At 36.9% G+C, this 57,671-nt stretch carries 56 protein-coding genes and 3 pseudogenes; 20 read left to right on the forward strand and 39 right to left on the reverse strand.

The annotated features are described in order from the left end of the window. Positions 1-62 precede the first annotated feature (62 nt). Both AO382_RS02890 and AO382_RS02895 read left to right on the forward strand, forming a co-directional pair. The gene (locus tag AO382_RS02890; protein ID WP_064617994.1) at positions 63-488 is read left to right on the forward strand and encodes a helix-turn-helix domain-containing protein; all 426 of its coding nucleotides are present in this window, start codon (positions 63-65) and stop codon (positions 486-488) included. Continuing rightward, entirely contained in the window at positions 479-1,084 is a 606-nt protein-coding gene (locus AO382_RS02895; protein ID WP_064618026.1) for an IS630 family transposase, read from the forward strand. The genes AO382_RS02890 and AO382_RS02895 overlap by 10 nt, the downstream gene beginning before the upstream one ends. A gap of 359 nt (positions 1,085-1,443) precedes the next feature. Here AO382_RS02895 and AO382_RS02905 read toward each other — a convergent pair whose 3' ends face one another. The 10 genes from AO382_RS02905 to AO382_RS02960 form a co-directional block, all read right to left on the reverse strand. Further along, on the reverse strand, positions 1,444-2,412 hold the full coding sequence (locus AO382_RS02905) for a VENN motif pre-toxin domain-containing protein (RefSeq protein WP_064618031.1): 969 nt from the start codon (positions 2,410-2,412) through the stop codon (positions 1,444-1,446). 58 nt (positions 2,413-2,470) lie between these two features. Further along, positions 2,471-2,887: a hypothetical protein gene (locus tag AO382_RS02910; protein ID WP_064618033.1), complete on the reverse strand. Its 417-nt coding sequence runs from the start codon at positions 2,885-2,887 to the stop codon at positions 2,471-2,473. Further along, on the reverse strand, positions 2,877-3,362 hold the full coding sequence (locus AO382_RS02915) for a hypothetical protein (protein WP_064618034.1): 486 nt from the start codon (positions 3,360-3,362) through the stop codon (positions 2,877-2,879). Before AO382_RS02915 ends, AO382_RS02910 begins: the two co-directional genes overlap by 11 nt. Then, entirely contained in the window at positions 3,359-4,810 is a 1,452-nt protein-coding gene (locus AO382_RS10990) for a hypothetical protein (RefSeq protein WP_227513613.1), read from the reverse strand. Before AO382_RS10990 ends, AO382_RS02915 begins: the two co-directional genes overlap by 4 nt. Positions 4,811-4,858: 48 nt before the next feature. Next, the gene (locus tag AO382_RS02930; protein ID WP_064618036.1) at positions 4,859-5,128 is read right to left on the reverse strand and encodes a hypothetical protein; all 270 of its coding nucleotides are present in this window, start codon (positions 5,126-5,128) and stop codon (positions 4,859-4,861) included. After that, entirely contained in the window at positions 5,125-5,322 is a 198-nt protein-coding gene (locus tag AO382_RS02935) for a hypothetical protein (RefSeq protein WP_064618038.1), read from the reverse strand. Before AO382_RS02935 ends, AO382_RS02930 begins: the two co-directional genes overlap by 4 nt. A 74-nt stretch (positions 5,323-5,396) precedes the next feature. Further along, positions 5,397-6,347, reverse strand: coding sequence for a hypothetical protein (locus AO382_RS10995; protein WP_064618040.1), 951 nt, complete (start codon positions 6,345-6,347; stop codon positions 5,397-5,399). A 508-nt stretch (positions 6,348-6,855) separates the two neighbouring features. Continuing rightward, positions 6,856-7,869 carry a DUF6862 domain-containing protein gene (locus tag AO382_RS10640; protein ID WP_064618044.1) on the reverse strand — a complete coding sequence of 338 codons (1,014 nt, stop codon included), beginning with the start codon at positions 7,867-7,869 and terminating at the stop codon, positions 6,856-6,858. Between the two features lie 100 nt (positions 7,870-7,969). Beyond that, positions 7,970-8,482, reverse strand: coding sequence for a hypothetical protein (locus AO382_RS02955; protein WP_064618046.1), 513 nt, complete (start codon positions 8,480-8,482; stop codon positions 7,970-7,972). An 85-nt stretch (positions 8,483-8,567) separates the two neighbouring features. Beyond that, a complete protein-coding gene (locus AO382_RS02960) occupies positions 8,568-8,753 on the reverse strand; it encodes a hypothetical protein (protein ID WP_064618048.1) in 186 nt (61 codons plus the stop codon). A gap of 272 nt (positions 8,754-9,025) precedes the next feature. On the opposite strand from AO382_RS02960, the gene AO382_RS02965 reads away from it, so the two are divergent. Continuing rightward, positions 9,026-10,081, forward strand: coding sequence for an AAA-like domain-containing protein (locus AO382_RS02965; protein WP_064618050.1), 1,056 nt, complete (start codon positions 9,026-9,028; stop codon positions 10,079-10,081). Between the two features lie 291 nt (positions 10,082-10,372). Here the strand turns inward: AO382_RS02965 and AO382_RS02970 are convergent, their stop codons facing one another. From AO382_RS02970 to AO382_RS02980, 3 genes are all read right to left on the reverse strand, one after another. Then, a complete protein-coding gene (locus tag AO382_RS02970; RefSeq protein WP_064618052.1) occupies positions 10,373-10,909 on the reverse strand; it encodes a hypothetical protein in 537 nt (178 codons plus the stop codon). A 12-nt stretch (positions 10,910-10,921) separates the two neighbouring features. Beyond that, positions 10,922-11,623 (reverse strand): hypothetical protein, encoded by a 702-nt coding sequence (locus AO382_RS02975; protein ID WP_064618054.1) that lies wholly within the window; start codon positions 11,621-11,623, stop codon positions 10,922-10,924. A gap of 406 nt (positions 11,624-12,029) precedes the next feature. Continuing rightward, positions 12,030-12,467, reverse strand: a complete 438-nt coding sequence (locus AO382_RS02980) for a hypothetical protein (protein WP_064618057.1) — start codon at positions 12,465-12,467, stop codon at positions 12,030-12,032. A 264-nt stretch (positions 12,468-12,731) separates the two neighbouring features. On the opposite strand from AO382_RS02980, the gene AO382_RS02985 reads away from it, so the two are divergent. The 3 genes from AO382_RS02985 to AO382_RS02995 all read left to right on the forward strand — a co-directional run bounded on the left by AO382_RS02985 (position 12,732) and on the right by AO382_RS02995 (position 16,043). Continuing rightward, the gene (locus AO382_RS02985; protein WP_064618059.1) at positions 12,732-14,951 is read left to right on the forward strand and encodes a hypothetical protein; all 2,220 of its coding nucleotides are present in this window, start codon (positions 12,732-12,734) and stop codon (positions 14,949-14,951) included. Positions 14,952-15,003: 52 nt separating this feature from the next. Beyond that, positions 15,004-15,561: a hypothetical protein gene (locus AO382_RS02990; RefSeq protein ID WP_064618061.1), complete on the forward strand. Its 558-nt coding sequence runs from the start codon at positions 15,004-15,006 to the stop codon at positions 15,559-15,561. Positions 15,562-15,680: 119 nt separating this feature from the next. Further along, positions 15,681-16,043 (forward strand): hypothetical protein, encoded by a 363-nt coding sequence (locus AO382_RS02995; RefSeq protein WP_147286438.1) that lies wholly within the window; start codon positions 15,681-15,683, stop codon positions 16,041-16,043. Positions 16,044-16,077: 34 nt separating this feature from the next. On the opposite strand, the gene AO382_RS03000 is transcribed toward AO382_RS02995, so the two are convergent. Further along, positions 16,078-16,587: a hypothetical protein gene (locus tag AO382_RS03000; RefSeq protein ID WP_064621238.1), complete on the reverse strand. Its 510-nt coding sequence runs from the start codon at positions 16,585-16,587 to the stop codon at positions 16,078-16,080. A 25-nt stretch (positions 16,588-16,612) separates the two neighbouring features. On the opposite strand from AO382_RS03000, the gene AO382_RS10645 reads away from it, so the two are divergent. From AO382_RS10645 to AO382_RS03005, 3 genes and pseudogenes are all read left to right on the forward strand, one after another. Next, complete coding sequence (locus AO382_RS10645; RefSeq protein ID WP_154806253.1) at positions 16,613-16,753, forward strand: hypothetical protein; 141 nt, start codon at positions 16,613-16,615, stop codon at positions 16,751-16,753. A gap of 320 nt (positions 16,754-17,073) precedes the next feature. Further along, entirely contained in the window at positions 17,074-17,142 is a 69-nt protein-coding gene (locus tag AO382_RS11425; protein ID WP_413771670.1) for a hypothetical protein, read from the forward strand. Then, a pseudogene (locus AO382_RS03005) lies at positions 17,133-17,522 on the forward strand (transposase); the annotation flags it as partial. The gene AO382_RS11425 and the pseudogene AO382_RS03005, both read left to right, overlap by 10 nt. A gap of 94 nt (positions 17,523-17,616) precedes the next feature. On the opposite strand, the gene AO382_RS03010 reads toward AO382_RS03005, so the two are convergent. Further along, positions 17,617-19,203 carry a Fic family protein gene (locus tag AO382_RS03010; RefSeq protein WP_064618068.1) on the reverse strand — a complete coding sequence of 529 codons (1,587 nt, stop codon included), beginning with the start codon at positions 19,201-19,203 and terminating at the stop codon, positions 17,617-17,619. A 513-nt stretch (positions 19,204-19,716) separates the two neighbouring features. Here AO382_RS03010 and AO382_RS11430 point away from each other — a divergent pair. From AO382_RS11430 to AO382_RS03030, 5 genes and pseudogenes are all read left to right on the forward strand, one after another. Beyond that, a pseudogene (locus AO382_RS11430) lies at positions 19,717-19,824 on the forward strand (IS5/IS1182 family transposase); the annotation flags it as partial. Positions 19,825-21,210: 1,386 nt separating this feature from the next. Further along, positions 21,211-22,011, forward strand: coding sequence for a hypothetical protein (locus AO382_RS03015; RefSeq protein ID WP_064618070.1), 801 nt, complete (start codon positions 21,211-21,213; stop codon positions 22,009-22,011). Continuing rightward, positions 22,005-22,322, forward strand: coding sequence for a hypothetical protein (locus AO382_RS03020; protein ID WP_064618072.1), 318 nt, complete (start codon positions 22,005-22,007; stop codon positions 22,320-22,322). The genes AO382_RS03015 and AO382_RS03020 overlap by 7 nt, the downstream gene beginning before the upstream one ends. Positions 22,323-22,325: 3 nt before the next feature. Then, the gene (locus AO382_RS03025) at positions 22,326-23,708 is read left to right on the forward strand and encodes a DUF637 domain-containing protein (RefSeq protein WP_064618074.1); all 1,383 of its coding nucleotides are present in this window, start codon (positions 22,326-22,328) and stop codon (positions 23,706-23,708) included. Positions 23,709-24,453: 745 nt separating this feature from the next. Then, entirely contained in the window at positions 24,454-24,705 is a 252-nt protein-coding gene (locus AO382_RS03030; RefSeq protein ID WP_147286437.1) for a hypothetical protein, read from the forward strand. A gap of 178 nt (positions 24,706-24,883) precedes the next feature. Here the strand turns inward: AO382_RS03030 and AO382_RS03035 are convergent, their stop codons facing one another. The 3 genes from AO382_RS03035 to AO382_RS03045 all read right to left on the reverse strand — a co-directional run bounded on the left by AO382_RS03035 (position 24,884) and on the right by AO382_RS03045 (position 26,388). Continuing rightward, entirely contained in the window at positions 24,884-25,288 is a 405-nt protein-coding gene (locus tag AO382_RS03035) for a UvrD-helicase domain-containing protein (RefSeq protein ID WP_064618078.1), read from the reverse strand. 225 nt (positions 25,289-25,513) lie between these two features. After that, positions 25,514-25,948 carry an ATP-dependent endonuclease gene (locus AO382_RS03040; RefSeq protein ID WP_064618080.1) on the reverse strand — a complete coding sequence of 145 codons (435 nt, stop codon included), beginning with the start codon at positions 25,946-25,948 and terminating at the stop codon, positions 25,514-25,516. A gap of 224 nt (positions 25,949-26,172) precedes the next feature. Next, positions 26,173-26,388, reverse strand: a complete 216-nt coding sequence (locus AO382_RS03045) for a hypothetical protein (RefSeq protein ID WP_064618082.1) — start codon at positions 26,386-26,388, stop codon at positions 26,173-26,175. A gap of 368 nt (positions 26,389-26,756) precedes the next feature. On the opposite strand from AO382_RS03045, the gene AO382_RS03050 reads away from it, so the two are divergent. From AO382_RS03050 to AO382_RS03060, 3 genes are read left to right on the forward strand one after another with little or no spacing between them, the layout of a single operon-like run. Beyond that, the gene (locus tag AO382_RS03050) at positions 26,757-29,765 is read left to right on the forward strand and encodes a site-specific DNA-methyltransferase (RefSeq protein WP_064618084.1); all 3,009 of its coding nucleotides are present in this window, start codon (positions 26,757-26,759) and stop codon (positions 29,763-29,765) included. 1 nt (position 29,766) lies between these two features. Beyond that, positions 29,767-33,045 carry a DEAD/DEAH box helicase family protein gene (locus AO382_RS03055; protein ID WP_064618086.1) on the forward strand — a complete coding sequence of 1,093 codons (3,279 nt, stop codon included), beginning with the start codon at positions 29,767-29,769 and terminating at the stop codon, positions 33,043-33,045. A gap of 4 nt (positions 33,046-33,049) precedes the next feature. Then, the gene (locus tag AO382_RS03060; protein WP_064618088.1) at positions 33,050-35,887 is read left to right on the forward strand and encodes an SNF2-related protein; all 2,838 of its coding nucleotides are present in this window, start codon (positions 33,050-33,052) and stop codon (positions 35,885-35,887) included. Between the two features lie 249 nt (positions 35,888-36,136). Here AO382_RS03060 and AO382_RS03065 read toward each other — a convergent pair. The 5 genes and pseudogenes from AO382_RS03065 to AO382_RS03085 form a co-directional block, all read right to left on the reverse strand. Continuing rightward, positions 36,137-37,342, reverse strand: a pseudogene (locus AO382_RS03065) (IS256 family transposase). Between the two features lie 181 nt (positions 37,343-37,523). Further along, positions 37,524-38,816, reverse strand: a complete 1,293-nt coding sequence (locus AO382_RS03070) for a DUF3100 domain-containing protein (RefSeq protein ID WP_064618090.1) — start codon at positions 38,814-38,816, stop codon at positions 37,524-37,526. A 23-nt stretch (positions 38,817-38,839) separates the two neighbouring features. Beyond that, positions 38,840-40,012 (reverse strand): M20 aminoacylase family protein, encoded by a 1,173-nt coding sequence (locus AO382_RS03075; RefSeq protein WP_227513614.1) that lies wholly within the window; start codon positions 40,010-40,012, stop codon positions 38,840-38,842. An 11-nt stretch (positions 40,013-40,023) separates the two neighbouring features. Next, a complete protein-coding gene (locus tag AO382_RS03080; RefSeq protein ID WP_064618092.1) occupies positions 40,024-41,541 on the reverse strand; it encodes an aldehyde dehydrogenase family protein in 1,518 nt (505 codons plus the stop codon). 14 nt (positions 41,542-41,555) lie between these two features. Further along, positions 41,556-42,422, reverse strand: coding sequence for an NAD(P)-dependent oxidoreductase (locus AO382_RS03085; protein ID WP_064618093.1), 867 nt, complete (start codon positions 42,420-42,422; stop codon positions 41,556-41,558). Positions 42,423-42,550: 128 nt separating this feature from the next. On the opposite strand from AO382_RS03085, the gene AO382_RS03090 reads away from it, so the two are divergent. Continuing rightward, on the forward strand, positions 42,551-43,444 hold the full coding sequence (locus tag AO382_RS03090) for a LysR family transcriptional regulator (RefSeq protein ID WP_064618152.1): 894 nt from the start codon (positions 42,551-42,553) through the stop codon (positions 43,442-43,444). Positions 43,445-43,657: 213 nt separating this feature from the next. Here AO382_RS03090 and AO382_RS03095 read toward each other — a convergent pair whose 3' ends face one another. From AO382_RS03095 to AO382_RS03130, 8 genes are all read right to left on the reverse strand, one after another. Beyond that, positions 43,658-43,912 carry a hypothetical protein gene (locus tag AO382_RS03095; RefSeq protein ID WP_064618095.1) on the reverse strand — a complete coding sequence of 85 codons (255 nt, stop codon included), beginning with the start codon at positions 43,910-43,912 and terminating at the stop codon, positions 43,658-43,660. A 621-nt stretch (positions 43,913-44,533) separates the two neighbouring features. Next, positions 44,534-44,995 carry a hypothetical protein gene (locus AO382_RS03100; protein WP_064618097.1) on the reverse strand — a complete coding sequence of 154 codons (462 nt, stop codon included), beginning with the start codon at positions 44,993-44,995 and terminating at the stop codon, positions 44,534-44,536. Between the two features lie 838 nt (positions 44,996-45,833). Then, entirely contained in the window at positions 45,834-46,265 is a 432-nt protein-coding gene (locus AO382_RS10775; protein WP_064618098.1) for a hypothetical protein, read from the reverse strand. Beyond that, entirely contained in the window at positions 46,265-46,981 is a 717-nt protein-coding gene (locus tag AO382_RS10650; protein WP_154806254.1) for a DUF6862 domain-containing protein, read from the reverse strand. The genes AO382_RS10775 and AO382_RS10650 overlap by 1 nt, the downstream gene beginning before the upstream one ends. Before the next feature lie 75 nt (positions 46,982-47,056). Next, positions 47,057-47,341: a hypothetical protein gene (locus tag AO382_RS03115; protein WP_147286435.1), complete on the reverse strand. Its 285-nt coding sequence runs from the start codon at positions 47,339-47,341 to the stop codon at positions 47,057-47,059. A gap of 195 nt (positions 47,342-47,536) precedes the next feature. After that, positions 47,537-48,277: an IS21-like element helper ATPase IstB gene (istB, locus tag AO382_RS03120; RefSeq protein ID WP_064618104.1), complete on the reverse strand. Its 741-nt coding sequence runs from the start codon at positions 48,275-48,277 to the stop codon at positions 47,537-47,539. Beyond that, positions 48,270-49,850, reverse strand: a complete 1,581-nt coding sequence (gene istA / locus AO382_RS03125) for an IS21 family transposase (RefSeq protein ID WP_064618107.1) — start codon at positions 49,848-49,850, stop codon at positions 48,270-48,272. The genes istB and istA overlap by 8 nt, the downstream gene beginning before the upstream one ends. Positions 49,851-50,011: 161 nt before the next feature. Beyond that, the gene (locus tag AO382_RS03130; protein WP_064618109.1) at positions 50,012-50,278 is read right to left on the reverse strand and encodes a hypothetical protein; all 267 of its coding nucleotides are present in this window, start codon (positions 50,276-50,278) and stop codon (positions 50,012-50,014) included. A gap of 89 nt (positions 50,279-50,367) precedes the next feature. Here AO382_RS03130 and AO382_RS03135 point away from each other — a divergent pair, with 89 nt between their 5' ends. Further along, entirely contained in the window at positions 50,368-50,754 is a 387-nt protein-coding gene (locus AO382_RS03135; protein ID WP_064618111.1) for a helix-turn-helix domain-containing protein, read from the forward strand. An 11-nt stretch (positions 50,755-50,765) separates the two neighbouring features. Continuing rightward, positions 50,766-51,194: a hypothetical protein gene (locus AO382_RS03140; protein ID WP_064618113.1), complete on the forward strand. Its 429-nt coding sequence runs from the start codon at positions 50,766-50,768 to the stop codon at positions 51,192-51,194. A gap of 142 nt (positions 51,195-51,336) precedes the next feature. Here the strand turns inward: AO382_RS03140 and AO382_RS03145 are convergent, their stop codons facing one another. From AO382_RS03145 to AO382_RS03180, 8 genes are all read right to left on the reverse strand, one after another. Next, the gene (locus tag AO382_RS03145) at positions 51,337-52,542 is read right to left on the reverse strand and encodes an MFS transporter (RefSeq protein WP_147286434.1); all 1,206 of its coding nucleotides are present in this window, start codon (positions 52,540-52,542) and stop codon (positions 51,337-51,339) included. Positions 52,543-52,565: 23 nt separating this feature from the next. Next, the gene (locus AO382_RS10405) at positions 52,566-53,363 is read right to left on the reverse strand and encodes an L-tyrosine/L-tryptophan isonitrile synthase family protein (protein ID WP_404932964.1); all 798 of its coding nucleotides are present in this window, start codon (positions 53,361-53,363) and stop codon (positions 52,566-52,568) included. Further along, complete coding sequence (locus AO382_RS03155; RefSeq protein WP_064618117.1) at positions 53,339-53,716, reverse strand: hypothetical protein; 378 nt, start codon at positions 53,714-53,716, stop codon at positions 53,339-53,341. Before AO382_RS03155 ends, AO382_RS10405 begins: the two co-directional genes overlap by 25 nt. A 41-nt stretch (positions 53,717-53,757) precedes the next feature. Further along, the gene (locus AO382_RS03160) at positions 53,758-54,510 is read right to left on the reverse strand and encodes a helix-turn-helix transcriptional regulator (RefSeq protein WP_064618119.1); all 753 of its coding nucleotides are present in this window, start codon (positions 54,508-54,510) and stop codon (positions 53,758-53,760) included. Then, positions 54,507-55,421: a DMT family transporter gene (locus AO382_RS03165; protein ID WP_064618121.1), complete on the reverse strand. Its 915-nt coding sequence runs from the start codon at positions 55,419-55,421 to the stop codon at positions 54,507-54,509. Before AO382_RS03165 ends, AO382_RS03160 begins: the two co-directional genes overlap by 4 nt. After that, complete coding sequence (locus AO382_RS03170) at positions 55,418-56,308, reverse strand: 2OG-Fe dioxygenase family protein (RefSeq protein WP_064618123.1); 891 nt, start codon at positions 56,306-56,308, stop codon at positions 55,418-55,420. The genes AO382_RS03165 and AO382_RS03170 overlap by 4 nt, the downstream gene beginning before the upstream one ends. A 247-nt stretch (positions 56,309-56,555) precedes the next feature. After that, positions 56,556-56,756, reverse strand: a complete 201-nt coding sequence (locus AO382_RS03175; protein ID WP_147286433.1) for a hypothetical protein — start codon at positions 56,754-56,756, stop codon at positions 56,556-56,558. Further along, the gene (locus AO382_RS03180) at positions 56,753-57,667 is read right to left on the reverse strand and encodes a hypothetical protein (protein WP_064618127.1); all 915 of its coding nucleotides are present in this window, start codon (positions 57,665-57,667) and stop codon (positions 56,753-56,755) included. Before AO382_RS03180 ends, AO382_RS03175 begins: the two co-directional genes overlap by 4 nt. Positions 57,668-57,671: the final 4 nt, after the last annotated feature.

Here is a 57,671-nt window from a genome sequence, read left to right on the forward strand (position 1 = left end):
TAAGTAATCCGCCAAATTAATGTTATGATATTATCAACTACCCATCATAACATTAAACACAAATGAAAATCAGCACCATTGAACTAACAGACACTCAAAAACAAGCACTTGAGCAAGGCTACAAACTAGGCGAAACAGCAGTCTATCGACAACGATGTCATCTCATTCTACTCAAAAGCCAAGGCTACAAAGCTAAAGATATAGCAAACATACTAGACACCAACATCCAAAGTGTCTATAACTGGATCAAACGCTACCGAGAGCATGGCATACAAGGACTACAAACCAAACTAGGACAAGGCAGAAAAGCCATACTCACCCATGAGCATGAACAAATCGTCAAAGACTGTATTAGCCGAGAACACCAACGAGTTAAACTCATTATGAATGAACTCACTGAGCAAACAGGTAAACAATTTAGCCAACGCACCCTTGAGCATTTTTTAAAAGTCTTGGCTACACCTACAAACGCATCCGAATGCGACTAAAAGGGCAATGTCACCTAAAACTATACCAACTTAAAAAACAGCAACTTGCCATACTTGAGAACTTAAGCCAAAACAACCACATCGACCTATACTACGGCGATGAAACCAAAATCAGTCAAACAGGCTATGTACCCTATGGTTGGCAACACAAGGATGAAAACATCAGCATTTCTGTGCAACGGGGTAAAGATATTAACTGTTTTGGTCTACTCTCAAGAACCATGCAGTTTCATTACCAACTAAGCGAAACGAATATGACGGCTAATGATATACTTACCTTTATTGATGAGATATCATTAAAAATTAACAAATACACGGTACTTGTATTAGATAATGCCAGAGTCCATACTGCCAAAGTGATTCAAAAGCGGTTAAAGATTTGGCAACAGCGTGGTTTGTTTATCTTTTATTTACCGCCTTACAGTCCACAGCTTAATATTATTGAGCGTTTATGGAAAGAGGTAAAACAAGGCTGGCTTAGACCGTGTGATTATGTCGATTTCGATTCACTGCGTTACGGTGTAAATCGTGTTTTTGCTAATATCGGTTCAATGTTAAACTTGAACTTTAAACAGTTTATTAATGTAATTATTTAATTTTGTCGGATTACTTATATAAAATAAAATATATAAAAAACCACAAATAGCAAGAATGATACAAAAATTCCTAATCATTCTTTTTACATAAGTCGTGATTGTTCTCGCAAGTTTTAGTCTTTAATTACCCTATAAATACAATCGTCAACTATATCTTTCATAAAATCATTTTCTTATTTGCTTAATCATATCTTTCAAAGATATTAAAATATATTTAAATGTATCCTTTGCATGAAAAATTGCTGTTATAAATAATAATACAAACAAAAATATTCTTACATTATCTGCAAAATATTTACCAAAAAAAACCAAAACAGAACCAAGAAAGAAATATATAAAATTAATTTTTTTATTCATGTTTATTTACACTCTTTTTCTGTTTGCACCGAACAAAACTTTATAGCTAAACCAAAATCAGCTCCTGATGATGCTCCTCCATGATACCCCACCGAACCATTACTATACAAAGACACATTACCTTTCACTCCTGCAATAGGAACTACAGCACCATCAATTGAAACGCCATAATATTTCTCTCCTGGTGTAAGATTTCCAGTTGCCAACTCTTGATTAAAGCCAGCCGATCCGCCAACTCTTGGTCCAAGCAAAAAGCAAGTTGCATCAACTGTACAAGCATTACCCTTAATGTCCGTAGCAATACCCCTGCTTTGAGCAAACCCAAATAGTGCCACTCCTGAGGCTTCAACAGAAGTTGTAGTATTTATCCCAGATGTTGCATTATTGACGACATTGCGAGCATAATCCCCCAAATAATCATTTCTTGGTTGACAATCACTTGCACTCGGATTTGCCTGACAACGCTCCATTTTTGTAATAGCATGATTGATATCTGATGTAGTCATACCAAAACTCTCTGCAGTCCAAGTGTAGTTATTATTCTCTACCCCCACTTTCCCAACCTCAGAAGCACTCACAGCATCAGTAGTATTGCCATCAGTCGCTGTATAAGCTGTTGTTACTGTGGTAAGGTTTAGAATGCTTGTGATGGTGTCTTTCTGGTCTTGGGTGAGTAGTTCTGGGTCTTTGGTGCCATACAGATAATCCGCCAAGGCAGGTGCAGCCACTTCACTACTTGCTCCTGATAGAGCACCAGTTGTGATGTTGTTGCCTGTGGCATAACTTACCGCAGCACCTAGTATGGCATGAGCCAGTAGATGATTAGCTGATTGCTCTTCTGGTCTATTACCATTGTCTAATTGGTTTAGTGCTTTATTACCTTTAAAGTATTGCCCAATCTGATAAGCAAGCTCTGGGCTTGCTGCTCTTGAGACATCCCCTATGATACCGTTTGAGTTGGGGGCGTACAAGGCTGATGTGATGCCATCGAAGAGTCTTAGGTTATCGTCTATTTGCTTGGCTTTGGTTTCAAGTTCTGTTTTTCTTGTACTGGGTTAAATAGGACAACAGAGCCATAAAAAGCAATGTTGATGGTATTGATATCGAAAGATAAGACAGTGTTTCATCTATAATTGTATTGTAGAAACGAAAACTAGGGGCTTTAAAAATCAGAAAACCATAAATGATTATCAATAAAAATGAAATCACATTTTTTAACCATTTATTTCTTATTCCCCACTGAATAAAAGACACAAGAAGCAAGACTGGAGAGAATAGCAAACTGCTAACTAGACTTATTGCAAATGCCGTACACAACATAGTAGCTATATCGGCAAAATGATCTGTAGTTGTAACAAAAAAAAACAACCAAATCATCAGTGCTGAAAAATAGAAAGCTACAAAAACTAAAAATAATGTTTTAAAAAATAAAGCTTCAGTTCTCATGGCTTGCACCTCTGTTGTTCTTATTTTTTAAATATCCGTTATTTAGCTTTATACCCACATAATTAACATCGATTATAAATACAATCAATAAAAAAATAACTGTCATCGGAATAGAATATATAAAATACTGTGTCTGTAATATATATAACAATGATCCATTGAAGTAATTAGTATCTGGATAACCGAATAAAAAATAACCATAACATTCAAATAATACAAAATTAATGAGATAACTTATTTTATTATTTATTAATAATCTGACCAGTGCAAGCAAAATAAAAACTGGAAATGAAAATACCAGCATTATAATTAGAAAAGCCATCAATCCTTTTAAATTCAAAATAAATTCCATACCAAAATTATCAAAAAATTTTGGATACATTAAGTAAAAAAATGGAATAATACAAATTGAGTAACAAATGGAAAACCCTGATATAATTTCTAAAAGGATGTAAAAATAATTTTTTCTTTTCATGGTTTACATCCTTGTCCTTCGCTGTAACCCAAGAGTTTACAACCATATCTAATTCTTGAACTTTTATCCAGTATATCTATTCCACCAGGTTGTGTTTGCTCTTCTTCAATAAATTTTCCTGTGTATTTACGATTTTCACTATCCGTCATCCAGCTTGAAAATCCTCTAAATTTATCTTTGTCAGATAAATACTTTTCATGAATCGGTTGTAATAATACTTGCTCATCACGCAATTGTTTAATATCCCATTGCATGGCATTTGGACGATTATTATACAAATGCTTAAAATTATTAAATCCTCCTTTCATCAAGGCGTCGCCAGCTTCTTTTCGCCAATCATAAATATGTTTTGGATTGCCAGAAAAAACACTACCCATACCAAATGTTACATAGGAAAGATTACCATCAGCCCCCAAGCCTGTGAATTTTGCACGAGACACTTTATCAGCTCCACCAAACCATCTAGCACCCACACCTAAATTTTTTTCGTACTGATTACTTGCAGCAAAGAAATTTGCTCTATTATCAATAGTATTAAAATAATTAACAAATCTTGTATTGGCATTAGGAGTATTATATAAATAATTAAAAGTTTGTTTAGAAGTTCGTGAAACATCACTTTTCATTACCGACCAAGCTTCTTGCATTGCAATGTATTGAATTTGACTTGATATGGCTGTACGACACGCGTCACTGGTTGGATTATTTGAGCATAATTGCTCAGCTTCTTTATCTAAACGCTGGCTGAGTTGTTCGGCTTCTTCAATAGTTAACTGCCCCTTTCTAACTTTTTCTAAGGATACATGACTCAAATAATTCCACTCAACCTGCCCCACATTATTCACCGTGCTTGCTGTACTGTCGCCAACGGTTGCACCAATGCCTGCTGATAGGGCAAGTAGGGCAGTATCTCTGACTTCTTTGTCAAAACCTTGTTCTTTTAGATACTCATCAATCTTTGGGATGGTATAAGCGGTTGTGCCTGCTGATAGTCCACCCTCCACCGTCCCCGTTGCAAGCAGTCCCATTGCTGTATGTAGTGCGGTGCGATAAACCCCACCTTCACTCCATTTATCAATCTCTTTGATGGTATTTTGATATTCATCAGAGGTGATGTCAATGTTTTTGTTATTAAGTTCGTCTAGGTTTTGAATGAGTTTAAAAGCTTGCTTGTCAGCAAACTTTGCCACTGTCTTTGGTGCTTCTTTACTAAACTCTGTGGTAATCACCACCTGAGCATTTAACTCTTTAAGTGCTTGCTCTTGGTTAAAGTCATTGATGAGGATTGGGTTAAGCTGGTTTTGAACTTCTTCTTGTTTGAAGTTACCTGTGTTGATATGGCTAAGCCCTGCTTGGTCAGTGATGGCAGTGTGGGTGGTACTGGTTTTATTGACTGGGTCTATTTTACCATAGCCGATGCTCTGTAGGGCATTATTGTTACACACCATTAAAAATTACTTTAATGGTGTGTTGTACATATTCTACCATACTAATAGCTAAAGAACTGATGCTCCATACAGTAATATTGCAAAATACTCTTTAATAGTAATAAATATAATAATAAATACCCAATAGTAGTTATTTATCCTTGGAAATAATTTTGATATAGTATAATAAAAAAATAAAAGCACAATACTAATAGCAAAATAATAGTGAAAAACCTTAAATAAAAAATGATTTTTAAAAGGCTCAAAGGCTAAACCCATATTAAATATGATAATAAAATCAACAGCCATCAAAAGAAATATTTTTTCAAACTTATTCATCTATCTGACCTTATCAACTTTTTAAATTTTTTAATAGAATCTTCTTTATTGTCCCATAGTTTGAATTCACCAAAAAATTTTCCAGAACCAGAATGACGAATATCATAGCTTGTATTGTCACCATTTCCGTTGCCAAAATCTGGCCAAGGATGAATATCATACCAGTGCAGCACCTTAATAAAAGCTCGTAACATAGAAACCAAGCCACAAATATGATACATATAGAAAGAAAAAGAACAGCAACAAAATAATTGTAATTTTTAAAAATTTATTTTGCATCACAAACACCCCTGTTTCTTTCACATAAGTTTTTGGAGTTATTGTACAACTCTAAAGATGTATTTATTGGCTCTCCCCACGTATATATCCCAGCACGACCAATAGGAATCGTGTAATCTGTATAAGGGATGGGTGCCCTGTAATGAACATTTTTTCTATTGATGATATTTGTGTTATCTCCACGACCATTACCAAAGTGTATATATGGATCTACATCGTATGCTTTATGTCCAGATGCGTTTGACGGTGGATAGTAATTATAAGTTCCTGCATTGGTTGGATCTCTGACAATTCTAGTGTAGTCATCATCACTTAAAATACCGTCTTTTGTGTCAATAATAATTTCCATTTGTCCATTATTATGAACAAACTTTTTATACCTATAATTACCATTAGGTAATTTCTGCGGAACACCATTGGAGTCGTAGTTATGAAAGGCGTTTTGATAATCTTCCATCAAGTCCCAGTCACTACGATTTGCTTTAAACGACTCTTCCGCTCCTTTGTTCCAATCCCTTCTTTGTATTACGTGCAAATAATAAAACTGATGACAATCCTTACCTGCACGGCAGTTTGCATAAGCCGTATCAAAAACTTTGTCTCTTTGCTTACTAAGATTTTCAAGCTCTTGTATTTCTCGTGTAATTTCTGCACATCTTTGAGATACACAATTGCCATAAGCGTTAGAGAGTCTGGATTTTTGTTTTCTTAACTCTGTCAATCTTTCATTCTCCCTATGACTCAAATAATTCCACTGCACCTGCCCCACATTGTTAGCAGTACTTGCAGTATCACCGCCAACGGTTGCACCAATGCCTGCTGATAGAGCAAGTAGGGCAGTATCTCTGACTTCTTTGTCAAAACCTTGTTCTTTTAGATACTCATCAATCTTTGGGATGGTGTAAGCGGTTGTGCCTGCTGGTACCGTTCCAACCATCATTCTGTTAGCAAAATCGGTATATACTTTTTTAAATAAGGCATTTTAGAATAAAAGACTGAAAATTTCCTTTCTTGCTGAGTAAATTTGTAAACACAAACAAATCATTACTATGCCATACCAAATAAGTGAAAATATTATGTAAAAATCACTTTTCATGATATATTTTTTTATTAATAAAAAAATTGCAGGCATCCACCAAAGTAAAGAGAGAATTAACCAAAAGATAAAATCGTCAATATTTTTTGCATAAAAAAATGGAAAAACAAAATCAATTAATTCAAAATTAAATATTGATAATATTAAAGTCAAAAAAGAAGCATGCTAGGCACGATTGATGCGTATGATAGCCTATCAATTAACTTTTTGAAATGAGATTTATTTGCCTTATTGTTGATATATCCTATAACCAATAAGGCATAAACAAATAATCCAAAAATACCGACAGTAATCATATAAAAAAAATTAAAAAACAAGCTTGCAATCATGAAATTAATGGCAAAATCATTCATTATTTTTTACACTCCTGTACCTCAGGCATATCCCCACACCCTTTATTGATCCTATCATCAGGATTTAAAAAATCTCCGCCTACTATCTTGTCAACTACAAACCTTGTAGGTAGCAGCCAAGAATTATAATGTCTCTCATGTACCGCTTGTAACTCTGGGTCATGCTGCTCATTTACCAATCTTCTATAACTCCAACTATTTGTTTCGTTCTGATAATTTTGGTAAATATATTGAAATGCTGATTTGCCGTTTTTCATAATAGCATCACCAGCCTCAGAAATCCAATCAGAGAAACCAGTATTATCAGCTATATTCAGCTGACCTCTCGAATGTTTTTCCGCCACCCTAAACCAAGGCTGATCTGTATAACCATACATAGCTCCAAAGTAGTTTGCTCTTTCGTCTAGAGTGTTGATGGTATGATAGCCACTAGAATTTGCAACTGATAAAACATTCTGAGTAGATGTTTTAATGTCGCTTGCTTTTCCATAATGATTTCTGTTTTTTCCCACATATTCCAAGGCGTCTTGTATCATGAGATGACAACTGGTGCTATTTGGATTGCTTGAGCAAGTGTTTTTTAGTTGCTCATCTTGCTGTCTAGAAATTTCATCATATTTAGCCACATGGGCTGCACAATCTTTCTTTGTACCAACACACGAAATTTTGTCCTGTAGCTGACGATGTGTCAAATAATTCCACTGCACCTGCCCCACATTATTCACCGTGCTTGCAGTATTACCACCAACGGTTGCACCAATGCCTGCTGATAGAGCAAGTAGGGCAGTATCTCTGACTTCTTTGTCAAAACCTTGTTCTTTTAGATACTCATCAATCTTTGGGATGGTATAAGCGGTTGTGCCTGCTGATAGTCCACCCTCCACCGTCCCCGTTGCAAGCAGTCCCATTGCTGTATGTAGTGCGGTGCGATAAACCCCACCTTCACTCCATTTATCAATCTCTGCTTCTTTTTGCTCTTGGGTGAGCTCTGGGCTTTGGATGATGGCACTCATGCGACTTTCTGAGAAGTCGGCAACTACTTTTGGAGCATGTTGTCCAAAGTCTTTAGTGACCGATACTTGAACATCAATCTCCCTTTGTACCTTATCCTTATCAAATGTGTTGGTTGGAATTAAAAGCAGAAATATCAGATATGTATATCATTACTGCGTCAAAAAATTCATCAATTTTATTGATGTCATAAACCATTCCCTCAGCTCTTATTTTATGGAAGCTGAATTTTGAAAAAGTTCCCACATCATCATCCTGAAAGGATACAACTGCCAAAAATTCAGAGTCTTCCAATAGAGTCCATTTTTCAATAAATCTCTTTAAAAAAGCTATAGATTGTACAAGTATATTTGAATCCACATAGTCATCAATATGTATCATATTTAAAGATATTTCCATTCCAGACATATCTGTATATGCTTTCTTTATATACTCCTGAGAAATTATTTTACCATCGTATTGTCTTGTGTATGCTCCATGAAAAAACACACCTCCAAGTTTTTTCTCAAATTCTAAACTCAAGAATTCATTTAATGTCTTATCGATATCAAATTTATCAATATCAATAATATGATCGCCCAACAATTTAGCCATCTTATTATTAATTACCAACATTATTTTTCTCCTAAATATTTTAAACCTTTATCAATGCCATCTTTAAATTTTTTGTCCTTTAACAGATCTTGTATTGATTTGGGAGCTAGAACCCATTCTCAACTTTTCCTTCATAAAACTTACCATTATTAGGATTGTAATAATATTTTTTATTTAATCTTAATAAAGTTTCAACTTTATACCCCTTATCTATCAAAGCTTGAGCCATGCCAGCTCCGTATGCACCACCTTCACTATGCGAGATAATTTTAAAGGTTTCGTTACGACTCATCAAAAGTGATTCATACTTATCGATATTATTATAGACTTCTTGGTAACCTCGATTAAATCTATCAGTACCATCCTAATCTATGCCCATAAAACTAGAACCATCATTGACTTCCTCCCCGCCCTAAAGTGCAGGGAGGAAGTCAGTATACAACATAACAAACTTGCATTTATACATTTTTATACACGCACAATATAAATTATATATTTCTTGTATAATTTATACATTGGTTGTATAATTTAGTATAAAACAAAAGGACGCAAGGAGCTTTATTCATGATTCGAGACCCGCTATATTTTAATAGAACGCAATTAGCTGAGCGGTTGGTTGACAACCTACAATCCAATATATTACATGCAATTACCTTATTTGCCCCACGACGCATGGGTAAAACCCAATTCTTGGGTAATGACATCACCCAGATTGCCAAAGAACAAGGGTTTTCTGTGTTTTATTACAGCTTTATGGACCAGCCCAACCAAACCCGTGAGCACTTCATGTTCGCTTTAGCTACCTTCTTAGCTGAGATAGAGTCACCACTGTATAAGAAAGCTAATTCATTAACAAAGATTGAGCTTTTTGGTGCCAGCCTAGAATGGAATGTGGATGCACCCCCACCACCAAGCAGTGTCAGTGGTTATATCAGTCGCATGGCTAAAACCAACAAACCCGTATTGATGCTTCTTGATGAAGCTCAAGAAATGGCTAAAAAATCCGACATGAGAGACTTAATAGGCTCTTTGCGAACTGGATTAGATATCCATCGAGACCGAGTAAAGGTTATCTTTACCGGTAGTAGTCCGTATGGTCTAAAATCCATGTTTAATGACTATAAAGCCCCGTTCTTTAATTTTGCACATCAAATTGACTTTCCAATTTTCGGTAAAGAATTTACCGATTTCTTAGCTGATATTTATGAACAAAGAACAGGTAGCTCTATAGATAAAGAAAAATTCTTTTCTTACTTTGCCGCATTGGGGCATACACCATTATTCGCTAGAACGATGATTCAGGAAATGATATTAAACCCTAATCTTACCTTGGAGCAGGTGTTCGAGGTCAAACTCGAGGAGTTTACTAAAATTCTTGAACATGCCACTGTTGGTATGCCTGAATTAACAGCTTTGGAAAAAATCATTTTGCAACTGATTTCTGAAAACCATAAATCACTATACAGCGCAAAAACACGTTCTATTATTGCTGAACGACTAGGCGTGGACTCTGTATCCGCTCAGACCGTGCAAGGTCAGCTTAGAAAGCTTGAGAAGAAAGAATTGGTTATTAAAAATGCTCATGGCGACTACGAGCCAGCGATTCTGTATGATTTCTAAAGCAAGGATATAATCCCATGTCACTTAATTCTATATTGCTTATAACTTTAAAGTAAGCGGCAAAGGCATTTATCAAAATAGATACCCATCCTATTAGGAGATATCCCTAAAAACATATGCTGTCAGACTTTAGTATTATTGTTGCTATATTATAGAATGTCCGCCATTATGTAGCACCTGCACAAAACCAACCACAATAAAAAGCAGCTCTTTGGCTGCTTTTTATTGATTTTTATCTTTATTCATGGTACCTGCCTTAGTTTATAAAATTATAAGATATTTGCCAAAAAATCAGCGATGGCAACGCTCAATGTCATCATCCGTCACCGAACGAAATCCGTCCACCAGCTGATGCAGCAGCGCAGCATCAGGCGCTACCGGTGTTTTGAGCATGACCTTACCTTGATTGACTTGCACCTGATTGGGGAATGTTTTTTGCACATGATCAATCATCCGCTGGGTATCTGCCTTGATGATTTTGGTGATTTTTTCAAGCCGATGGATGCTAAACATCAAAAGTGGCGTAGCGATAATAAATCCTACCGCCGATATCCAAAACAGCACACCCTGGGTCGCTCCAATCAGCAAAGAGATCGCCATAATCACAATATTTGTTAGCAATAAGACATGCAAAACCCACCGACTTCTACGGATATACAAACCCTCTTTTTTGCGTGAGTACAGGCAGGATAAAAACCACTCATAAGGCGGTTTGCCGATACCTTGCCGCGCAGCAATATAATCAAGCAGCCTTACAGAATCTATGTCGAGAATGATTTTTTTGCCATGCCGATGGTCAAATCGTGCCACATTTTTTGACAGTTTCATCCAATCCCTCACTTACCAAGATTGAGTCTTGTAAAACTCTTTTGCTTGTTTTAACCAAGTGACCGCATTGTCTTTGATTGTTTTTTCCAGCTGCTTGGCATTCATCTCAAAATAATCAGGATGTTGAATCAATGACTTCATCAAACTGGCAAAATAATAATTATCTACGCCCTTTGGCAGAATTGGTGCAATAGAAGCCTGAACCTCTGGATCTGTTAAAGTTTTGCCAATCAGCGCCACCACATCACCGCCACTTAACACCAAATCACCCACACCATCATCTGCGTAAATGGCAAAATCATCCAAAAAGTAATCCACACAAGAGTGCCTGCCTGCGGATACGACCTCGGCCAGTCTTTGGTACATCTGTTCAATCAAAACGCAATCAAGCATCTCCGTCAAACCGCCGTCAGTCACATCAGAGGCTTTAAACTGCTGATCAATGATCTTATAAGAAGCGACATCCAGCCCCATGATATCAGGGTACTTCTCGCGTCTGCGTTTTAAGAATTCATTAAAAGAATCAGAGCGCTTAACCGAACCCATGATTAAATAAGTATCATAAGTAAACCAACCATTGAAATGCGTCCAGCAAACAGCGTTAAACGCCTTGGGGGCCCAGCGCTTGATCAGTTGATGGGCAACATCATTGAATGTCGCCAGTGCAATCATCGGCGATCCAGGTTCTTGAGTATCAGCAAGTGTTTTAGTCATAACAATTCCTTAAATTAAATATTAGCGTTCAGGGTATGCGTCACAGTTCAGCCTAAAATTACCAGTGTGCATTGGCTTACCGCGTAACACATCCCCCCATGTAAACATGAGTACGGCAGTTGGTGTTAAAATCTACCGACTGACAAGCGGTCATTAATAAGCTTATCATAATCAAACCAAATCGTAGCATATCGACTTATCCTCTATTAAATAGTCACTGTATTATAGCAAGCCTTGGTGTGTTAAAAAGTGCAACCAAACACACCCTAACACCGACACGCCTTGGCGTTGATGTCATTAGGTTTGGCGCTCGACGTGCCACTGCACAAAATCACGCCCTGTATTAAATACTGGTGATGATAAGTCCAAGTCGGAGGGGTGATACAGCCTTAAACGCATCGCCATTCTAAGCGCTTGCGAATATTCGGTTGTTTCCTCTATACATATACGCTGATGGCTGAGGATTGACTTTGTAGCCAGCGGCTTGCAAGGCTTTTCTAACATACAAAGCACACCAACCAATACTTTTATTCAGTGCGTTTTGTGCGGCAAATTGCGCCATTTCATAAGGTGCGCCGTGCCCAGCACGCCCCTGCGCCCTATTTGGTACACCAGTTAAAAATGGATTAGAGTAATTACCTGGCGTTGTCGATGAATTATAATGAACATTAGTTGGATACACATTGTGTACACTCTGATTTGTATTTGCCAATATAGGAGGTGGGGTTTGACCGCTTAGCTTGATCAAATTATTGATAACAGCATCAAGCTCGTTTAAATCTTGGAAATCCTGAGCTTTGGCAGGCGCAGCGATGCCGATTAATGACAGCGAAACGACCACCATTGCCACATTCCTTGTAAGAAAAGTGCGCATGAGTAAGACTATTGATTGTGGATTTGTAAATATTTTATATTAAATTAATTTGCTTTTCAAAAAGAAATTTACTTTAATTAACATTTTCTTAAAAAAATTGCAGCGCGAAAAAAACACGCCAAAGGCGTTATTTTGTACTATAAGGGCGTTCTGTGTCCCTTGAGCCGGCAGCATTTCAATGCTACCATACAACCGTAACTGTTGCTAATATCGCAAACCAACTAAGGAGGGATGATGTCCCAAAACCAAGACTTTGAGCTGCCACCGCTCACCGATGATGATAAAAAAATCTATGATTCTGGCGATCCAGATGCGGCGGTACGTAGAACGCTTGAGCGTATGATTGAGGCAATCCAAAACCCTCAAAAAAAGTCAGAGGGTCCAAAAAAAGATTTTAACGAACCTTTGAATTTAGATGCTAAGGAGCTAGAGGCAATTTTTACTGGTAACTATGGCAAACACTCAGGGATTGATGCCACCGTTGGGATGCTCACAACACCCGTGTGGGCGTTGTCCGACCTGCGACAAGAATATCGTTATCGGCACACTTTAGACTTCAAAGAAGAGTTTTATTATCAGCGCGGTCGAAAATACCACGATCAAGTGTTTGAATATGCCGACTCTTTGGAAGAAGCCTTGAATGATAAGCAGTCATATCCTGCATTTTATCGTCCAACATGCAGCGGTGTTTTTGGGGCATATCATCCTGTGTACGAAGAACAGTGGTTTTGGCCAATGATGAGCCGCTGGTCGCTTTATCATTACGAGGCCATGCAATCGCCCATGTCGATTCGTGCGCTGGTGGACTGCCTACCAAAAAATGCACAACTGGCTTACAGCAATGCTTATGGGGAATACAATGGCGAGATTTACACGCATGAGTATAACGAAACCATGAGCCGAGAAGAACCTGGTCGCATTGCCTGGCAAAGCCCGAAATACAAATACAATAAAATGCAAGAGTCACCAAGCTTTTATGTTGGGTTAAATACGCTTCAGCGTGCGGTATGTTTGTGGGCAGTCAATAAAATGTTTATCCCAATGCTTAATGCTGATGATTACATTCCAGGGCTTTGGGCGTTTTTGCCAGATCTGTCAGGACGGTTTGATTCTGAAAACGCCTTTGCTGAAATGACGGTGTTTTTTGGGGAGGATTTAGACGATCCAAGATATACCCAGATTCGTGCCAATAACGCACGAGTGCGTAATAAATCTATCATTTTGCGCCACATGTTAAGGTACAATCAAATCCCTCAAGGTTATCGACCTGAGATGAGTAACGAGGATATGGTTTGGGTGATTGATGAAGAATGTGGGCCAGAGAGTGCTTGGACGATCGCACCTTGGGACAACCATATTATCCCAGAAGCTCCTGCTCAGACTTTCTTTCAGCAAGTGATGACCGAGCGTGGCACTCGTCCATTCCGATTATTTGGTCGTGGTGCACTGTGGAGCAAAACGGGACAACCACGCGCAGGCTTAATGCACGGTCTTGATTTAATGATGCTCAAAGATGCCTTGGAGCTACTGATTAAATTTGACGACTTGTTTGGTAAGCAAGTGCCTAAAATGCGTGACAATGAGCCATTGGATAAAATTGTTAGAGAAATATCACAGTGGTTTGGTGGAATTGGTATGATAGACCGCGTTAATTATGCTTGGTCACAAAGCCGTGATCACAAGGCATTTTTAGAGTTTCATCATGGGGAGTATGACCGATCCCAACAAAAAACGCCCTACCGCAATGTCAAAAAGCGATCTGGGCATTTGACCGAAGCTGAGCAACTTGCAGAAATGGATGAATGGCTTCGTCAGCGCCGACAAAAAGTTGCGCAATGGGAGCAAGGTATTTTTGAAGAAGAAGACATTGAGATGGATGAGCTGTTTATCGAACAGACAACATTCTATGACTTCAACAACCGAGATATCGCTGATATGGTCTATGGTGAGCTGGCAGAGCTGTATGAGCTTGGTCCTAAAACCTTTAAGCAAAATATCCATGAGCATCTAAACGCCCTGCGTCGAAGATACCAAGATATTTGCCAAGAAACACCAGAAGATGATCGGTTTTCTAACCTACAAGCCTTGTATCAACAAAAAGCACAAAGACGTATTGCTTTGCCGTTTGGTTTGTCACTGACGCAAGCAGAGCTGATGGAGGTGGTAGAAAGTGTTTATAATGGTATTAGTAATTTTCTTGAGCGCCCAAAAGGTGAGATCACCTTGGATGAAGAAAAATTTGCTGACAGTGGTGACCCAACCGACCTTAACTGGTACAAACCAGTCACGCACAGCACCATTGAACAAGGATCAGGCGTTTACTTTGGCTATGCGGTGATCATGGATTTGATTTGCCTGCAACCAGATGATGTTTTGAACGGCAAAAGCCCTGATGAGGCAGTGCCTGTCATTGAAGAAGATCGTCATTGGTCTTATTTAACTAGCAACACTTAAAATTTTAAATCACATTAAACTTTACACACTAAACTTTAGAGGAGTTATTATTATGATGCGTTTTGTAGATCGTCCAGATCGTCCTGAAGAAGTCGATGGCTATTCGGTCCGTTATTATGAAGATACGGGCAAAGTGGCGGTTGATCGCCCTGTTGATGAACAACTGTTAATGGTGCGTCCTTATGTGCCTTTGATTGCCTATTTGATTGAAAAATGGGGATATGCACCTGTCGTGGCAGGAAGTTGTGTCGATGAATCGTTTATGCGGGCAAAAGAGCTGCCCATTTGGTATGCCAACAATATCATTGACAGCGGCTGGCTATGGGGCGGTCAATGGCTAACCAGCATGAATATGGACAAGGTGCCACCTGGTACCACAGATGGCAAATCAAATGCCTTACCTGTCAATCCTTATACTGGCGATTTGATTTTAACCCAAGAAGCGGCTGAAGCATTGGATTTGAGTGATTACGACCCAGGTATTGAGATTGTTCCTGCTGAAGATGGCGAGGTTTTGATTGAGGTTCGTGAGCTGATTGAAGCAATGGGCTATGTTGCCCCTAAGGAAAAATACTGGGATAAGGTTCAGTCTGATTCTGATGACGAATAAGCCATCATACGTCATGCGTGCAGCGTGCAGCGGTTTACCCAAGACAGCCTATTGATAGCGCTGTTTTGGGCGTTGTTCACCTGTATGTCGACACTGACTCATATTAGGAGGGATGTTGGATGAAATGGATAATGCTTAAGATTTTTAAGCTGTATTTGGTCGCATTTATTTTATGGAGTGGGGCGTATTTGGTGCAGCATTACTACTCTTGGTATGTGGTCGGTTTTCAAACCGTCAAATTAACCACCAAACAAGGTCAGGTCTATGAGGGACTTTACACCCCACGGCCGGGTTTGTCGACTGTGTTTGCACATCCGTTAAAACCTGCAATGGATTGTGCCGATAAGATTGGCGGCTGGACACTCATCCCTCGTCAAAAGTGCTTGAAGCGTACACAGGTTGAAATTGAAAAAGATGATATCGCCAGTTTGCAATTCGATCATGGGTGGTCATATTCAGCCAGGCAGAAGCTGTTCTTTTAAGTAAAAAAAAGAGGTTTGACACCTCTTTTTTTGTTCACCGATTGAACAACATGGCAAAAAAGTCAAAGCGGAAAATGGCAGCAATCAAGCCATTTAAAAACTCAGGGAAGAAGCATAATCCGCCCATAACAAGCCAGACAACCACCTTTTTGGCAGGCTCATTGCTGGTACCTTGGGATTTTTGATACCAAGTTGATAACCCTCGCCAGATTGCCATGAATCCCACCACAAAAAACACATTTTTCATGAGTCGATATATCATATCTTGAAACTGCGCACCGGTTGGATTGGGATTGTAGCTTGCAACTGAGTACATTTGTATGTTACTCATATTGTCATTGAACATGGCACCCACCAGCACGGCAGGGAGCATATTGTAAGCAACCGCCACCAGCATAGAGGCAATGAACATTTGTAAAAAACTGCCAGCCACCGTAGGCCGCGCATTGGTGGGGAGCAGTTTAGAACCGCCCAGGCCCAGGGGAACCGTTTTAAGGTTGGCTCCACGACCTAGGGATGTCGTTAAACGCCCTACCCTAACCATTTTACTACTAGCCTAAGGAGGCATTATGACCATTCGTAACCACGCTGCTCGCGCTGCCATCATGGGTAAAGGCGGCAAATTTGCGACCGAAACTGCCAAAGCGAAAAACCGTAAAGGCAGAAAATCGGCAAAGCAGCAGCTTAAAACCTTTAAAGGCGAGCTGTAAACCTGTTTTCATTGATTTGTTAGAGTGATTGTCAACAACCCCACCCTAAGGGTGAGGCTTGAATAAAGCCTGTTGACTAGCCTTAGCTTTTAGTTAGGCTACGTTATCTTAGTTATCATACCTTGAAATCCTTCACCAGTTTCAAGCCCTGTGCAGTCGTTGCAAACATCCCTTGGGTAGGGAAGTCAACCTGATTGACAAGCTAAGTACAACATTGGCGAGATGAACGTTACTTGTGCCGTAAGGCAATAAGGATTGCAATGTTTAAACAACCCAACTTTAACAAAGTCTTGGTGCTTGATACCAGCAGAAAGCCTTTGATGTCCTGTTGCCCTGCTCGTGCTAGAAAGCTTTTGAAGAGTGGTATAGCATCTTTGTTTACACCTTAAAGATACAAGTCATTTACCATACAGTACATAAAAAAATCATCAGCATCCATACCCATAAAGGCTGTGTTCATGATGTGAGTATAGCCAGACAACACCTAGCAGAGCTTTATGTTTATCCCTTTGTACTTGCGGACAAAGGATATATTGGTTTAGAACATCAAGGATTACTCACACAATCCAAGAAAAGAAAAAACCAAACACAAGATAAACTTATCAAGAAAACCAACAAAGAGATTGGTAAAAGACGTATTGTAATAGAATACATCAACCGCAAGCTTAAATTGTTTAAAATCCTAAGCACACCCTATAGAAACAGACATAAACGCTTTCATCTAAGAGCCAATCTAATTGCAGGGATTGTGAATGCTATGCAAAGATGACTTTCAAAGGAGGGTTGTTATGTAAGTTTACTTTGGCAAGTGGATTGAATTGTAATTTTGGATACCTTACTTAGTTTAACCAAGCCCAGTCCTTTCAATAGCCCAACAGCAACCCATTAACTACCCCCACCAACCGCTCCCATAGCTCATCATCACCCAAAAGTTCGTATTCCTTGACAAGTTTATTACTTCTAACGCCTTTATTGTCAAGAATACTTCTGATGATACGATCAGCATCTTGATTGCTCATCTCGATGACTTCTTTAACCTCTTGGCGTGTTTTATCGTAGGTTCTAAGATAAGCGGATTCTTCTACCATATCTATACCAATAACTTGCCTCATAAGCTCTGATAAATACTGCGTATGAGCAGTCAAGTCCATATATTGCCATAGACTTTGCGTGTTTTTGTCCGTCTGTATCACAAGATTGCTTTTGATACCATCTGCATAAGTGGTTGGTTTGCCGGTAAAGTGGTACTTATCCTCTAAACTTTGCATTAAGGGCTTGGAGATGATATCCAAAATGGCATCATAGGCACGCTTGGTGGCAGGACTGTCAATGATGGCTTTGGAGATGGGCAAAATCATAGGGTCATCAGTCTGCCCATCTCGCCTTAATACATCATTCATCAAAAAACGATGAATGCGTCCATTGCCGTCTGCTAATGGGTGTATGTAGACAAAACCAAAGGCAATGACCGCACTTCTCATCAGAGAGGATTGTCCCTTTGTACTTTCAAAAAATGCGTTAAGCCCTTCTAGCTTTGATGGTACCTCTTCACAAGGTGGAGCGATATAATGTACAATCTCTTTAGCGTGGCGATAATTGCTCTCGCCCACAAATACAGGCGACTGTCTAAGCCCAAAATGTTTAATACTAATACTTTTACCAATAATTGCCTCTTGCAGTACACCCAATCGCTCATTAGATAAGGGAATTTCACCCTGCCCAACTTGCTCTGCTATCACCCTGGCAAATCGCTCAATGCGACTTTCTTGACCACCCTCCCCCTCAATGGCAAAGCTGGCACGACTTTCACGCAAGGTAATCCACACCGAAGCACGCACCAATAAATCCTCGCCAAACTCCTGCCTAAGCTGGGTCAAATGCTCCTTAACATCAAAGTCAATGGCGGATAATAGCATTGGTGTCTTGACCACCATTGGAGCAAAGTCCTTAGTACCTGCAATATTATTGTTCACTCGCCATCGATTATCTTTAATGGGGGTATTTGCCACCACCACTTTATCGCCATCTAAGACATCGACATAGCCACCGCCAATGTCAGACGGCGGTTCTAAACGCTCATCTGTCAGCCACTCATACAAAAAAGCCACCCTTCTGGCGTAGCGACCTGTTGGTTCAGCATTGACCCAATCTTGGATAAGTCTGCCATCTATCTTATAAAACAATCTAGCCAAAAATTCTAGGGTGGGTATTTCATTTTTTAGATAAAAGGTAAGATGAGCTGCCACATTATCGCCCAAACGGGTACGGGCAGGATAGATTTCTTGGGTATAATGCCCTTCTGTGAGAGTACGACGGCTTGCACCAATTTGACTAATCACATAAGGCTTTACCCATAAGCGTATGTCAAAATGATACGACAGCCAGAGTACACCCAGCATATCTTGTGGGTCTGTGGTTGGGGAAATGATGTTGGAGGGTATTATGGTCATTATTGTCGCTTATCTGCCATTTTAATCAGTTTTGGCAAATTTTAGCACAAAATGATTTTAAGCGATACAAAATAATAATATTTTGGGGTATTTTGTGCATTTTGATTATGAAATTTACTTAATAGCTTGAGTTTTGTTAATTTAATACAAGCGATATAGCAATATACTGTGCTATTTAAAAGTTAATACATCAAATGTCCTGCGAAAGTAAAAACCATACTATACTACACCCAATCCCACTTTGCTTTATCCTAAGATGAGATATGAAAATCTACAATACTACGATGACAAATTCTTTAAATGTTTAACAGGTGTTAATAAAGATTTATTTGCTCAAATGATTAATGTACTAAAACACAGTGAAAGCCTTAATAAAGAAACATCACGCCCAATCATACACAAACCAAACAGACATCATCAGACTATGTCATCATTGATGTGACGGGATGCCCCATAGAACATCCTAAAAAAGCAAAGGCATTACTATAGTGGCAAACAAAAACAACACACCTTAAGCTTAAATTGTTTAAAACCTTAAGCATACCCTATAGAAACAGATATAATCGCTTTCATCTAAGAGCCGATCTAATTGCAGGGATTGTGAATGCTATGCAAAGATGACTTTTACGGGAGGTTTATTGATTAAAAGATACCGCTCAATGTGACATGGTTGAGATATTGACCCACTCCCACCATGTACCGCTCAACTATTTTCAAACAACCTCCAAGAGAGTTTTGTTAAAAAACTGTCGTTCTTTTTCGACAGGGCTTAGGTAGTTATTAAAGCTGTGGGGTCTGATTTGACTGTAATAGCCAAGGATATAACTTGCCACATCTGCGTTTGCTTCATGACGCACTCCCCTTACCAAAGCAAGGGGAGTGCGTCATAAACTAACCTTTCTTTAGTGTTAGTCACAATAGTTTGGTTTTGTTCTTGGCGAGACTTTGTCAAAATTTGTTGAGCTTGGAGTGCTTTTTGTGATTCTTGACTGACGATTTTAAATGGTGATTATATTTCAATATTAGCAGTTCGGTCGATGACATTTTGTGTAGAAGCACAACCTAAGATTGAAAAAATGCCATGCTAACAGCAAAAACTAAAGGGATTTTTTTCATGAAATATTACCTTTAAAAAGCTTATGAGAGGTGCTGAAAATCAGCAATTAAATGATACCACATTAAGAAAATTTTGTAACTAATATAAAAATCCTTACACTATTAGAATACCATGTATCCCAGTAAAAAATGGTAATTTAAACCCTGAAATGGTAAAAAAATTAATTTTATGGTCATTTTACAAGAAAAATGGCGAAATTCAAACAAAAACGGTAATTAAAAAAAACAAACTGGCGTTTTAAATTAAAATATGGCTAAACAAATCAAAATATGGCATTTAAAATTTAAAAAAGGCATTTCATTTAAAGAAATGGCAATTTTAAGCAATAAAAGGTAAAAATAAAGAAAATATGGCAATTTTATAAAGATTTTGGTCATTTTATAAAAAATATGGCAATTTAAAACCCAAAATGGTAATTATTTGGCAAAAGTGGTAAAAAGAATCAAAAAATGGTAAAAATAGAGCTTATGCACAATATACGCTAAATAATATATTTCAAAAATAAGGTATTTAAAACTAGCTGTAACAGGGGATTTTTACAAATCAAGACCGCAAAAAACTGTGAATTAAAAAACACCCTTTTTAAGGGTGTTTCGTTACTTGGCAACTATCAAAAACAATTCATACGATTGTTGTCTTTCGCACCACTTTCCGCATAAACCTGATTTTCAGCCTTATAATCATCTTCATTCACCTCAAAAGTTTGCTCTGGTGATACCACTTGTGAAGCGGCATCATCGTCTTTGTCAGGGTATTAAAGATGATGACCGTATTAAATTACTTGAAGGTGAGATTGGCACACTTAAGAACCAAATTGACACCCTAAAGCGCGATACGGTCTATCAACAAATACTAGCTAGCCACAACAAGCAACTGATAAACTTGCTGATTTGGAAGCTAAAAATGCACAAAGTCCTATTGCTGATTACAAAGAACAAAAAGAAGCACTGAATAAACAGCTTGCCAAGAGTGTGCAAGATGAACTGGTTCGTCGTCAAGAGCTGAAAATCACATTCAAGCCTGATGAACTGGCACAAGAAATCACCAAGCTCAATAAATCTCTCAAGATTGCCAACACCGAATTTACAGGCGTAGAAAATGCAGGAGCAAACCTTGCCACAACCGATGGCGAAATTCGCCTGATCAGTGCTGGTGGTATTGCTGTTCAGATGGCAAATCTACAAGCAGATAATGGCAAAGTGCAGATGGCAGCCCTTGGCTTTCAAGGTCAAACACGGCAAGTGATTGATGAGATTAGTCGCACTGCCCTACTTCATCCGCTACTTGGTAAGAAAACTGGTAATACAGATATACAAACCATCAATGCTATCATTGACAAACTTGTGTTTGATCAAGCTGCCTTTGATGATGATAACAAACTTAGCGAGCATAAAACCAAACTCAAAAGTACCTATGCAGCCGCTTTGGGTGGTGATACCAACAAATTTACTGAGTTTAAGCAGCTATTATCACAAATACCACCCGTCCAAAACATCGATATCATGATTAGTATTGAGGGTTTGCACGATGTCTATGAGCGTGGTGAATTTGGCAATGACGCTTATGCACTGCATAAAATTATCAGCCAAGCACCATCACAACCAAAGATGGTATTGTCATCCAAGCCATTAGCAATCCCCAAACAGGCAACCCTTCAGCACAGCCAGCATCAGACAGCAACATCTTGCTGATAGGCGGCACTTATCAAGCAGGCGATGCTGGCATTACCATCCAAAGTGCTGGCAGTACCATGCTACAAGCTGGTCAAGACAGTATCTATGACAAAGAAACACAAGTCAGCAAACGAGGTAAAATTAAGAGAAAAACCACGGTTACAACCACCACCGAACAAATCGCCAATGGTGAGGCAGTTAAGTTAAACGCCAACGCCATCACAGTGCAGGCGAATGACAATCTATATGCCTACGCCACCGAATTTAATGCACCAGCAGGTCAAATTCAGCTTAAATCTGGTGAGGCTTTGGGTCTTTGTGCTGTCTAAGAAGTGGATGTCAAAGAAGTGGCGTCTAAAACCACCTCTAGCTTTATCGGCATTAAATACAAAAAATCAAGCACTAAAGAAAGCAAACAAATCATCAGCGAGCTGCCAACCAGCTTGATTGCTGATTATAACCAAATTCAGTCAGGAAGCAACACTCGCTTACAGGGTACTCGCTTTGCCAGTCTACAAGGAGCAAGTATCACTGCTGGTGTTGGGGATAACGCAGTGGCTGATGCTAAGATCATCCTAGACACCATCAGTACAACCGTCAGCGTCAGTCAATCTCGCCAATTTGAAAATCTAGTTTGGCAATCCATTTTAAAGTCAGGCAACACCAATGAAGATGCCAAGCTGCCCTCATTCATTGGTGTTGCCCCTACTCTCAATGCCACTGGTGGTCTGGCTGTACAAGTGCCCATCAAAAAACACGAGGCAGATAATCCTGAGCATCTGGTCAATGTACTAAACCGACTAAGCACAGAGCCGGGATTTGATTATTTACAAGATATCATCCATCGTGATGATGTGGACTTTACCGCCCTTAGGCTTGCCCAAGAAAACTGGGATTATAAAGAAGAGGGTTTAACTGCTGGCGGGGCGGCACTGCTGGCGATTGCTTTGTCGGTGGCAACGGCTGGTGGTGGTGTAGCTTCGCTAAGCTCGGTGGGTATATCCGTCACAGTAGGTTCTGCGACAGCGACCATGGTAAACGCCGCCTTTACCCCCTTGGTCACCCAAGCAGGCACCACTCTGGTCAATAACAAAGGTGATGTCAATAAAACCCTCAAAGACTTAGGCAAATCACAAACTGCCAAGAACATGGCAAAAGCAATGCTAACAGCTGGGGTGACTGCCAATCTGGATAAATTCTTAGGTCAAACCCTAAAAATAGATACCTCTGCTGCCGCCACCATCGGTGACAAATTCACTCGCGCCTTTGTACAAGGTACAGGGCTTGCTTTGACGGATAGCTTAATCTATGGCGAAAGTCTAGAGGAGTCACTAAAAAGACATCTGACCAATCAACTGGTTGATACCGCCACCGCTGGTCTATATACTTATGGTGTTAAACCATTAGATATCAATGATGCAGCCTTTATGAGTAATATTGCTCACAAGCTTGCTGCAGGCTTAACAGGCTGCGTTTCAGCTGCCGCTAAAAAACAAGACTGTGAAGCAGGTGCTGTGGGTAGTATCATCGGTGAGATGGTTGGGGATTGGTTAGTAACAGGAGAGTTAAGACAGCGATTTGAATCAGGTGAGATAAAACCAGGCTCAGATGACTACAATAAAGTATTAAACACCGCTCGCCTTACCGCAGGTACGATCGCCCTACTGTATGACTTTGATGTGGATGTGGCGGTGGGCGGTGCTGGGTCGGATTAGTTGTCGCATTTTTAATGTTGTGTTGGTTTTTCCTTTAGCATATCATGCTGTTGTTAGATAGTGCGTAAGTTCTATTAACACATGAAATTGTAAAACAAGCACTGATACTAGACAGTGCCGAAAACACAGGCATAAAGCCCGATCAAAGACACCGCAAAGCCGTTTATAATGTGCTAAGACCACTGATAAACAAGGCTTAGTCATCCAAACAAGGACAAGCAAGGTAAAAACACGCTATCAGTGGGCAGCAAACACCTAAAAATCAGCTAAACCCATTAAAAGCAATAAGAAATCAAAGAAAAAGTAGCCAAAGGGCTGCTTTTATTGTGGTTGGTTTTGTTCAGGTGCTACATAATGGCGCATATTTCTTTGAAGAACTTTTTTGTTATTGTGGATGATTTTGGATGATATTGCTCGGTTTATGGAATTAACCAAACCTGAAAAAGCTTCAATTATAAAGGTTTTTGATCTTTTAATTCGTTATTTTGTTTTAGGATAGTCAAAAAATTTGTTTTATAATTATATGAAAATATTTATTTATTCTCATATTACCTTTGGTAAAAATACTTTTTTTATTAGAAATTTGGTTGCGACTTTCGCCCAATGGATAAGTTAGAATCTACTAATATCTTACATATCAATGTTTAGTTACGCTGCTCGTTATAGACAAAACAAAAGTGTCAATCTAATCACGCAGGTGGGCACTCAATTTCAAAAAAGCATACATAGAAAAAAAAGACCACCATTGAGTGATGCCCATGCCATCAATCTTGCAAAAAAAGCAGTGGCTGATGGATGGTTGCCAAGTAGGCAGGCGCAAATCGAAATGGAGATGAAAAAACGGCAAGAGAAAAACACCATTACCAGTTTTTTATCTGATGATGAACTGTTGGCGAAAGGTGAACCAAATCCTAATGATTATGCGGATTATGCCCAGTATACTAGAGATTTGTTTCGATACAATGGGCTTATAAATCAATTGCATGTTTATAAGTAAGGTGATTTATATGTAAACCCCATCAATTGATTTTCAGATCAATCACACCCAACCAAACAGGCCTTAAATAAGACCTGTTACTGTTTGTATGATGAATCACACCCCATATTCACCAATATGGTAGGTGTGGAAGTCATCTACTTCAAAGTTATAGACGGTGTCGGTGTGGTTTTGATATTTATCTAGGGTTTATATTTTTTAGCCCAAGGACTAAAATCAAACCGAGAATAATCCTCTCCAACTTGTGAAAATACATGTAAGAAAAATCAAATAAGATTTTTTGGCTTCTAAAATATTCATTAAACGCCAATACATGATGTAACAAGAATGAATGAAATGTCATAGCAATAATTTGACTTCCATTCAATTCTTTTACTTTTTTCAAAATATCACCAGCACTTTTGTTAGTAAAACTAATAATTGCAATATTTTTCCAAGGTTTAATTCCTTTGGTCTGATTGATTGCTCTTCTAACCAATGTATTAGTTTTTCCCGAACCCGCATTAGCAATAATCATGGCTGATGAAAATTGTTCTGGCTCAACGATATCTTTTTGCTCATCTGTTAGATTAAAATTATTCATCAACCAAATCCTTTAAGCATTTAAAGTTCTCATGATAAAAAATTTTCTTGGCTTTAGCATATGTGGCATTTTTGGTAAATTCCCACATTTTTATCCATTTTGACTCTTGCAAATCTTTAACGAATTTATCGTCTTTATCAAGGCATATTGCTAAATCATGCTCCAAATCAATTTTTGATAGATATATTCCTAAGCGAGAAAACTCATCAAAACAATTTTTATTGCTTAAAATTTTGTTTCTAAAATGGTAGATTCTGATGCATTAGGTCCCAAGGCAACATTGTCTAACTTTTCTTTTTCTTCGCAATCACAGAGTAAATTGAATAAATCAATGCAACGATTAAATCCTAATGCGGTTAATTCACCTTTTCGTGAAACTTTAGCAATATCATTATCTGTTTTAATAATAATCTTAATACCTAATCCTTTTAATATTTGAATATATTTATCAAAATAGATGCCCGCAATGCTTTGTACAATGATATCTGTTCTATCGCACCCTAATGTATCTAATACCCATTCAAAAAGTAATTTCTCAGATGACCCCTCAACCAATAAGACTCTATTAACGAATAAACATTGTGCTAAATTTTCCATTAAAATATTTTTAAGGTTATTATAATCATCTGTTATTTTGGCAATTTCTGAATTTATCTCCATTTTCCCGTTTCTTTTAAATGGTCGAATTAAATTAGCCTCATCACTAATTTTAAACAATAATTATGGCGAATGGATAACCAAAAATAAATAAGGGATGAATCCTTCATTAAAAATAGTTTTGGATAATTCAATCTGTGATGAAATAAAAAGATGATTTTCAGGTTCTTCAATTAATAAAATTGGAATCTTTCCATTGGCAGCTTGCCCCTTATTAAGCAGATAACTTATAAGAGAATACTAAGAAAATACATTACCTTCCTGACTCTTCCATCATCTGATGTGGGGTATATTTTTGCTTCAACCTCACATTCTGCATCCTTTGCATCGTACATATAAATATCTAAATTATGATGCAAATCACCAAAAGTATGATTTGGTGATGTCTTTATTTGATAATTTTTATCAAATAATACAAGCTGTTCATTTAAATCGGATTCCATATTTCATTCTCAGATCCCCAGTGCAAATTACTAATATATTTATTATCTTCTAACTCAATGGACAATTTGATTATAAAATATTGATCATCATCCACACTTACATTTTCAGCCCTGACAATAATAATATCTTTAAATTCACTCTCTTCTGATATATCCAAATAAACGGGTGCCGATCTTCAATTCCATCACTTCTAATTTTTATCACAGAATAAAAAATATCACAACTTCAACAATAAGATTACCATGATCATAATTAAAACCTTAAGAGAAATCCATAACAATCTAAAGTCATACCAAGCGAATACCATCTCGTAGACATGACATTTATGGTACAATAAAATATTAATAATTTAAACATAGGAACCGCCATGACTGCCTTAGCCGAACTCACCAGCAAACTCAAAGAAATCTTTCAAATTGACCGTGCCGATTTGGATTTTGGCATTTATCGCATTTTAAACAGCCGTAACGAACAGATTACCCACTATCTAAACCACACTCTGCCAAAAAACGTTGCCGACAAACTTGCCAAAGATGGTGACATGGAAACGGCGGTTTACCGTCACTTATTGACTTTTTTTAGCCGTTATTATGAAGAAGGCGATTTTATCAGCCAGCGTCGTTATAAAGGCGATACCTACGCCATTCCCTACAATGGCGAAGAAGTGATGCTACATTGGGCAAACAAAGACCAGTATTACACCAAATCGGGCGAAAACTTCACCAATTACCGTTTTGATTTGGCGGACGGACGACAAGTCTTTTTTAAACTAAACACCGCCGATACCGCCAAAGACAACCAAAAAGACAACAAAGCGGAGAGAGTATTTGTCGTAGCCGAAGACGGCATTGTTGAAAGTGAAGATGAATTTGGCAACGTAATCACCCAAGCCATTACAGCCATTAGCGAAAGCGATGACGGTAAGGTTTTGACCATTTTGTTTGATTACACGGCTATTAAGGGTGCCAAACAAACACAAGCAAAAGATAAAGATACTGAAAAAGATAAATCCATTAACGGACAGACTGTTCAAACTTTGTTAGCCAATCCGATTATTGGCAAAAATTGGCAAATACTCGCCCAAAAAGAAGGAACAGAAAATAATCAAGAACGCTCGCTATTACGCAAATATTTGGACGACTACACCGCCAAAAACAAAGCCGATTATTTTATTCATAAAGATTTGGGTGGATTTTTAAAGCGTGAATTGGATTTTTATATCAAAAATGAAGTGATGAATTTGGACGACATTGACAATGTGTCAGCCTTTGCTGACATTGAGAACAATTTACGCCTAATCCAAACACTTCGCCACATCGCTCACGACATCATCGCCTTTTTGGCTCAATTAGAGAATTTCCAAAAACGACTTTGGGAAAAGAAAAAATTCGTTGCCGATTGCCACTATCTCATCACGCTGGACAACATTGACAAAAGATTCCACGCAGAGATTTTTGCCAATCAAAAACAGCTTGATGAGTGGCAAAAACTCTATCAGTTACCAAGTGTTACCCCCCCCCCCGACAATCCGCATTTAGTCGTTAATACGTCATTGTTCAGTCAATCTTTCCAAGCCAAATTATTGGGCGGTTTTGATGAATTGGACAATCAAATCGACGGCACAATCATTCATAGCGATAACTTCCAAGCCCTAAATCTGCTACAAGCCAAATATCAAGGTCAAGTCAAATGTATTTATATTGACCCGCCGTATAATACGGAAGATGATAGAGAAAAAGGAGATTTTTTATACAAAGATAGTTTTGCACAATCCACTTGGTTATCAATGTTTGAAAACCGCTTGCAATTAAGTCGCAATTTATTAAATTATAATGGTTTATTGGCTTGCCATATGGACGAACACGAACATCTATCATTGGAATATGTTATTAAGCAAATGTTCGGTAGTGGGGATATGGGTAAATTAATTTGGGATAAAAGAAATCCCAAAGGCGATGCAAAAGGCTTATCAGCCCAGCATGAATATGTTCATTTTGCAACAAATAACATAAATCATTTAGATGATGAAACTGCCTTTGTAAGAAATAAAGCAAATGCAGAACTAATGCTTGATAAAGTTGAAAAATTAATTAAAAAATATGGCATTACTGAAAAAACAAGGGAAAAATATAAAGAGTGGATAAAAGAAAACAAAGATAAATTATCTGGCGGAGAAAAAGCTTATAATCAAATTGATGATAATGGTGATATTTTTCGTCCTGTATCTATGGCTTGGCCCAACAAAAAAACAGCACCTGATGATTATTTTATTCCACTCATTCACCCTATTACAGGCAAGCCTTGCCCTGTTCCTGCTCGCGGTTGGCGTAATCCGCCTACAACAATGCAAAAATTATTAGAAAAAGATTTAATTCTATTTGGACAAGATGAAAGTATAATTCCAAATAGAAAATATCTTTTAAAAGAAAATTTAACCGAAAATGTATCATCGCTTTACTATATGGGAAGTAGTGATGATGAATTATTTAAGAATATGGGATTTAGTTTTGATAACCCAAAACCAATTCAAGCAAGTAAATATTTTTTATCAATCATCGCACGCCCACAAAACTCTCTAATCCTAGACTACTTTGCAGGTTCAGGCACAACCGCCCACGCCGTAATCAATCTTAACCGTGAAGATGGTGGCAATCGCAAGTTTATTTTGGTGGAGCAAGGCGAGTATTTTGATACGGTGCTAAAACCCCGCATTCAAAAAGTCATTTTTGCCAAAGACTACAAAGACGGTAAACCTGTGGCGGATAAGGACGGACAATTTGGTGGTATCAGTCAAATCGTCAAAGTCCTAAAATTAGAAAGCTATGAAGATACACTCAATAATCTTGTTTTAAAACCAAAAGATTTGGCAGGTCTTGGCGAACAAACTCAAAACGATTATGTTTTAAACTATATGCTGGATATTGAAAGTCGTGAAAGTTTATTAAATGTGGCAGATTTTGCCAAACCATTTGATTATCAATTAGACATCACAACGAACAGTGCTGGGGCATCTGTCCGCCAAAAAATTGATTTGGTAGAAACCTTTAACTACCTGATTGGGGCGACTGTTTTGGGCATTGATGACCGAAGAGATGGTAAAGGCTATGTAGAGATTGAATGTCGATTGCCACGCCAAAATGACGATGAACGCACACTGATTTTTTGGCGTGATTGCGACAAATTGGGCTATGACGAACTAAAAGCAATGTTTGTTGCACGCAATATCAACCCCAGAGAAAGCATTTATCAAGAGATTTATATCAATGGCGACCACACCCTAGATACGGTATGGGAAAGTGCGGACAGTGTGCAAAGCACCCTGAAAGTCAAATCCATTGAGCAAGAATTTTTGACATTGATGTTTGGAGCAATCTAAGATGGCAAAAGCAACCAAGACCAAACAGACCAAATTAGATTTTCATCAGCATTTGATTTTAAATCGCTGGCTGTTATCACTGTTTAATGTGGATAAACCACAAGATTTTTTTGGCAAACAGCCCGAACGTTTTGAAGGCGTGTTAAACGGCAATACGCTGTTTTTGGACGAGATTCTGTACGGACAATTTTTCCGTTTGCATAACAGTCCATTAACGGCAGAAGAATTACGCCGTTATGACTTAAATATTGTCAAACATTGGCAAAAAATCACCGCAAAACGCAATCAAAAAGACGGCTTTGAATTGAAAATGAAATATTTTCAATATTTAAGTTTGCTGTTTACTGAAATTTATTTAGATTGGTATTTTAATAAATCTCAAGATTTATTGGATGCACTGAATCAAGCCAAATCCGATTATGAATTTCAAATCAAAGAAGCCAAAACATTCCCACCCTTTGTTTTGGAGGATTTGTCCAGTCTTGCTTTTTGGAACGCCACAGGCAGTGGTAAAACATTGATTATGCACGTTAATATTTTGCAATATCAGCATTATGCCAAAACAATAGACAAAATCATTGTTATCACTACCAATGAAGGATTGTCTAAACAGCATTTGGGCGATTTGCTGCTGTCGGATTTTTCAGCCAGCCTGTTTGGTAAAAATACTGGGCAGCTCATAAAATCTGATGTGGAAATTATTGAAATTACCAAACTGGCAGACAAAGACGGCGATAAGACCGTAGCGGCGGAAAGTTTCTTAGGAAATAATTTGGTATTGGTTGACGAAGGTCATCGTGGCAGTAGTAACGAAACGGGTCAGTGGCTAAAAAATCGTGAAATCGTTAGTCGAGATGGTTTTTCGTTTGAGTATTCGGCAACGCTTGGACAAGTGGTCAGCGGACGCAAAAACCCATTTTTTGAAAAATACGCCAAATCGATTTTGTTTGACTATTCTTATAAATATTTTTATCAAGACGGCTTTGGCAAAGAAAGCCTGATTTTAAATTTAAATAAAGAGAATAACTATTTTGAACAGCACGAAAAATTGTATTTAACTGCCTGCTTATTGGCATTTTATCAACAAAAATATTTATTTAAAGCGCATCAAAGTGAAGTAAGTCAATGGAATATTGAAAATCCTTTGATGGTTTTTGTGGGCAGTAAAGTCTCCGTAAAATCATCTCCTGGACAAAAAGACAACGAATCTCAGAAAATAGAAAAATCAGACGTATTAAAAGTAGTAAATTTCTTGGCATATTTTGTCAATCACACCGATGAAGTCATTGGTTTTTTAAAAGACTTGATTGGCAATACCGCACGCCTTGTCAATGATAAGGGCGTGGATATTTTTAAAGGCAGGTTTAATCCTTTAACGCATTTTCAAGGCAAAGAAAACGAGCTGTATGCCGATATGCTTGATAAAGTGATGAATGCTAAACATAAAGCCCGTTTACGATTGACACACCTAAAAAAATCGGACGGCGAATTGGCATTGTCATTGGGCGAAAATGGCATACCTTTTGGTATAATTAACATTGGCAACAGTGGCGGATTTTTCGAAGCAGCTGAAAATTCTACCGATTTTGATTGCGTCAGTGATGATTTTAATGAAGGTTATTTTGGACAAATTAACAGTGATAAATCGCCCATTAATATTTTGATTGGCTCAAAGAAATTTACCGAAGGCTGGTCAAGCTGGCGAGTTTCTACCATGGGCTTACTCAATATTGGTAAAAATGAAGGCAGCCAAATCATCCAGTTGTTTGGACGTGGCGTACGCCTAAAAGGGCAAAATATGTCATTAAGACGCAGTGTGCCAAACGAACGCCCCAAATCATTTGATTTAAAAAAGCTAGAAACACTCAATATTTTTGGCATCAATGCTAATTATATGGACGCATTTCGTGAGTATCTGTCAGATGAGGGCATTGATACAACTGAAGTTATTACCATTGAGTTTGATAGCCGCGCCAATCTACCAAAAGATGTGGTTCTGCAGACTCTATCGCTTGACGATGCTTATAAAGGCAATCGTGAAAAAAGCTTTAAACGCACCGAAACTGTCACGCTGTTTGATATTCCCGATAAATATAAAAACATCAGAACTCCGATGGCAGTTTTAGATTTATATCCAAAAGTTCAAGCCATTGCCAGTCGTGATAACGCCATAAAAATTAGCGAAAATCAAAAAGAAAAAAACAAGTTAAACACCCTGATTTTTGAATTCATCAACTGGGATAGGATTTATTTAGCATTGTTAAATCACAAGATGTGGCAATCCTTCAATAATCTTAAATTGGATAAAGACAAAATCAAACAATTTGCCCAGCAAGGCGATTGGTACAAATTATACATTCCAAGCGGTGAATTAACCATTCATCACTTTGACGACATCATCAAGCAAGAGAATATTTTATTGGACTTGCTGATGAATTATTTGGACGCCTTTTATAAGAAACTAAAAGGTGCTTATGAAGGGCAATATTATAAAAAACAAGTCATTGACCACAGTCACAAAGCATTATTGGAAAATTATGTTTTTGATATTCGCCCCAATGAAGATGTCGGCGTGCCAAGCTATGAAAGCAAATTAACCGAATTAAAAGATTGGGTAGAAAGTGGCAATTTGGCGAAAGTGATGGGATTCCGTGATAGCCATGTTAATGCCATTTGTTTTGACAGACATTTATTTTATCCAATCATTACCCTAGACAATAAAGACAGCCTGCCGTTCTCACTCAAGCCTTTGTTAATGGAAGCCAAAAGCGAACGCAAGTTTGTGATTGATTTACAAAACGCTTTCAAAGATGACAAATTAAAAGACTGGATTGGTGATAAAGAGCTGTATTTATTGCGAAATGCATCCAATAAAGCCAAAGGGTTGGGATTTACATTGGCTGGCGATTTTTATCCTGATTTTTTGTTGTGGCTGGTTGATAAACATAACCAAAAACAATGGTTGACCTTTATTGATCCCAAAGGTATTCGCCAATTATCCTTTGATGATCCCAAGTTTATGTTGTTTGATGAATTAAAAACACTTTCAGGCAACCTTAAGCCAGACAATCTCATTTTAAACAGTTTTATTTTATCCATTACGCCAAGTAAAGATACCACAGAAACTGGAGCATTGAATCATTTTGGCAAGACCTATACAGAATTTTCCCAAAAGCATATTTTGTTTATGGAGCATATCAATGGCGTTGATTATCTGGAACATCTATTTAAAGCCATCTTATCTGATGATTATTTAGAAACGATAAATTGGGAAACATAAAGAGATGAACATCACACCACACCAAGCCAAATATTTTGCTAATGCTATTTTATGCCAATCTGACAATGGCGTAGAACGCATTACGCAAGGTTTATTTAATGCCAAAGTGGATTTGAATCCACACCAAATTGATGCTGCTATTTTCGCCTTACACAATCCTTTGGATAGAGGTGTATTATTGGCAGATGAAGTTGGTTTGGGTAAGACCATTGAAGCAGGCTTGGTGTTGTGTCAATTATGGGCAGAGCGTAAACGCCAGCTTATTATTGTTTGTCCTGCTGTGCTTCGCAAACAATGGCAAAATGAATTGGTAAATAAATTTGGACTGCCAAGCATTATTTTTGACAAACACATGCTAAAAGATTTTGGCAATGATGAGTTTAAATTTCTATCTGGTCATATTGGAAAACAGATCATCATTACTTCTCACCATTATGCCAGTAAATTTGCTGATACTTTGGCAGGGTATTATTTTGATTGCGTGATTATTGATGAAGCCCATAAATTAAGAAATGCTCACCGCAACAGCAATAAAATGGGGCGAGCTCTCAAAGCGGCATTTCAAGGACGCAAAAAAATTCTCTTAACCGCCACTCCCTTACAAAACAGCTTAATGGAATTATATGGCTTATCCACTTTGATTGATGATGAAATGTTTGGCGATGAGAAGGTCTTTCGACGTGAGTTCATTAATAGACAAAATAACGATGAGTTAAAAAATCGCTTGCAGGCTGTAGTCAAGCGTACTTTACGAAAAGATGTAAGCGAATACATTCGCTACACCAAACGCCATACCATTACCCAAAATTTCTATCCCAGTGATGACGAACAACGACTTTATGAGTCCATTTCTGAGTTTATTGGGCAAGAAAATACCATTGCCCTTCCCAGAAGCCAACGCCATTTGATTGGCTTGATTTTACGCAAACTACTGGCATCCAGCCCCTATGCTGTTGCTGATACATTACAAATCATTCTAAATCGTTTATTGGCATTAAAAAAACAACAGCAAACGAGTGATTTGTTATCCCAATTTGATGATATTGAGAGCGATTTGGTTGGTGAGTTTGATGAATGGGAGGATGATGATAGCAGTGATGACAACAGTAATGGTGATTTAACAAATTTAAATCAAGAAATAGCCCAAATTCAATCTTTTATCAACAAAACTCATGAATTAAAAAACGACAGTAAAGCCCAATCCTTATTAACCGCATTGGCAACAGGCTTTGATAAGATGAATGAATTGGGCGCAAAGCAGAAAGTGATTATTTTTACTGAAAGCGTCCGCACGCAAAGCTATTTATTTGACTTTTTAAGCAATAACGGCTATCGGGATAAAATCGTTTGTTTTTCAGGCAGTAGTAATAGCAGTAAAGACAATCAAGCCGTCTATCAAAAATGGCTAAATAATTCAGATAATAAACATAAAATCACAGGTTCAAAAGCTGTTGATGTTAGAACAGCACTCATTGATGAGTTTGAACAAACAGCGCAGATTATGATTGCCACAGAATCAGCTTCTGAGGGAGTGAATTTGCAATTTTGCTCTTTGCTTATCAATTATGATCTGCCGTGGAATCCGCAAAGAGTAGAACAAAGGATTGGACGTTGTCATCGTTATGGTCAATTATTTGACGTGGTTGTGATTAATTTTTTAAACAAACGCAATGAAGCCGATCAAAGAATTTTGGAATTACTGGGCGAAAAATTTAAGTTATTTGACGGCGTATTTGGTGTTTCTGATGAAATATTAGGGCGTATAGAAAGTGGTATTGATTTTGAAAAACGGATTAACCAAATTTATGATAAATGTCGTACATCCGATGAAATCAAAACCGCTTTTGATGAACTGCAAAAAGAACTGGAAAGTCAGATTCAGGCAAATCTAGAACGAGCAGGCAGTCAAATTTTGGATTATTTTGACGAAGATGTGCAAGAAAAACTAAAACTGCAATTATCAAAAAGCCAGAGTCTGTTGGACAAAACCAGCCGTTATTTCTGGTTAGCCACACAATTTGCTTTAAATAATAAAGCTAATTTTGATGAAAAAAACGGAAGTTTTTATTTGCACAGCCCACCAAAAGGCTTTCAGGCTGCCAATTATGTTTTACAAGCTCAAAACGAGCAAAAAGGACATGATTATCGCCTACATCATCCACTTGGTGAGTACTGCTTGTCTGTTTGTCAAAATGCCCACACTCCAATCGCTTCGCTGTCCTTTGATTATACCAATTATCACAGTAAGCTATCTATTATTGGACAAAAACAAGGACAATCAGGCTGGCTTTGGGTAGATAAAGTTGGTTTTTATGGTGAAAAACAGACACACGAAGAAATAGTCTTTACCGCCTGTACCGAGCAAGGTGAATGGCTTGACGATGATTTTTGTCAAAAATTACTGAGTATTCAAGCACAAAGCGATAAACCTAATAAAGCATTTCCAGAGAATTTGACACAAAATGCCAAGCAAGCCATCACTGCCCTAACCGCACGCCATAGTGAAAGCCAAAGTATTTTATTAAAAAAAGAAAGTCAAAGACTGGATAAATGGGCGGAAGATAAAATTAAAGCCAGCGAACAAGAGATTGCCGATATTGATGAAAAAATCAAGCAGATTAAACGCAATAAAAATCAAGCTAGAAATTTGGAGGAATTGGCACAAATAGAAAGTGAGTTAAAAAATACAGAAAGACAACGACGTCGTTTACGTCAATCTTTATTTGATGTTCAAGATGAAATTGAAGAGCAGCGAGATGAATTGTTTAGTAGAATACAATCTCAATTGGCCCAAGATACAAAGGTTGAGCATCTATTCGCTATACATTGGGCAATAAATTAACCCCCTTCTCTGCGGTTATACTTGGTGCAATAAAATAGCAGTGCTTGTCATGGTAATATACGGCATGGTTGGTTCTTAATGTTAAAAGCGCTGGCATTGCATTGTTTCCTACAGAAAGCAATGCAATACCTTTGAGTTCGCGCTTATAGGAATTCTATTCAATTATTCCACTACAAATCGACAGCTAAAAAGGTGCATTTATAAAAAATTCACAGGGCCTTTCCCACATTCTGTGTAACTACCACTGGGTTAAAGATAAGGTTCAAATCTATCACCAGATTCAATCATAAAACGATTAAGAGCAGAAGTCCAGTTGCGAATTGGCATTGTCCATTTTTTAGACGCATTTTGGATAGCCAAGCAAATCACCTTTCTGACTGAATCATCAGAGGAAAAATACCTTGCGCCTATTCTCCGCTGAGCGTAGCACGCTGTTTAATGATTCAATGGCATTGGTGGTATAAATAGCTCTTCGAATGTCTTTGGGGTAGTTCAAGAATGCTGAAAGCCCCTGCCAATTTGCTTGCCATGATTTGACAATTTGCGGATATTTATCTGCCCATAGTTTATCAAACTGCTCAAGATTAGCCAGAGTCAAAGCTTCAGTGTCTGCGCCATAAATTGATTTTAAGTCACAGGCAATGGCTTTACGACCTTTATAGGGCACAAACTTCATTGAATAGCGAACCATGTACACTACGCACAATTAAACTTGCGTATTTCGATACACTGTTGTGATTGCCTCACTAAAGCCTTTTAATCCATCCACACAAGCGATTAGAATGACTTTTAGCCCACGATTTTGAAGTTCAATCATGATACCAAGCCAAAACTTAGCGCCTTCATTTTCAGACAACCGCATACCCAGTATCTCTTTTTTACCTTGCAAATTAATGCCCAAGGCCAAGTAAATTGCTTTATTGATAATACAACTGTCTTGACGGATTTTTACCACAATACAGTCCAAATAGACAATAGGATATACCGCATCCAGCGGTCGATTTTGCCAAGCAATAATGTCTGTCATGACCGTGTCGGTGACAAGAGATATCACGCTGTCAGAAACTTGCACACCGTAGATATCTCGAATAGTATAGGAAATTTTTGCAGTATATTGGCCCTTGGCATAAAAATAAAGAATCTGTTCATCTATACCTGTAATTTGGGTTTGATTCTTTTTAACAAGTTATGGCTCAAAACTGCCCTGTCCCTTGGCGTATCAATTTGTATGCTGCCCAGTTCAATGCCTAAAGTCTTGCTCATTTTGCCATTGTGTTTGTTGCTCTGTTCTGACTTCTCGTGTTTATCATAGCCCAGATGCTCTCTCATCTCTATCTCTAGACTGTTGTTAATAAACCACTGAAGCATGAACTTATGTATGGCTTTAAAATCATCCATGCTGTTTAAGTGCCCAACCATTTGAGTGGCCAGTTCATTGAGTTTGTTATCGTGCATTGCTTAGTCTCCTGTTAGAAATATTATAAGCAGTTACACAGATTTGGGGAAAGGCTCGAAAACCTATGGACAGCAAATCAACAAAACCGTGAATAATCAGTTAAATTCACAAATAAAAGCAGCCAAGTGGCTGCTTTTTAGCGGTGGTTTTTTACAGGTGCTACATAATGGCGTAAATTAATCATAATAATGCATCTGCAATAACTACTGAACCTAAATAGGTTCCTGTGAATGTCAATAATGCAATCATTATGATTTTGATGCCAGATTGTTTAAACAAGCTTATTTCAGACTTGGAGATCGCCATACCCGCATATGCTAGAGCTGGTGTTATTAAAGGCAATAGACCAAGTTTGTCTGTTTCTGCTATTACATAGTCAGCCATTGGCATAAATGGTAATGCGATAAAGATTGCCACAATTGAAATCCATGCGATATTTGGCACACCGATAGGAACTATCTTTTTAACAAAGATACCGATCAAGCAGCAAACAAATAGAATAGCCATACCTGGCAATGCCTCAATTGGAGACGTTTTTGTACCAACCCAATTGACGATTAGTAATAACGTGCAGATAAAAACAAGACCTGTAATTAATTGTGCTAATGAAATAGAAACTTCGTCATTATCTGCGGTACCAATTTCCTCAGTTGCAAAAGAGGCTGACTGAGTCTTTCTCAATTTTGACGATACATTAAATAACCATTCTGCAAATGGCAGCGCTATAAAGATTGAAACAAACAATCCGGTTGCATAAGTTAGTAGGTTGCTTGAGGCTGCAAATGCAACAATATCCTCTTTATGCTCTGGAAGAATCTCAGAAAGTGCTGCAGAACATGCACCCATCATACTTCCAGAACCAACACCGCAAGCCATAGCTAAGGCGCGAACATCAAACAAATTCCAAGAAGCAACCACACCTGCCATAATTGAAAAATAAATTGCTCCAAACAGTGTTCCCATTACATAAACACCCATGACACCAATACCTTCTGGTGTTTTTAATCCAAATCTGTCAGCAATCAAGGCAATATTCGGCTCCCGTGCAATCGAGTGTGTGGCACCAATTGATTCACGCCCCATGCCAAAAACCAAAACAGCAATTGGCATTGCAAACAAAACTGTTGCCACATTACCAATTTCCTGGAGAATCAGAGCGGGACCAGCTGCAATAATCTCGTTAATCTTAGGTCCGATACCGACTGCGAATTTGGCTATAAATGGCATAAGGCATATCAAAATCCATTGACCTGCAACCAAATTACCATTTTTTCCAACCAACCGACCTAATGTTGAGTTAATGTTTGGATTAAAAAATACTGAAAATACAAAAGCGTACAACAGTGGCAGCAAAATCATTGTACCAATACCGATATCAAATTTAGCAATCCCAATCCATTCTGCAATACAGGCTAGCACCAAAGCTAGAGCGTGTAAGCGCCAGTTAAAAAATATCGAATTTGAAATTTTCATATTTACGTCCTTTAAGTTGTTATTTATAACTTTAGCCTACCCTCAGCCAAGCTAATCCATAACTTAATTCCGATAGGTAGCGCATTATCATTAAAATCATAATATGGGTTGTGTAATGCCGTTGAAGGTTTATCGACTTCATCAACGCCAAGCCAAATATAAGCACCTTTCTTATTATTCAGCATAAATGAAAAATCTTCAGAAGCCATAGTTGGTAAAACATCTGAAAAAACTTTATCTTCCCCAAATGCTAATTTAGCAAGATGTCTTGCCTCGTTGGCGCAATCTGGGTCATTAATGGTTGCAGGATAGCAATCTTGATAATCCAAGACGCCCTTTACACCAGTTGTATGTTCAAGAGATTCTACATTTGCGATTAGTTGCTGCTTGAGGAGTAGCCGCACATCTTCATTAAAAGCCCTAATAGTTCCTTTTAATCTAGCCACCTCTGGAATAATGTTATAAGTGTCTCCACTCTCAAATTGTGTAATGCTTAACACTCCCGAGTCTAGTGGTGAGATCTGTCGAGCAACAATAGATTGTAGTTGATTTACTAACATTGCACCTGCCACAATTGGATCTTTGCCTTGATGAGGCATAGCTGCGTGCGAGCCCACACCTTGCAGCCGAATGTCGAAAATATCAAACGATGCCATCATTGAGCCATCATTAATACAAATATCCCCAAGCGGTCTACCAGGCCAATTATGTAATCCGTATATCTCATCAATGGTAAAGTTTTCAAACAATCCGGCCTCTACCATTGCTTTCCCACCCCCTTTGTTTTCTTCAGCAGGTTGAAAAATAAAATAAATCGTGCCATCAAACTGGCCATATTCAGAAAGGTATTTTGCAGCGCCAAGCAGAATTGCCGTATGGCCATCGTGACCACAGGCATGCATCTTGCCATTATTGATCGAACAATACCTTAAATCATTTAGCTCCTGCATTGGTAATGCATCCATGTCTGCACGGATTGCAATACTTTTATTTGAATTGCCTTTTTTCAACACGCCAACCACACCTGTGTTGGCAATATTTTCATATACTTTAACATTACACTTTGTTAATATATCCGCAACCATCTTTGCTGTATTAAATTCTTCAAATCCAAGCTCAGGATTGGCATGTAAATACTGTCGCCATTCACGAACTTCCTTTAAAAAATTTTCAGACAACATCTCATATGACTTCATAATTACTCCTTTTATACCTCTTGCGCACCGTATCCAAAATTTACCAAAGGTGTAAGGGCTGTTTCAACCCACACGCTCTTAATTTGGCTATACTCATGTAAGGCTGCCAATCCCGATGACCTGCCGTAGCCACTATCTTTATAGCCACCAAATGGTGAACTTACATGAATATTTTTATAATTATTAATCCACACAGTACCTGCTTTAATGTTTTTTGCCATACGATGCGCTCGCGCCACATCATTTGTCCAGACAGCTCCGGCTAAGCCAAATTGACTATCATTAGCGATCCTAATTGCCTCTTCTTCGTCTTTAAAAGGTATAGCAACCACAACCGGTCCAAATATTTCTTGTTGAGCACAATCTAAAGTGTTATTACCAATAAGAATTGTTGGATTAACATAATATCCGTCAGTTTTAGGTATTGAAATGGTATTTCCTGCAGCAATGGATGCTCCTTGTTTTTGTGCATTTTCTAAAGCGCTACAAACGTATTCAAATTGCTTTTTATTATTGATTGGTGAAATATGAGTGGTTTCTTCAGTAGGATTGCCAACAACAAACTTATTTGTACTTTTAGCTAAATCATTAACAAACTGATCAAAAATATCTAATTGGATTAGCAATCGCGAGCCTGCTACACAGCTTTGGCCTGCATTCGCAAAAATGGCATTTTGTGCGCCACGAAGAGCCTTATCATAATCAGCATCTGAAAAAACAATATTTGCAGATTTACCACCCAATTCAAGTACACAAGGGATTCCTCTTTTGGCAGCATGAACAGCAATATTCTTACCTGTTGATACAGAACCCACAAAAACAACTTTTTGAATATTTGCATCATTGATGAGTTTCTGACCTATAGTATGCCCATACCCAGCAACCACATTAATTAGGCCTTTCGGGATACCAACCTGCTCAGCCAGATAAGCTATCAATAATGAGGTTATAGGGGTAATCTCAGATGGTTTTAAAACCACAGCATTACCCGCTGTAATTGCAGGAGCTATCTGCCAACCACAAGTAAATATCGGTGCATTCCATGGTGTGATTTGTAAAACTACGCCCAAAGGCTCATAAGTCGTATAGTTTAAGTGGCCAGTTGGTACAGTAATGGTTTTTCCATGAATCTTGTCTGCCCAACCTGCATAGTAAAAAAACATCTCGGCTACTTTCGCTACCTCACCTCGCGCATCACGAATTGGCTTGTTGGCAGTCCAAGACTCAATCTGCGCCAAAATTTCCTGATTTTCGGTGATTATTTCTCCTAGTTGATAGATAAATTGTCCACGTCTCGCTGCGGTCATGCTTAACCATTGCTGCTGTGCAGTCGATGTGCAATAATTTAGTTGATTGATGATATTCTCGTCGGCATCCTGATAATAAAATAAGTCAGAATCATCATGGGCAAATTTAACATTGATTTTATCGCCAGTACCAAAGACCCACTTCCCACCCACATAACTTGCAACACCTTTAAACTCTGGGCAAATTTTTTTAATGAACTGATCAACCAATTTATTCATCATACAACATCCTTTATTTAAGATTTTTTAAATAATTTTTCATCTACTAGTTGCACTATTGCATTAAAATCTATCTCGTCTACCAAGTTGTGGCTATCATGCCAAAAATTTACAACTTGTTGCGATAATAAAAGATCATCAGGCAATAAATTTTGGGCTAGTGCTACATCTTTTCTCATCAAACCCATGGTAAATCCAGAATCATAAGTTTGATTCAAAATCCATTTTTTAAAATTAACTTCACTAACCGCACTACGGCCAGAACCTTGATTAATACCTCCTAAGAAAGCCTGTGGATCAACTCCCAAGCGCGTCGCCATAGACATTGCCTCAGCAACCAATAAGAGATTTGCAGCTACAAGTAAATTATTACCGAGTTTAGTAATATTACCTGCACCAACCTGACCAACTCTAAGATGATTTGCGCTCATTTTATTTAAAATTGGCGTAATCCCATCATATACTGCTTCACTTGACCCAACAACCATGCTCATTGTGCCTGATGCAGCCCCCAAAGGACCTCCTGATACGGGGGCATCCACGAAAGTCATTTCTATATCACAGAAAACTTGTGCGATTTGACGACTCGTCTCTGGGATTGAAGTACTAGTATCAATCACTATCAGTCCTTTTTTAGGGTAAGCAATGATCCCTTCCTCACCCAAGCAAGTTTCTAGAACATGTTCTGCTTTTGGTAGTGATAAAATCAATATTTCAGATTGTTTAATGAGATCTTTTAGGCTGTTGCAAAGCCTAATATTCTGCTGCCTTGCTCTTTTTTGACTGGATGCACAGATATCATAACCTAATACAGATTCGTCTTTTTGCTGAAGGTTTATCGCCATAGACAGGCCCATATTCCCTAAACCTATAACACCAATCATTGCAATTCTCCTTATTGCTTCATTGTTAACAACTATTGAAAGATAGTATAAAAACGGTTAATATAAACCTCAAGTTCACAAGATAAATAAATTGTTGCCTTTTTAGCAACATGTTTAAGATGACTCTTATGAAAAATGTAATAGACAAGCGAATGTACTATTTTTATCAGACTGTGCAGCTAGGCGGTATTCGTGTTGCAGCAGACGCTTTGAATATTGCGCCTTCGGCTATAAGCAGGCAGATAGCAAACCTGGAAAAAGAACTTGGTATAGTGCTTTTAGAACGTGGTATGCGTGGTGCAAGACCAACTGAAGCTGGATATTATGTCTTGGATTGCTTCCGACACGTGCTAGAACAAGCTGAAGTCTTAGAAAGTCGAATTGGCGCACTAAAAGGTATGAATGCCGGCACTATAACAGTCAGCACAGGGGCCGGTTATGTTAAAGCGCTATCTTTATTAATTACCAAGTTTTCTGCCAGACACCCTCAGATTACCATTCGCATCAATATTAATAGCAGTAACGAAATTATTCGTAAAGTACTAGAGGGAGAGTCCAACTTTGGTATATTATATAATGCTATTAGACACCCTAAACTCAAATCACATTATCGAGCACAGCATCCATTGCATGTATTTATGGCAAAAAATCATGCATTATCCCAAAATAGCAGTGTTAGCATCAAACAGCTGACTAATGAAAGGTTGGCAATGACTGATATCACTCATGGAATCCGCCAATTAATCGAGAATGCTGAGCGCGAACACGGGCTATCTTTAAGTCCCACTCTGCTTTGTAATGATATGAATTTATTAAAAGATTATGCGCTATTTGGTGGTGTCACGTTTTTACCAAGATTCATGTTACAACCCTCAGAAGTTGAACTTATTACCACTAAGCCTTTGTCAGAACCAATATTTTTAAACCCTGAGTCACAAATTATCTCTCGACGAGGTGCAATATTATCGCCTGCAAGTCAAGCCTTGTTAATTGAACTTGCAATCATGCTAAAGAATCTTTAATTGATTATTATTATAAAAATCCAAGAGACATCTTCACCAATAATTCTATTTGCCGCCATTGCTTTTGGGTGACTCGCTTCTGATTTCTCGTCCGTTCTGGTCAAAGCTTTGGTTACCGTGAGCTGCAAATCAATCTCATTTTGTACTCTCCGTCAATGGAGATCTTATCTAGAATTAAAGTGTAGTACTTCATAAATTAATCTAAATTAGAGGCTAACCCATACTAAAATAAGAATGGCAATAAACCAAGAAACCCATTTTTACTATCAACAAGATAACCAAAAAAACACTAAATGGTAAATCTTTATTTTTTATAAAAGCAGAAAATATTAAGAATAATACAATTGAACATACAACATAAATTGCCAACAATAAGGGATTTCCCAAATGCTGAGCTAAGCAAAAAGCAAAAATATATATAAAAACATCTAAAAAAAATAAAGAAGTATATTTATCTGCAGTATCCATATTTTATCTTTTTTTCTTATCAACTTCATTAAATTTTCTTATCGCATCTTCTCTACTTGTATCAATGATGAGCCTATTTGTATGATCCGAATATCTACTATTATTTGATAGTTTACCAAAACCTGCACCAGATATGTCGCTATGACGAGAATGATAAGTTGTCTTATTCCCATTTCCGTTGCCAAAATCTGGCTAAATAGATAAGCGTTCTTTACAGAATAAAATCTATAAATTACTATGCAATAATCCTATAATAGCTAACATATAAAAACAAAACCAAATAAAAGCACCAACAGCAAGGATAATAAAAAAGCACCTAATCATCTTTTTTACATAAATCATAATTACTCTCACAAATTTTCTGGGATTCATTAAATTTTCTTTCAGCTTGCCTTATTTTTTCACCAATAATTCCATTTGCCCCCATTGCTTTTGGATAACTTGTTTTTGATGGAAGTCTACCAAAGATCATTTTTGAATGATCTATATTAGCATGAATGCCAAAAACTCTATTTCATTTAAAGATACAAAGCAAGAGCAATAATCATACGCATTATAAAAACATAAATTATTGGTGCAAAAAACATAAGTATTAGTAGTGCAAATATCATAAAAATTATCTTATTTTTTCTTTTTTTCAATTTTACACTCCTCAGAATTATTTTCACAAATTACTTGTGATTTATTAAATTGATTAATGGCTAGGGTACTTTGATGGTCTTTCAATTTTCCCATATACGTACCTGATACACCAATATTAATCCCCTTAATAGTTGCTGGAACACCCCTTCTATTGTCTAAACTAGTTCTATCGCCCAACCCGCTTCCAAAATCAATATAAGGATCTACATCATATTTAATATGCTTCCATCCATCCTGTCTTGGTCCATAATAATTATAAGTTCCTGCATTGGTTGGATCTCTTACAATTCTAGTGTAGTCATCATCACTTAAAATACCGTCTTTTGTGTCAATAATAATTTCCATTTGTCCATTATTATGAACAAACTTTTTATACCTATAATTACTGATTTGGGTGGCTTCTTTGGTGGTTAAACTTGGGTTATTAAGCTCTTGAGACACCCCCTATGATACCATTTGAGTTAGGAGCGTACAAGGCGGAGGTGATGCCATCGAAGAGTCTTGGGTTTTATTTAGTCTTCAATAATATCTATATCAAAAACAGGTTTTATGCCCTTTTTTCTTTCTTTCTCTCATCTTATCTACTACATGTTGGTTAAGAACAAAACATCGATAAAAAGCGTGAAACATACATAAAAACATTACACAAAAAACTACTTTATATAGAAACATAAATTTAGAATATGCCAGTACAAAAAGAATAAAAAATAAAACAAAACAGATAAGTAAGCTGATATGAAAATTTTTCAACTTAGTTTTGTTTTTATAATAGCTATCATTGATTGACACAAGTCTCCCCTGATTTCATGTATAACAACCTTTACATTATTTTTCTTAAAAATATTTTTAAAAAATTTAATATTTGAATCAAGAACAAAACCACCGATACATAAAGATAGAAATATTGTAGAAAGAGCAAGAATGGTGAATATAATATTATGGATGTAGATATTGATGTCTACAAAAAACCCCAAAACTCATGTAATTACACCAAATAGCCAAACTATGATAAACATATAGATAATTTTCTTATTAATTTGTACCTCTATTTTTTAGAACAATATTCAGATGTTTTATTTTCACATATTTGCACAGCAACTCCAACTTCAGCACCTACAGCTATAGCTGGTTGTATGGCAATTACTCCATTATAATGGCGGACATGATGCCGTCGAGTATTCTTAGGTTGTCGTCTATTTGTTTGAGCCAAATAACAATAAGCCTAGCTTTAAAATTAATATATTTATTTGCATTACTTTAAATCCATTTATAAGATAACTCATGGTAATATAAATGCGTAAATAGAGCAATATAAACATAGTGAAATTAATCCGTACCAAGTGATAAAAAACTTATAAAAATACGGTCTTTTTGATATCAATGGTTTAATTATTAAAAAAATTGGTGGCATTATCCATGCTATCATAAGTGCAACTAGCGGAAAGCCGCTTTCAATAAATGAAACAAAAACCACCAATGCATATACATTGAATACAGAAAGAATTAATATTCCAATCAAAGTTATTGATGGAAATATACTAAAAAACGAAAATATTCTGATATATTCTTCTAAAATAACTTTATTCATGCCACGAGAAATAATTTTCGCCAATAAATAGATATATAGAAAAAAGCTTAATGCTCCAAAAGTTATCAGGAAAACAAAATTTAAAATCATAGTTATGGCAAAAAGCTTATATCCCATATCCATTATTGACATTCCTTAACTTCTTTCATACCCTCACAACCAACATCAACTCTGTGGTCTGGATTCAAAAAATCGCCAGATTTAGACCGCCTTCTGAGTTTTATAGCTGAATCCACGAAAAACTTACTTGCCTTTTTCCAGGAATTATAATGTCTCTCATGTACCGCTTGCAATTCTCGGTCGTGCTGTTCATTTACAAGTCTCCCATAGCTCCAGCTGTTACTTTGCCCCACATGATTATTATAAATATATTGAAATTCCGACCTACCATTTCGCATAATAACCCCTCCAGCTTCTGCAATCCAATCTGAATAAAAAGACTTATCCGCTCCCTTAAGGCTTAAAAAGCTTCTTGATTCACTTTCCGCCACCCTAAACCATGGTTGCTCTGTATAACCATACATCGCCCCAAAGTAGTTTGCTCTTTCGTCTAGAGTGTTGATGGTATGATAGCCACTAGAATTTGCAACTGATAAAACATTCTGAGTAGATGTTTTAATGTCGCTTGCTTTTCCATAATGATTTCTGTTTTTTCCCACATATTCCAAGGCATCTTGTATCATGAGATGACAACTGGTGCTATTTGGATTGCTTGAGCAAGTGTTTTTTAGTTGCTCATCTTGCTGTCTAGAAATTTCATCATATTTAGCCACATGGGCTGCACAATCTTTCTTTGTACCAACACACGAGATTTTGTCCTGTAGCTGACGATGACTCAAATAATTCCACTGCACCTGCCCCACATTGTTAGCAGTACTTTTGTCTTCAAATGATTTGGTAACAGCCCTAATGAGCTAAACTCTAAATAAAAAGTGGAAAATGCCTAATGCATAAAATATGACCATCAAAAAAAACCAATAAAATCTCAATATTTTACTATCATTTGATTTTACTTTATTTCCAAACGACCAAAAATCTCTACCATTAACATAGTCATAAATATCCACAAAAACCATCAAAGAAATAAATAAAAATATAAAAAATTCATAAATATCAAAATAGTATTTCTTGTCTAGCTCAATTGATACAATAATACTTATAACAAAAGGAGCAACAATAAGGATTTTATTTACACTCATGTTTCTGTTCTCCTCTGATATTTTGAGATAAACAGCTATCATATATCGCATTAGTAATAGCATCATTTGTACCCAGCTTGCAAAATTACCTCACTCATAAACACCCATTCTTATCAAACGTGACCACCCAATAGCATCATTTATGGACAATCATTCTTATTGAACATGGTCACGTTGATAATTTAGGCTAAAACTTTATTCTAAAATTTCAGCCATTTTTCGCATAGAATCTCCTAAAATTTGAATTTTATGAGCTTGATTGATGATTCTATCAAGAATTGCATCTGCTATTGTAGAATCTTCAAATTTCTCATGCCAAAGTTCAATTGGGAATTGACTGGTTATCATCAAACTACCGTTAATTGACTGTTGGTCAATTAGCTCTAAAAGTAAAGGAGCTAACTGTTTATCAATATTGCCAAGGGCGAAGTCATCGATAATCAATAGCTTAAACTTGATTAAACGCTTTCTTAGTTGATTTAAACTCCCATCAAGCAAGGCATCGCCTAGTTGTTCAAGCAGTTGTTGGGCTGTGATAAAATAAGTATCATATCCCATTCTGCAAGCTTGTACACCTAGCGAGCAGGACAACCAAGTTTTACCAGTACCTGTCGCTCCAAATATCAACAAGTTTTGTTTTTTATCAAGCCAACTGCCATTGCAGAGATGTTTAATCAGGTCTTTAGGCAACTTGCGTTGGGGTTTGTATTCCAAATCTTCTATTCGAGCAGAGGGATAACGAAACTTAGCATTCTTTAACAGGCGTTCGATTTTTCGTTGATGTCGAAATTGTAACTCACTGTCTGTCAATATCGATAATATTTCATCAAATCTTAACTGTTGTTTAAGATAACTATCGTAATTATTATCAAGGGTTTCAATAAACATTGGCAAGTTAAGCTCATTAAGCTGTTTTCGAGTCTGCGTATTAAGCATAACAAACCTCCTTTTGATTCATCATACTTGAATAATATTCGCTACCTCGAACATTGTCATGAGTTTGTCGTGGTTTGGGCTTTTTAGCTTTATTATCAAGATGAATACGTTGATAATTCTTGCTACTAACTAAGCTTTTCAAACGGGATAAGCTAAAAATTCCTGCATTAATTGCAAAGCTACTTGCTTCATCTAATCTGTCTTCATAGTCGTTTTCAATCACCCATTTTTTAAAATCAATCAGTTTGCGTAGATTGCTTGCGTATTGTGATTTATCATTAAGCAATTCATCAATCACGAGATAGCAATTATCACCCAGTTTTTTCGACCATTGACGTAAATAATCAGGATTATTTTGAGCTTGATATTGATGGTCAGGTGGCATATGGTTGTAATCAATTACTTCAGATTGCCCATCTTCAGCAAGGGCATGACTAGCAATGCGTTGATGCTGATAGTACATTTCAACTAGCTTGTCACTGATAGCGATGTTAATAGTATGATGTGCATAGTTATAAGGTACACTGTAGCAAACGCCATCTATCATAATTTGATAAAATTCATTAACTTTTACATCGTATTGCCATTTCTTAAGCTCAAATGTTCGAGCAGGTAGTTGAGTTAAAAAAGGCTTATCGTATAGCAAATACTGCTCATAACGAGACGTAGTAAAGCGTTTTGTCGTTTTATTATTTAGCTCAATTAATTGTTCACTAATTGCTTCATTTAACTCTTCAATTGAAAAAAATGTGCGATGACGTAGCTTTGCTAGTATGCCACGCTGTACAATTTGTACACTTACTTCTGCAAGACCTTTGTCCTTTGGGTGGCGTGGTCTTGTCGGCACGATTGCAAAATCATAATATCGAGCCAATTCAACATAGCTTTGGTTTAGGCTTAGATTTTGTTTGTTGTTAGTAATCACGGCTGATTTTAAATTATCTGTGACTACTTGTTGTGGTATGCCAGCAAAATAGTTGAACATCGCAATATGACAGCGAAGCCAATCATTAATTTTTTGTGATTCGACAGCGAATGCAAAAATGTACCCTGAAGCCCCAAGTACCGCCACGAATACTTGTACATATTTGATTTTACCAGTTTTTGGGTCTTGAATTGGCATCGTGCGACCACAGAAATCAACTAAAACTTGTTCTCCCTGCTTGTAGGTTTGCTTCATTGATAAACGATTAGTCTTACGCCACGCTCGGTATTTACGAGCGAATTGTGAGTACGACAGACCACTAGGGTTATCTATACGATATTCTTGCCACAACAATTCAAGTGTCATGTCTCGCTTTTTTAGTTCATCATAGATATCATCCCAAATAGGTTCAGGTTTGCCTTTCTGTTGTGGAGCTTGTAGTTGTGAGCCAATTTGACTGCGAAAATCTTTGTCAGCTAATTCTGATAATTGCTTATAGCTAAGATTTGACTGCTTAAACTTTTCTAGCAACGTACCGACAGTGGTGGGTGATAGGTCTAAAATACGAGCAATTTCACGATTGCTATAATTTGGATTGAATGTATGTAAACGAATAATTTCACGTTGTAAAAATGTATCTAAACGCATAATTTTTTCCTTGTAAAATTGAGAAAAATGCGTAGATAAAATGCTCTATTATTTGACAGAAATGTGAATTTATATCAAAATAGTAGTTGTCGGACTCAATCGACATCGTGCAGTATCTGAGTCTCAGAAACTCAGGTACTGTGCATTTTATTTACGCTGTATCATAAAATACTTAACTCTAGTGTTAATAAATCATTTTTAACCCCCTCTTGATTGTTAATAGTTGCTCGTTTTATTGAAGGATTATTAGCATTATCTAAATACCCCAATTTTTGTAATTCCTGAATAATGAGTATAGATGATTGAGCATCTAGGCTACGCAAATTATCTGCACAATATTTTTCAAAAGCTTCTCGAATTTCTGTAGTTGGCAAGCGAACTTGAAACGGTCTGCCTTTACTGGGTCTGTCGACTAAGTTTTTGTTCATTTCATTCCCCATGGTACATTATATTTGTTATAATAACATTCTGTTATATTAACCAATATATTAATAAATATCAATAGGAAGTTAATATTTTGAATAAGTTATTTTTAGTAGAAGAAAGAAATCGCTTAGGTCTAAAAGCAAAAGATATCGCAGATTATACAGGCGTAGCAATTCCTACTCAGTCGAATTACGAACAAGGAAAGCGATATCCTGATGCCGCTTACCTCATGAAATTGGCTGAGTTAGGATTTGATATTAATTATGTACTAACAGGCAGACAAGATAGCTTGATGCTTTCTCCTCAAGAGAGAATGCTGATTGATTTGTTTCGCCAATCTTCTGAATCTGTTCAAAGACATATTCTCGCTGGATTATTGACTAATAAGACGTCAGAAAATCAAAAGTCAGGGAATACTGTATTTGTTGGACAGACTAATAGTGGCAATGTGGCAGGTAATAATTTAGAAGTTAAATAAAGGTTCACCGTATGGCGAATAATCAAGTTGTAGTTGGAAGTGGCAATAGCGGTAATGTGAGTGGTGGCGATTTGATAGTGAACCATTCATTGCCATGCAAAAATGGTGATGCGATGCTTGCTTACGAAGATTATCAGCGTATGCCTTATTGTAATCGATGTATTGAAAATTCTCGCATTTATACTCAAAGAGTGTATCACCAAATTAGCGTTGCATGCTGTGTATTGTTAAACATTATAATTATTGGTGGTTACTGGCTCATTTTCGATAAATTGCCTAATTTTATGCTTTTATTTTTGGAAAATAACCCCCTTGCTAGACAGTTATCTCCGCTTTTTTCAAGTGCGATAGCGGTTTCACTGATTTTTGTTGTTGGAACAGCTATCGCAAGTATGGCAGCATTTACATATAATGAAAAATATTTTCAATATCATAGATAAAAATGATGGCATTAGCACTATAAAAATTGAGTAAATTACTCTACTTGGGTTAATTTAGATAATTTTTTATCTATAGCAATTTTTTCAAATAAGGCTATTTGATTACGCCTGTACCAATGCTCATCATTAAAACAATCATCTCTCACTGTTCTATATATGTAGTAAGCTTATTACTTTCTTTTAAAGTCATGAGTAAAGGAATTAATAAAAACAGACTTGCTAAAATAATTATAAAATTAAAATTTTTATAATTTAAAATTAATCCAGCTAATAGCGAGCCTGTTATTAATCCTAATGGCGGAAATATTTCAACAATACCCCGAAATTTTGGATACATTATGCCATAGGGATTAACTGCAATTATATTTGAAGCAACTGAATAACCAAACGCCCAAACAATGCCTGCAATTAACATAGCAACTAATAAAATATTATAATTTACATCCTGATTCCAAATCATATAAGCAGAGATTAGAAAGGCTATGATGCTAATAAATAAACTAGCTTTTAAAACAGATGCTAAATGAAACTTACTCATTAGTATTGGTACTAATATTATAGGCAAATACATTGCCACCATATGCCACTGAACTAGGTTAGATATATTTGATGCTGTCATCTTTCTTGCTGTTGCTTCTAATGGAACAGAAGTCATTACTAAGGCCATAGTCACATAACTACAAAATCCTATCAAACCACCTAAATATAATAATGATTTATATACACCAAGATTTTTCTCTATCTTACTGATTGCTAAGTTTGGATTTACTCTATTGATAGAATATTTTGTTGGTAAAGTCAAACTCAAAATTAATGCTAAGACTCCAAAAATAGCAACTGCAATATAAGCTTTATAAAATAGTTCAGGACTAGGTGCTATTTGTTTAGCAATCCAAGGTCCTACAATTGCTCCAATAATTCCACTAACTAAGACCAAATTAGTGTTCCAAGGTGATTTAATTTTCGCCATATCTTGTACTAAGAGACGATGATAGTTAGATAGCCCCATAAATATGCCTACTAGCAACAAACTAAAAGAAAAAATATAAAATAAATTATGTTGCACCGAAAATGAGGAGGTAAGTCCTGATATGATACAAAGAAGGGCAGATATAGCATAGGTTTTTCTTAAACCAATGAGGTTAATCAATGACATGCCACAACGAGAACCAACAATCATCCCAATGCCTATCATAGCATAAGAAGCAGCACCTCCAAGATTGCTATGAGTGAGCAATTGTCCCGACCTCACTGTAATACTAAGGTCCAAACTAGCAACAGAAAAGGATATAGCGTAAAGAATTGCAAATCTTAGCGTGTTCATATTTAGCGAATTAATAATACTCATCTCGTTTCTCAACTTTTGGTCTGTTAGGCAATGTAGAAATCTGAAAAATTATAATTATTAATGTAGCGTTTAACTCCTATCTGCGAAGCGACATTAATTTCGGGCTGAATTAACATACAATCATTTCCATCTAGTGTTTTTAACACTGCAATTCCATGATAAGGAAGCAATTTAGAAGCTTTTTTATACTCAGGATAAATTCTTAGACCTAATATATCTTGTTGCTTTTGATGGATTGTTGCTCTAATAGAATTAGGGAAATATTTTTCTTCCCATGAAAGTTGAGACATTGCATATTTCAAGGAACGGTAATCAATAAATGCCCGTTTAGTTCTTCTTAAAACCTCCTTACCAAATGTATTTAAAAAGTCATTATCTCTAAAAGTTTTTACTATATCTTCATAAGGTGCAATTATGTCTCTCGTAGTAATAGTGCCTGCCATAGCAGAAACCCAAGCCCTATGTTCAATATTATCTAGACCATAACTTGAATCAACTGATAGTTTTTCGTACATATCCATATAACTGTCTTCAAATTTTTTTATATCATGTTTTGCCATATCGCACATATCATGAATATAAAGACTCGCTAGTTTTTCTTGTGCTAAATACTCTTTCAAATCGTCTAAATAATTAGATGAAATGATAGGGTCGGACCCTAAGGGACGTACATAGAAATTTGAATCAGCAATAATCTGAAAACGTAATTCAATATTAGTCACCTCTAAAAATAGCTGAGAAATATTTTGCAATGAATGTAATGAGCAAGCTTCAGCAAAAGTGACAGTTGTTGGTTCTATCCGTTTTGCCCGATTACACAAAATATTGGGATAACAATATCGAGAGGTGTTGAGTTTTTTATGACTTGGTCAATGATATTTCGAACTTTTAAAGACTCCCTAAAGCGTCGTCTTGAATTAAATTGAAAAGCATGATGGTTTAAGAACTCAATAATTAATTCTTTTTTCGAGTGATATTTATATGAGTTATGAAATTTTCCAATGTCAAAATCTTTATATGTAGAATATTTTTTCAGTAATAATTTTTTATCCCCTTCATATTTGATGTTTGGTGAAAGTGAGGACAAATTAGGAAATTTCTCAGACCAAGTATAATTAGAGGTGGGTAGTGAATCAGCCAATAGACTTTCTATTGTGACGGTATTGTAAGACATCCGTGTCTCCTTTTTATGTTGTCGTTAAAAATATGAATAATTTATCTTTTGTGAGCCAAAGACTGTCCTTTAGCTCGAAACTTCTGGGGTGTTTCATGGTAACAAAGAGAAAAACGCCTTATAAATGCTGAAAGATTTTGATAGCCACATTTCTCGGCAATAATAGTGATAGGCATATCCGTATTAATAATCAAACCTCTAGCCATTTGCATACGAAGCTCAGTAATATAAGCTTTGGGTGTATATCCAAATTGTTTTTTGAAGACTTTTTTAAAATGACTCTCACTAAGACAAGCAGCCTTTGCGAGCGAATCTAGTGTATGTTCTGCACTAATATCATTTTTTATAATGTTTAAAACATTAATAAGCCGACTATCAATTCTTTTATCAGAACTAATTTTTTTCAAAAACTCCATTAGCAGTTTTAACATGTAATCATTCATCACTTGGTCAAAATCTGTTAGTAATTGCCTTTCAACAACCCCAATAAATGCTAAGAGTTTATTATCGAGCGAAAAATGCAACTCATTAACTGGCTCTAATGCAACGAAATCTATATCGTCAGTATTAATTACCAAGAAACGAAAGTCTGTCCTAGCGGTAAATTGGTGATGAACACCTTTTGGGATAATACAGACCTCTCCATAGCTAACAATAATTAATTTGCCATTTATTATCAGGTTGATATGTCCTAGTAATGGGATAAGTATTTGATGATAGTTATGGCTATGCCCAATTAAATTTGTATTATAAGTTCGTATGAACAAATTATCTAAATGGTCTTGATTTATCATTTTCTACTGGTCTTATTTAATATAAATGTCTTAAATTGGTAGATAAAAAGAACGACACAAACCATAATACTACCAAAAATAGTTAACAAATTTAAGTGTTTATGGAAAAAAATACTTTCTAAAACCATTGTCAATAATGGCAATAAAAAAAATAATGTACTGGCCTTCTCAGCATTACTATGTCTTAGCATTCGCATTAATAATAAAAATGCCCCTACAGAAACTACTGCTCCCATCCATAATAGTGCTGAAATAAAGTAAAAATTAAAGTTGAAGCTCAATCCTTTCATGACAGTGGTAGCTCCAAATATCATAAAAGCCACAATAGTTTGGAGTAATAAAGTTAAAATTGGATTGCTTGTAATTTTGGACTGAATGATAGTTCCAAAAGTGATAGAGATTAAGGCACAAGCTGCCATCACTATTCCCAATAGATTAATTTGTTCAATTTTATGATATCCTAAGGTAGCAATAGCCAATCCTATAAAACAACCACCGAGCAAAGCAATATCATAATAGTTGACATTATTTGAAGTTGCTAACTTCGTAATAATAGGTTGCATCCCTAGAATTAAAATAATCATCCCTAACGATAAATGAGTATTAATGGATAAAAAATAGAAAACTAGATACAGAACTTGGAGCAGTAGCCCTGAAGCAATGATACGAACAAAATCATTTTTTTTAAGTGTAGGTATTACAGCAAGATATTCTTTATTGGATAAAAATATCATGGTAAGCAGAGATAGTGCCAAAGCTGACCTTAAAAAAAGAAAACTCCAAACGTCTGCATACTGTAAACCTAGCTTAGAAAATAGAGCCCCTCCACTCCAAATTATTAAAAACACAAAAGGTACAAATTTATTTACTAGACTTTCTACTTCTAGTTTATTTGAATTAGTTAAACTCATAATTGGTACTCTAACTTAAAGTCAACTGGATAATCAGGGTGTGGATTAGTAGAATCGTAAGGAAAAGATATATGCTTCTCTAAGCAAGGTTTTCTTGTAAAGAAAATCAACATATCCCTAGTTGCTCGCTCTGTTGGATTAATTTGAAAAACAGGGCTTAAGCTATGTTTAAATTCGTTATCCTTTATCAAGAGACTATCTAAGAATTTTTTATGCCGCATTGAGTTTACAAGATTTTCATTTTTTGTTTCTTCAAAACAAATGCCACTTTTTTCAAGATTGGAATGTATATTTGTGATAGCACTATTTTCAGTCATGTTATAATGCCCTAACATGATAGTCATTGTGTGGTCAACACCATCAGAATGTACGCCTTCTAAAGCAGGCTCACCTAATAAACCCTCCTGTGTTATAGTTCTTAAATGAAACACCGTGGTAACCCAATTGACTGAACTATAATCAAGGTTTTTACGAGCTAGTATATCGATGTTAGAAATAATATGGTTTTTTACTTTAAGCATTCCTTGAAAGGCTAAATTTCTTGTTAGTTGTTCTTCTAAGCCAACAAAATATCTGATTTTTCCTGAATCATGACGAATAAAATCCTCATCTACTGAAAGCACAAATGGTTGAAATTCCGTTCTGTAGATTACTTTGCTTAAATTATTATGAAAAAATCTACCATTTCTGCTTTCTCTAAATTCTAAAGTTGGGTCTGAAGGAAGATTATCACTCATTTCCTTCAAATGATTAATTTCTTCAATACTGATACCCATATCTTGTAGCAACTCAATCATCTGTTCACTTGAAATAAAGAGATAACCATCCTGCTGATATAGTTTTTTAAGCTTACAAATATTTTTCAGAAATCGCTCATTGTTCTTCATTTTATTACTCCTCAAAAAATTAAAGAGTAATCAATAAAACAAACGAACTGTAACTAGAAAATATTCAAAAATGTGCTAAAAAGATTTTTTATGCTGAAAAAAACTGGATATGGTTTAAATCCATTATTTTCGTAAGTGAGATGAATTTAATTGATAGGATTTAGCTTTATCTTTATATTGAAGAATACATGAGTGTTCATGTTAATAGAGAACGACTGTTTATGAGAGATAAGAATAAATGTTCAAGTTAAATAGAACCTGCACCCAGCTGATCAACAATAGCCGAAGTTTGTGGGGTTCTCACCACTTTTTTAGTTATCTCAGAGACACCAAAACCAATTACTGTCTTACTAACACCCTCATTTTCTATTTTCGATGCTATCGCCAATGGCTCTGTCACTACTTTTAAATATTTACCCCCTGGTATAAAATAAGAAGCGTTAGTCATGGTTTCCATTCCCTTCTGATCCATCTCTCTACAATGTCGTGTTCATTTAAGGAACAAGCAACAAGTGGTGGATTATTCATTACCGCTGTATTATGTGCCTCAAGAGACCTGCTGTAGTCAGTATAGGGGGTTCTGGTTGTTGGGGTTGGCAAAGGCTGTTGATTGCCAACAATTCTATTATTATTCCAAGTATACTGATATGATGCAAAATCTCCTTTACCAGTATGGCTTTGAATGTATCCAACTAAATTTGGATCAACTTTGGGGATGTTTAAACTAATGCCTGTACCATGATTATTCCATTGTACACCAACCAAAGTATCATAACCCAAATCCGGTCTATTTGATGGAGCAGCGTTATGACTATCAGCACTTTCATAGAAGTTGCCTTTTTTAAAATTAGCAGCTCTTAGAGCATTAGCAATTTGTTCTTTTGACCATTTTTTATTGCCGCCCTGTCTTTTGTAGAGCTCTTCAATAACCCAAGCCTCCCCCTTATTGGCATGCAACTGCCGATTAAAGGCATCTGCATTCACCGCATAGGCTGTGCTACTGGTGTCAAGTCCCGTACCTGCACCCACTCCTGCAATGGCAAGGCTCAATACGGAATTACTCATACTTTCGGCAGTGTTCTTGTCCAAACCTTGTTCAATGAGTTTCTCTGTCAGTTTGTCTTGTATTTCGTTCAGTCTGGGGGCAACACCTGCTACCGCTCCTGTGGTGACAGCACCTTCAACAGTGCCTGTAGCCAGGGCAGCGACTGCAGTATGCAAAGCAACACGATAGATGCCGCCTTCACTCCATTTATCGATTTCTTTGATGGTATTTTGAATGGCTTGGATTTTTGCCTGAGAAGTGCCTTGAGGTATGGCGATATGAACTTCTCTGCGTTTAATGTCTTTACTTTCCAATTGA

Source organism: Moraxella catarrhalis (assembly GCF_001656295.1).
Taxonomy (GTDB): domain Bacteria; phylum Pseudomonadota; class Gammaproteobacteria; order Pseudomonadales; family Moraxellaceae; genus Moraxella; species Moraxella veridica.

Excerpts from the sequence above, each read along its gene's own strand:
- AO382_RS02890 (WP_064617994.1), top strand. The coding sequence starts at position 63 with ATGAAAATCAGCACCATTGAACTAACAGACACTCAAAAACAAGCACTT.
- AO382_RS02895 (WP_064618026.1), top strand. The coding sequence starts at position 479 with ATGCGACTAAAAGGGCAATGTCACCTAAAACTATACCAACTTAAAAAA.
- AO382_RS02910 (WP_064618033.1), bottom strand. The coding sequence starts at position 2,887 with ATGAGAACTGAAGCTTTATTTTTTAAAACATTATTTTTAGTTTTTGTA.
- AO382_RS02915 (WP_064618034.1), bottom strand. The coding sequence starts at position 3,362 with ATGAAAAGAAAAAATTATTTTTACATCCTTTTAGAAATTATATCAGGG.
- AO382_RS10990 (WP_227513613.1), bottom strand. The coding sequence starts at position 4,810 with ATGGTGTGTAACAATAATGCCCTACAGAGCATCGGCTATGGTAAAATA.
- AO382_RS02930 (WP_064618036.1), bottom strand. The coding sequence starts at position 5,128 with ATGAATAAGTTTGAAAAAATATTTCTTTTGATGGCTGTTGATTTTATT.
- AO382_RS02935 (WP_064618038.1), bottom strand. The coding sequence starts at position 5,322 with ATGTTACGAGCTTTTATTAAGGTGCTGCACTGGTATGATATTCATCCT.
- AO382_RS10995 (WP_064618040.1), bottom strand. The coding sequence starts at position 6,347 with ATGATGGTTGGAACGGTACCAGCAGGCACAACCGCTTACACCATCCCA.
- AO382_RS10640 (WP_064618044.1), bottom strand. The coding sequence starts at position 7,869 with ATGAGTGCCATCATCCAAAGCCCAGAGCTCACCCAAGAGCAAAAAGAA.
- AO382_RS02955 (WP_064618046.1), bottom strand. The coding sequence starts at position 8,482 with ATGTTGGTAATTAATAATAAGATGGCTAAATTGTTGGGCGATCATATT.
- AO382_RS02960 (WP_064618048.1), bottom strand. The coding sequence starts at position 8,753 with ATGAGTCGTAACGAAACCTTTAAAATTATCTCGCATAGTGAAGGTGGT.
- AO382_RS02965 (WP_064618050.1), top strand. The coding sequence starts at position 9,026 with ATGATTCGAGACCCGCTATATTTTAATAGAACGCAATTAGCTGAGCGG.
- AO382_RS02970 (WP_064618052.1), bottom strand. The coding sequence starts at position 10,909 with ATGAAACTGTCAAAAAATGTGGCACGATTTGACCATCGGCATGGCAAA.
- AO382_RS02975 (WP_064618054.1), bottom strand. The coding sequence starts at position 11,623 with ATGACTAAAACACTTGCTGATACTCAAGAACCTGGATCGCCGATGATT.
- AO382_RS02980 (WP_064618057.1), bottom strand. The coding sequence starts at position 12,467 with ATGGTGGTCGTTTCGCTGTCATTAATCGGCATCGCTGCGCCTGCCAAA.
- AO382_RS02985 (WP_064618059.1), top strand. The coding sequence starts at position 12,732 with ATGTCCCAAAACCAAGACTTTGAGCTGCCACCGCTCACCGATGATGAT.
- AO382_RS02990 (WP_064618061.1), top strand. The coding sequence starts at position 15,004 with ATGATGCGTTTTGTAGATCGTCCAGATCGTCCTGAAGAAGTCGATGGC.
- AO382_RS02995 (WP_147286438.1), top strand. The coding sequence starts at position 15,681 with ATGAAATGGATAATGCTTAAGATTTTTAAGCTGTATTTGGTCGCATTT.
- AO382_RS03000 (WP_064621238.1), bottom strand. The coding sequence starts at position 16,587 with ATGGTTAGGGTAGGGCGTTTAACGACATCCCTAGGTCGTGGAGCCAAC.
- AO382_RS10645 (WP_154806253.1), top strand. The coding sequence starts at position 16,613 with ATGACCATTCGTAACCACGCTGCTCGCGCTGCCATCATGGGTAAAGGC.
- AO382_RS03010 (WP_064618068.1), bottom strand. The coding sequence starts at position 19,203 with ATGACCATAATACCCTCCAACATCATTTCCCCAACCACAGACCCACAA.
- AO382_RS03035 (WP_064618078.1), bottom strand. The coding sequence starts at position 25,288 with ATGAATAATTTTAATCTAACAGATGAGCAAAAAGATATCGTTGAGCCA.
- AO382_RS03040 (WP_064618080.1), bottom strand. The coding sequence starts at position 25,948 with ATGGAGATAAATTCAGAAATTGCCAAAATAACAGATGATTATAATAAC.
- AO382_RS03045 (WP_064618082.1), bottom strand. The coding sequence starts at position 26,388 with ATGGAATCCGATTTAAATGAACAGCTTGTATTATTTGATAAAAATTAT.
- AO382_RS03050 (WP_064618084.1), top strand. The coding sequence starts at position 26,757 with ATGACTGCCTTAGCCGAACTCACCAGCAAACTCAAAGAAATCTTTCAA.
- AO382_RS03055 (WP_064618086.1), top strand. The coding sequence starts at position 29,767 with ATGGCAAAAGCAACCAAGACCAAACAGACCAAATTAGATTTTCATCAG.
- AO382_RS03060 (WP_064618088.1), top strand. The coding sequence starts at position 33,050 with ATGAACATCACACCACACCAAGCCAAATATTTTGCTAATGCTATTTTA.
- AO382_RS03070 (WP_064618090.1), bottom strand. The coding sequence starts at position 38,816 with ATGAAAATTTCAAATTCGATATTTTTTAACTGGCGCTTACACGCTCTA.
- AO382_RS03075 (WP_227513614.1), bottom strand. The coding sequence starts at position 40,012 with ATGAAGTCATATGAGATGTTGTCTGAAAATTTTTTAAAGGAAGTTCGT.
- AO382_RS03080 (WP_064618092.1), bottom strand. The coding sequence starts at position 41,541 with ATGATGAATAAATTGGTTGATCAGTTCATTAAAAAAATTTGCCCAGAG.
- AO382_RS03085 (WP_064618093.1), bottom strand. The coding sequence starts at position 42,422 with ATGATTGGTGTTATAGGTTTAGGGAATATGGGCCTGTCTATGGCGATA.
- AO382_RS03090 (WP_064618152.1), top strand. The coding sequence starts at position 42,551 with ATGAAAAATGTAATAGACAAGCGAATGTACTATTTTTATCAGACTGTG.
- AO382_RS03095 (WP_064618095.1), bottom strand. The coding sequence starts at position 43,912 with ATGGATACTGCAGATAAATATACTTCTTTATTTTTTTTAGATGTTTTT.
- AO382_RS10775 (WP_064618098.1), bottom strand. The coding sequence starts at position 46,265 with ATGGATATGGGATATAAGCTTTTTGCCATAACTATGATTTTAAATTTT.
- AO382_RS03115 (WP_147286435.1), bottom strand. The coding sequence starts at position 47,341 with ATGAGTGTAAATAAAATCCTTATTGTTGCTCCTTTTGTTATAAGTATT.
- istB (WP_064618104.1), bottom strand. The coding sequence starts at position 48,277 with ATGCTTAATACGCAGACTCGAAAACAGCTTAATGAGCTTAACTTGCCA.
- istA (WP_064618107.1), bottom strand. The coding sequence starts at position 49,850 with ATGCGTTTAGATACATTTTTACAACGTGAAATTATTCGTTTACATACA.
- AO382_RS03130 (WP_064618109.1), bottom strand. The coding sequence starts at position 50,278 with ATGAACAAAAACTTAGTCGACAGACCCAGTAAAGGCAGACCGTTTCAA.
- AO382_RS03140 (WP_064618113.1), top strand. The coding sequence starts at position 50,766 with ATGGCGAATAATCAAGTTGTAGTTGGAAGTGGCAATAGCGGTAATGTG.
- AO382_RS03145 (WP_147286434.1), bottom strand. The coding sequence starts at position 52,542 with ATGAGTATTATTAATTCGCTAAATATGAACACGCTAAGATTTGCAATT.
- AO382_RS03155 (WP_064618117.1), bottom strand. The coding sequence starts at position 53,716 with ATGTCTTACAATACCGTCACAATAGAAAGTCTATTGGCTGATTCACTA.
- AO382_RS03160 (WP_064618119.1), bottom strand. The coding sequence starts at position 54,510 with ATGATAAATCAAGACCATTTAGATAATTTGTTCATACGAACTTATAAT.
- AO382_RS03165 (WP_064618121.1), bottom strand. The coding sequence starts at position 55,421 with ATGAGTTTAACTAATTCAAATAAACTAGAAGTAGAAAGTCTAGTAAAT.
- AO382_RS03170 (WP_064618123.1), bottom strand. The coding sequence starts at position 56,308 with ATGAAGAACAATGAGCGATTTCTGAAAAATATTTGTAAGCTTAAAAAA.
- AO382_RS03175 (WP_147286433.1), bottom strand. The coding sequence starts at position 56,756 with ATGACTAACGCTTCTTATTTTATACCAGGGGGTAAATATTTAAAAGTA.